General features: G+C 64.1%; 57 protein-coding genes (1 of these 57 running past the window's edge). 8 read left to right on the forward strand and 49 right to left on the reverse strand.

The window, feature by feature from the left end; genetic code table 11:
- A partial coding sequence (mobH, locus tag CQW31_RS14435; RefSeq protein ID WP_178075569.1) for a MobH family relaxase occupies window positions 1–995 on the reverse strand: 995 nt, incomplete at its 3' end.
- A gap of 305 nt (window positions 996–1300) precedes the next feature.
- On the opposite strand from mobH, the gene CQW31_RS14440 reads away from it, so the two are divergent.
- Genes CQW31_RS14440 through CQW31_RS14450 form a run of 3 tightly spaced genes read left to right on the forward strand, consistent with a single transcriptional unit; the run spans window position 1301 to window position 2481 of the window.
- Entirely contained in the window at window positions 1301–1618 is a 318-nt protein-coding gene (locus tag CQW31_RS14440; RefSeq protein WP_009876619.1) for a type II toxin-antitoxin system PrlF family antitoxin, read from the forward strand.
- Window positions 1618–2076, forward strand: a complete 459-nt coding sequence (locus CQW31_RS14445; protein ID WP_009876618.1) for a type II toxin-antitoxin system YhaV family toxin — start codon at window positions 1618–1620, stop codon at window positions 2074–2076. The genes CQW31_RS14440 and CQW31_RS14445 overlap by 1 nt, the downstream gene beginning before the upstream one ends.
- A gap of 27 nt (window positions 2077–2103) precedes the next feature.
- The gene (locus tag CQW31_RS14450) at window positions 2104–2481 is read left to right on the forward strand and encodes a DUF3742 family protein (protein WP_011871459.1); all 378 of its coding nucleotides are present in this window, start codon (window positions 2104–2106) and stop codon (window positions 2479–2481) included.
- Window positions 2482–2494: 13 nt separating this feature from the next.
- On the opposite strand, the gene CQW31_RS14455 is transcribed toward CQW31_RS14450, so the two are convergent.
- The 17 genes from CQW31_RS14455 to CQW31_RS14535 all read right to left on the reverse strand — a co-directional run bounded on the left by CQW31_RS14455 (window position 2495) and on the right by CQW31_RS14535 (window position 17568).
- The gene (locus tag CQW31_RS14455) at window positions 2495–4012 is read right to left on the reverse strand and encodes a conjugal transfer protein TraG N-terminal domain-containing protein (protein ID WP_009876616.1); all 1518 of its coding nucleotides are present in this window, start codon (window positions 4010–4012) and stop codon (window positions 2495–2497) included.
- A gap of 15 nt (window positions 4013–4027) precedes the next feature.
- On the reverse strand, window positions 4028–4387 hold the full coding sequence (locus CQW31_RS14460) for a hypothetical protein (RefSeq protein ID WP_009876615.1): 360 nt from the start codon (window positions 4385–4387) through the stop codon (window positions 4028–4030).
- Window positions 4384–5721, reverse strand: coding sequence for an integrating conjugative element protein (locus CQW31_RS14465; RefSeq protein WP_009876614.1), 1338 nt, complete (start codon window positions 5719–5721; stop codon window positions 4384–4386). Before CQW31_RS14465 ends, CQW31_RS14460 begins: the two co-directional genes overlap by 4 nt.
- 69 nt (window positions 5722–5790) lie before the next feature.
- A complete protein-coding gene (locus CQW31_RS14470) occupies window positions 5791–6738 on the reverse strand; it encodes a TIGR03756 family integrating conjugative element protein (protein WP_009876613.1) in 948 nt (315 codons plus the stop codon).
- On the reverse strand, window positions 6735–7181 hold the full coding sequence (locus CQW31_RS14475) for a TIGR03757 family integrating conjugative element protein (RefSeq protein WP_011871456.1): 447 nt from the start codon (window positions 7179–7181) through the stop codon (window positions 6735–6737). Before CQW31_RS14475 ends, CQW31_RS14470 begins: the two co-directional genes overlap by 4 nt.
- Before the next feature lie 158 nt (window positions 7182–7339).
- Window positions 7340–7834: a JAB domain-containing protein gene (locus CQW31_RS14480; RefSeq protein WP_009876611.1), complete on the reverse strand. Its 495-nt coding sequence runs from the start codon at window positions 7832–7834 to the stop codon at window positions 7340–7342.
- A gap of 184 nt (window positions 7835–8018) precedes the next feature.
- On the reverse strand, window positions 8019–8783 hold the full coding sequence (locus tag CQW31_RS14485; RefSeq protein ID WP_011871455.1) for a DsbA family protein: 765 nt from the start codon (window positions 8781–8783) through the stop codon (window positions 8019–8021).
- A 13-nt stretch (window positions 8784–8796) separates the two neighbouring features.
- Complete coding sequence (locus tag CQW31_RS14490; RefSeq protein WP_009876609.1) at window positions 8797–11679, reverse strand: conjugative transfer ATPase; 2883 nt, start codon at window positions 11677–11679, stop codon at window positions 8797–8799.
- On the reverse strand, window positions 11679–12119 hold the full coding sequence (locus CQW31_RS14495) for a TIGR03751 family conjugal transfer lipoprotein (protein WP_003158644.1): 441 nt from the start codon (window positions 12117–12119) through the stop codon (window positions 11679–11681). Before CQW31_RS14495 ends, CQW31_RS14490 begins: the two co-directional genes overlap by 1 nt.
- The gene (locus CQW31_RS14500) at window positions 12100–13530 is read right to left on the reverse strand and encodes a TIGR03752 family integrating conjugative element protein (RefSeq protein WP_011871453.1); all 1431 of its coding nucleotides are present in this window, start codon (window positions 13528–13530) and stop codon (window positions 12100–12102) included. Before CQW31_RS14500 ends, CQW31_RS14495 begins: the two co-directional genes overlap by 20 nt.
- A complete protein-coding gene (locus CQW31_RS14505) occupies window positions 13520–14437 on the reverse strand; it encodes a TIGR03749 family integrating conjugative element protein (protein WP_099814793.1) in 918 nt (305 codons plus the stop codon). The genes CQW31_RS14500 and CQW31_RS14505 overlap by 11 nt, the downstream gene beginning before the upstream one ends.
- Entirely contained in the window at window positions 14434–15123 is a 690-nt protein-coding gene (locus tag CQW31_RS14510) for a PFL_4703 family integrating conjugative element protein (RefSeq protein WP_009876605.1), read from the reverse strand. The genes CQW31_RS14505 and CQW31_RS14510 overlap by 4 nt, the downstream gene beginning before the upstream one ends.
- Window positions 15120–15530 carry a TIGR03750 family conjugal transfer protein gene (locus tag CQW31_RS14515; RefSeq protein ID WP_003158639.1) on the reverse strand — a complete coding sequence of 137 codons (411 nt, stop codon included), beginning with the start codon at window positions 15528–15530 and terminating at the stop codon, window positions 15120–15122. Before CQW31_RS14515 ends, CQW31_RS14510 begins: the two co-directional genes overlap by 4 nt.
- 12 nt (window positions 15531–15542) lie before the next feature.
- Window positions 15543–15902 carry a TIGR03745 family integrating conjugative element membrane protein gene (locus CQW31_RS14520; RefSeq protein WP_009876604.1) on the reverse strand — a complete coding sequence of 120 codons (360 nt, stop codon included), beginning with the start codon at window positions 15900–15902 and terminating at the stop codon, window positions 15543–15545.
- Window positions 15903–15918: 16 nt separating this feature from the next.
- Entirely contained in the window at window positions 15919–16152 is a 234-nt protein-coding gene (locus tag CQW31_RS14525) for a TIGR03758 family integrating conjugative element protein (RefSeq protein WP_009876603.1), read from the reverse strand.
- Window positions 16149–16529: an RAQPRD family integrative conjugative element protein gene (locus CQW31_RS14530; protein WP_009876602.1), complete on the reverse strand. Its 381-nt coding sequence runs from the start codon at window positions 16527–16529 to the stop codon at window positions 16149–16151. The genes CQW31_RS14525 and CQW31_RS14530 overlap by 4 nt, the downstream gene beginning before the upstream one ends.
- A 136-nt stretch (window positions 16530–16665) precedes the next feature.
- A complete protein-coding gene (locus tag CQW31_RS14535) occupies window positions 16666–17568 on the reverse strand; it encodes a bacteriophage abortive infection AbiH family protein (protein WP_017514686.1) in 903 nt (300 codons plus the stop codon).
- Window positions 17569–17672: 104 nt separating this feature from the next.
- On the opposite strand from CQW31_RS14535, the gene CQW31_RS14540 reads away from it, so the two are divergent.
- From CQW31_RS14540 to CQW31_RS14550, 3 genes are all read left to right on the forward strand, one after another.
- A complete protein-coding gene (locus CQW31_RS14540) occupies window positions 17673–18347 on the forward strand; it encodes a hypothetical protein (RefSeq protein ID WP_011871451.1) in 675 nt (224 codons plus the stop codon).
- A gap of 151 nt (window positions 18348–18498) precedes the next feature.
- Complete coding sequence (locus tag CQW31_RS14545) at window positions 18499–19551, forward strand: DUF3800 domain-containing protein (RefSeq protein ID WP_011871450.1); 1053 nt, start codon at window positions 18499–18501, stop codon at window positions 19549–19551.
- A gap of 100 nt (window positions 19552–19651) precedes the next feature.
- A complete protein-coding gene (locus CQW31_RS14550) occupies window positions 19652–22276 on the forward strand; it encodes an ATP-binding protein (RefSeq protein WP_011871449.1) in 2625 nt (874 codons plus the stop codon).
- A gap of 29 nt (window positions 22277–22305) precedes the next feature.
- Here the strand turns inward: CQW31_RS14550 and CQW31_RS14555 are convergent, their stop codons facing one another.
- The 7 genes from CQW31_RS14555 to CQW31_RS14585 are packed head-to-tail and all read right to left on the reverse strand — an operon-like array spanning window position 22306 to window position 28346.
- On the reverse strand, window positions 22306–23055 hold the full coding sequence (locus tag CQW31_RS14555; RefSeq protein WP_009876598.1) for a TIGR03747 family integrating conjugative element membrane protein: 750 nt from the start codon (window positions 23053–23055) through the stop codon (window positions 22306–22308).
- Window positions 23052–25238 carry a type IV conjugative transfer system coupling protein TraD gene (traD, locus tag CQW31_RS14560; RefSeq protein WP_011871448.1) on the reverse strand — a complete coding sequence of 729 codons (2187 nt, stop codon included), beginning with the start codon at window positions 25236–25238 and terminating at the stop codon, window positions 23052–23054. Before traD ends, CQW31_RS14555 begins: the two co-directional genes overlap by 4 nt.
- A 4-nt stretch (window positions 25239–25242) precedes the next feature.
- Window positions 25243–25791 carry an integrating conjugative element protein gene (locus CQW31_RS14565; RefSeq protein WP_099814794.1) on the reverse strand — a complete coding sequence of 183 codons (549 nt, stop codon included), beginning with the start codon at window positions 25789–25791 and terminating at the stop codon, window positions 25243–25245.
- Window positions 25788–26378 (reverse strand): transglycosylase SLT domain-containing protein, encoded by a 591-nt coding sequence (locus CQW31_RS14570; protein ID WP_012112327.1) that lies wholly within the window; start codon window positions 26376–26378, stop codon window positions 25788–25790. The genes CQW31_RS14565 and CQW31_RS14570 overlap by 4 nt, the downstream gene beginning before the upstream one ends.
- The gene (locus CQW31_RS14575) at window positions 26360–27085 is read right to left on the reverse strand and encodes a TIGR03759 family integrating conjugative element protein (RefSeq protein WP_012112326.1); all 726 of its coding nucleotides are present in this window, start codon (window positions 27083–27085) and stop codon (window positions 26360–26362) included. Before CQW31_RS14575 ends, CQW31_RS14570 begins: the two co-directional genes overlap by 19 nt.
- A gap of 14 nt (window positions 27086–27099) precedes the next feature.
- Window positions 27100–27750, reverse strand: coding sequence for a hypothetical protein (locus CQW31_RS14580; protein WP_012112325.1), 651 nt, complete (start codon window positions 27748–27750; stop codon window positions 27100–27102).
- The gene (locus CQW31_RS14585; RefSeq protein WP_041536874.1) at window positions 27747–28346 is read right to left on the reverse strand and encodes a PilL N-terminal domain-containing protein; all 600 of its coding nucleotides are present in this window, start codon (window positions 28344–28346) and stop codon (window positions 27747–27749) included. The genes CQW31_RS14580 and CQW31_RS14585 overlap by 4 nt, the downstream gene beginning before the upstream one ends.
- Before the next feature lie 223 nt (window positions 28347–28569).
- Between CQW31_RS14585 and CQW31_RS14590 the strand changes: the two genes are divergently transcribed.
- Together CQW31_RS14590 and CQW31_RS14595 are read left to right on the forward strand one after the other, a co-directional pair.
- Window positions 28570–30354, forward strand: a complete 1785-nt coding sequence (locus CQW31_RS14590; RefSeq protein ID WP_012112323.1) for an ATP-dependent endonuclease — start codon at window positions 28570–28572, stop codon at window positions 30352–30354.
- Complete coding sequence (locus CQW31_RS14595; protein ID WP_012112322.1) at window positions 30341–32155, forward strand: ATP-dependent helicase; 1815 nt, start codon at window positions 30341–30343, stop codon at window positions 32153–32155. The genes CQW31_RS14590 and CQW31_RS14595 overlap by 14 nt, the downstream gene beginning before the upstream one ends.
- A 68-nt stretch (window positions 32156–32223) precedes the next feature.
- Here the strand turns inward: CQW31_RS14595 and CQW31_RS14600 are convergent, their stop codons facing one another.
- From CQW31_RS14600 to CQW31_RS14715, 24 genes are all read right to left on the reverse strand, one after another.
- A complete protein-coding gene (locus CQW31_RS14600; RefSeq protein ID WP_012112321.1) occupies window positions 32224–33003 on the reverse strand; it encodes a competence protein CoiA in 780 nt (259 codons plus the stop codon).
- Window positions 33004–33143: 140 nt separating this feature from the next.
- Complete coding sequence (locus tag CQW31_RS14605; RefSeq protein ID WP_012112320.1) at window positions 33144–35423, reverse strand: helicase-related protein; 2280 nt, start codon at window positions 35421–35423, stop codon at window positions 33144–33146.
- 103 nt (window positions 35424–35526) lie between these two features.
- Complete coding sequence (locus CQW31_RS14610) at window positions 35527–36675, reverse strand: DUF6094 domain-containing protein (protein ID WP_227335317.1); 1149 nt, start codon at window positions 36673–36675, stop codon at window positions 35527–35529.
- Between the two features lie 25 nt (window positions 36676–36700).
- Complete coding sequence (locus CQW31_RS14615; protein WP_012112318.1) at window positions 36701–37351, reverse strand: hypothetical protein; 651 nt, start codon at window positions 37349–37351, stop codon at window positions 36701–36703.
- A gap of 104 nt (window positions 37352–37455) precedes the next feature.
- The gene (locus tag CQW31_RS14620; RefSeq protein WP_099814795.1) at window positions 37456–37797 is read right to left on the reverse strand and encodes a hypothetical protein; all 342 of its coding nucleotides are present in this window, start codon (window positions 37795–37797) and stop codon (window positions 37456–37458) included.
- Between the two features lie 102 nt (window positions 37798–37899).
- Window positions 37900–38226 carry a hypothetical protein gene (locus CQW31_RS14625; protein WP_099814796.1) on the reverse strand — a complete coding sequence of 109 codons (327 nt, stop codon included), beginning with the start codon at window positions 38224–38226 and terminating at the stop codon, window positions 37900–37902.
- Window positions 38227–38319: 93 nt separating this feature from the next.
- Window positions 38320–39009: a DUF3275 family protein gene (locus CQW31_RS14630; protein ID WP_099814797.1), complete on the reverse strand. Its 690-nt coding sequence runs from the start codon at window positions 39007–39009 to the stop codon at window positions 38320–38322.
- A gap of 57 nt (window positions 39010–39066) precedes the next feature.
- A complete protein-coding gene (locus tag CQW31_RS14635) occupies window positions 39067–39990 on the reverse strand; it encodes a DUF3577 domain-containing protein (RefSeq protein ID WP_099814798.1) in 924 nt (307 codons plus the stop codon).
- Between the two features lie 366 nt (window positions 39991–40356).
- A complete protein-coding gene (locus CQW31_RS14640; RefSeq protein WP_099814799.1) occupies window positions 40357–40710 on the reverse strand; it encodes a DUF3085 domain-containing protein in 354 nt (117 codons plus the stop codon).
- A 141-nt stretch (window positions 40711–40851) separates the two neighbouring features.
- Window positions 40852–41664 (reverse strand): GTPase, encoded by an 813-nt coding sequence (locus CQW31_RS14645; protein WP_099814800.1) that lies wholly within the window; start codon window positions 41662–41664, stop codon window positions 40852–40854.
- A gap of 280 nt (window positions 41665–41944) precedes the next feature.
- A complete protein-coding gene (locus CQW31_RS14650) occupies window positions 41945–42223 on the reverse strand; it encodes a uridylate kinase (RefSeq protein WP_099814801.1) in 279 nt (92 codons plus the stop codon).
- A gap of 96 nt (window positions 42224–42319) precedes the next feature.
- Window positions 42320–43057, reverse strand: coding sequence for an ABC transporter substrate-binding protein (locus CQW31_RS14655; RefSeq protein ID WP_099814802.1), 738 nt, complete (start codon window positions 43055–43057; stop codon window positions 42320–42322).
- A 213-nt stretch (window positions 43058–43270) separates the two neighbouring features.
- A complete protein-coding gene (locus CQW31_RS14660; RefSeq protein WP_099814803.1) occupies window positions 43271–43663 on the reverse strand; it encodes a hypothetical protein in 393 nt (130 codons plus the stop codon).
- 21 nt (window positions 43664–43684) lie between these two features.
- On the reverse strand, window positions 43685–43897 hold the full coding sequence (locus CQW31_RS14665; RefSeq protein WP_073664035.1) for a hypothetical protein: 213 nt from the start codon (window positions 43895–43897) through the stop codon (window positions 43685–43687).
- A 336-nt stretch (window positions 43898–44233) separates the two neighbouring features.
- Window positions 44234–44791: a hypothetical protein gene (locus CQW31_RS14670; RefSeq protein WP_099814804.1), complete on the reverse strand. Its 558-nt coding sequence runs from the start codon at window positions 44789–44791 to the stop codon at window positions 44234–44236.
- A gap of 243 nt (window positions 44792–45034) precedes the next feature.
- Window positions 45035–46585: a DNA cytosine methyltransferase gene (locus tag CQW31_RS14675; RefSeq protein ID WP_099814805.1), complete on the reverse strand. Its 1551-nt coding sequence runs from the start codon at window positions 46583–46585 to the stop codon at window positions 45035–45037.
- 544 nt (window positions 46586–47129) lie between these two features.
- Window positions 47130–49160 (reverse strand): DNA topoisomerase III, encoded by a 2031-nt coding sequence (locus CQW31_RS14680; protein ID WP_003116834.1) that lies wholly within the window; start codon window positions 49158–49160, stop codon window positions 47130–47132.
- A gap of 283 nt (window positions 49161–49443) precedes the next feature.
- A complete protein-coding gene (locus tag CQW31_RS14685) occupies window positions 49444–49884 on the reverse strand; it encodes a single-stranded DNA-binding protein (RefSeq protein WP_003098976.1) in 441 nt (146 codons plus the stop codon).
- A gap of 73 nt (window positions 49885–49957) precedes the next feature.
- Complete coding sequence (locus CQW31_RS14690; RefSeq protein ID WP_003098978.1) at window positions 49958–50485, reverse strand: DUF3158 family protein; 528 nt, start codon at window positions 50483–50485, stop codon at window positions 49958–49960.
- A complete protein-coding gene (locus CQW31_RS14695) occupies window positions 50482–51270 on the reverse strand; it encodes a PFL_4669 family integrating conjugative element protein (RefSeq protein WP_012112316.1) in 789 nt (262 codons plus the stop codon). The genes CQW31_RS14690 and CQW31_RS14695 overlap by 4 nt, the downstream gene beginning before the upstream one ends.
- A 331-nt stretch (window positions 51271–51601) precedes the next feature.
- Complete coding sequence (locus tag CQW31_RS14700; RefSeq protein WP_012112315.1) at window positions 51602–52852, reverse strand: STY4528 family pathogenicity island replication protein; 1251 nt, start codon at window positions 52850–52852, stop codon at window positions 51602–51604.
- A 3-nt stretch (window positions 52853–52855) separates the two neighbouring features.
- A complete protein-coding gene (locus tag CQW31_RS14705; protein ID WP_012112314.1) occupies window positions 52856–53416 on the reverse strand; it encodes a DUF2857 domain-containing protein in 561 nt (186 codons plus the stop codon).
- Between the two features lie 15 nt (window positions 53417–53431).
- Window positions 53432–55096 (reverse strand): ParB family protein, encoded by a 1665-nt coding sequence (locus CQW31_RS14710; RefSeq protein ID WP_012112313.1) that lies wholly within the window; start codon window positions 55094–55096, stop codon window positions 53432–53434.
- A protein-coding gene (locus CQW31_RS14715; RefSeq protein ID WP_012112312.1) for a hypothetical protein crosses the window boundary here: on the reverse strand, window positions 55089–55106 show its 3' portion. Its footprint extends 243 nt past the window's final position; only the last 18 of its 261 coding nucleotides appear in the window; its start codon lies beyond the right edge, outside the window — the gene reads right to left on this strand; its stop codon occupies window positions 55089–55091. The genes CQW31_RS14710 and CQW31_RS14715 overlap by 8 nt, the downstream gene beginning before the upstream one ends.

A 55106-nucleotide genomic window follows, 5' to 3' on the forward strand; every position in this document is an offset into this window, starting at 1 on the left:
TGGAGCATGCCGTGGTCTTGCAGCACGTTGAACACGGCGGTGTTGTTCGCAGGAATGCCATCGATCCCCTGAGACAGGAGGTGTGCGCGCAGTTTGTCCGAAACCGTCTTGCTCACCAGCCACAAACCATCCTCGGTGAGCCAGCCATCGGAGGCTTCCGGCTGGTTCAGCTTCAACTCTTCCTTGAGCAGATAACGCAGCCCGTCGAGCAGCTTGCGTTGCAGTGCGTGCTTGGGTGCTGCCATGACGCGGGCCGGATCACCACCCAGCTCCTGAGCCACAGAAGCGCGATCAGCCTGCACGACAAGCTCGCCCAGGACCCCGGCATGCTCGTACTGTCCGGCCAAGACGTAGAGCAGCGGGGCCCATAGCGCCGGGTAGCCACTGAGCCAGTCCAAGACGTGCCGATCGAGCAGTTGGCGGTAGAGCAGACCTGTTGCAGCACTATGCAAGCGGTATTCACGATCCTCACGATAGCGGAAGCGGTACGGCTGGAGCAGCGGCCCGTGCCAGGGATGCCAGGTGTTGCCGTCGGCGAGTTCGACGTGCAGATCGACAGCGATCTTGCCGATGTCGTGCAGTAGTGCCGCGTAGGCGACGGCGGCGGTCCAGGCCTCGGACTGCGCCGCCTGGTCCTCGGGGCTGGCACCGATGGGCAGCAGATGGGACTGGCGCAGCTTCAGGCTGTAGGCGACGATTTCCAGGCCGTGGTCGAGCATGCCGCCCGGGTAAGCGTGATGGTGGCTTTCGGAAGCGGGAAATTGCTGGACCAGCTCGGCATATCGTTCCAGCGGCGTGCGGTACAGGGTGACGAACTGCTTGCGCGAGAGGGAGGTGCGCTGCCAGATGTATTCCAGCAGCTTCTGCCGGCGCGGCGTGGCCAGCAGCGATGCGGCCGACTCGGGCCGCAGCAGCCCTTTCGGGAGATCGAGGGCGGGCGCTGGCGACGGAGCGGCAGCGACCGGAGGTCGTTTCCGCTGGAACAGAAAGAGCATGCGGGTGTCCTGGTGGTGGGCCGAGCGGGGGGCCTTTTCGCCTTTTCGAGGTAGGGCCTTTCCCCTTGCACCCCATTCCCTTGCCCTTTCGGCCCTTTAGCCTTTAACCATTTGGGTATAGGGCGTGGGGCATTGACCGTCCACGGCCAATGCGAGGTTCGGCGGGCCGGATTGATGCGTGAAGGCTTGGTGTTCCCGCCCTACGATGGGCCGATTCTTGGACTCGGGAGGACGCCATGAGACCCCATATTGACATGGTAAGGAATATTCCTTACCATCAGGGCATCGCTATTAGGAGAACGGCCATGCCTGCCATTCATGAAGTTGCCACGCTGACCTCCAAAGGCCAGATCACGCTGCCCAAGCCCATCCGGCAGGCGCTCGGTGTCGATGCCGGCGGCAAGGTTGCGTTCGACCTGCGTGACGGAGAAGTCGTCGTGACCCGTGCCGACGCCGAGCACGAGGACCCCGCCATCGGTGCGTTCCTGAGTCTGCTGGCCCGCGACATCGAGGCGGGCCGGAACGTCCATGGTCTGCCCGAGGATCTAACTCGCGCCATGCTGGAGCAAGCGGGTCACGGCGTGAAGCTGGACGAGGAAATCGACGGCGAAGTGGAACTCTGATGCAACGGCATGGCTGGGCATTGCTGTTCCACGACTGTGTGATCGAGCAGTTGCAGAAGCTGCACGCAGCCGCACGGCGCGCGCAGGAGAACGACCCGGAGGGCTTCGAGTCCAACGCCAACGTCAAGCTCTTCCGGGCCTTGAACCAGTTGATATTAGATGTGGTGCCCGGTGATCCGGCACGCGACGAGTACCGCCAGGGCAACACCCTGGGGCTGGCCCACCGGCACTGGCGAAGGGCCAAGATCGGAAGGCGGTTCCGGTTGTTCTTCCGGTACGACTCGAAGGCCAAGGTCATCGTGTACGCCTGGGTCAATGATGAGCAGACCTTGCGGTCTTCGGGGAGCAAGTCAGATCCCTATGCCGTGTTCGAGAAAATGCTCGGACGTGGAAATCCACCAGACGATTGGAACGTATTGGTGCAGGCAAGCAAGCAGGATTGGAGCAAACTGGAATAGGCATTCCTCATGTAGCAGGAGACGACCATGAACACGACAACCCGCATCAGCACCGCAGAACGCCTCGGCCGCAGCGTTGGCCGTGGATGGCGCGCCTATGCGCGCGGCGAGCGAAGGTTGTCGTGTTGGCTCGCCTCCAAGGGGATGCCGCTTGCCGGGGCCACCGTGCTCGTATGGGTAGTGAAGCTGGTCGCGCTGGGATTGCTGTTCTACGCCGCGTTCTGGCTGGCGTTGGTGCTTCTGGTTGGGGTTGCCGCAGCATGGACGGCCAGCAATTCGACGGTCAATGATGATCGCTGGACGCAACCGGACGAACTGCGAAACGGCGAGGCAGGCTTTGGCCTGTATTCGTCCAGCGGTCAGCGGATCGACCCGCACGACCCGAACGATCCGTTCAACGACTGAAATGGGCGACCGATCAAAGCACCTTGCCGGTAACCTTGTTTACGCCTGATCCCGCGCTGTCGCGTGCTTCCTTGGAACCGACAGCCAGGTTCTGAGCGATTACCCCGGCTTTTACTCCGACCCACCCAAGCGCTGCCACCCAGAAAGTCGGCAGGACCAAGAACATCGTGCCGGTGACGAACATCAAAAGCATGTCGCCGAAGGCATTGTTCAGCCCCACCAGCGGGTCGAAGTTGGTATGCGGCCGGTTCCAGCCAAAGCCCCACCCGTAGAGCGCATCGAGGATGGTGCTGTCGATCCAGCGTGCGAGCTGAAACCAGAAGTCCGTGAAGAACAGCGCGAACTGGACGGTGCTGACGGTGACGACCATCTTCAGGTCATAGGTGCCCACGACCAGCACTAGCGGAATGCAGATCACGAGCGCCATCTTGAGCAGCGCGAGCACCATGGGCAGTGCTTGGCGCACTACGTCCATTGCCGGGAAGGCGGCGAGAGCCCCAACCGCCAAGCCAACATCGCTGGTGGCACGGTTGACGACATTGGGCAATGTCTTGTCGATCTGACCGCCGTAGTCCGTATAGACGCTGCCTTGGTTCAATTTCTGCTGCCGCGGTGACGCGATGGCGCGGATCACGGAGTCGTCCACCTCGGCCCGGCTCAGGAATCCAGCCCAGCCCGCCAGGCGATTCAGCAGGCTTGGGTCCACTTGCCCCAGCAGCCGCGCGCGCAGTCCGTTACTGCCGTCGGACCACCACTGCCTGCAGGTCGGGTAGCCGCCACCATTGGCAACCTGCGCAAGCCCAGCGTCGCGGGTGTCGTCATAGGGCCATGCCTCGCGCGCCGTGCTAGAGCGGTAGCTGTCGTAGTAACCGCCCGTGTCCGTGAAAAACCTCGAACCGATCCAGGTCACATCGTTCATCTGCGTTTCGTCCAGCTCCGGCCGCGCCATGAACAATTTGGCGCGAGCCGGTCCATAGCAATCGTGCGTGAAATCCGCCACTTCTTGGGCCAGCACCGGGTCGTCGATGCGTGTGGCATCGATCTCCATCCGCATCTGCCGCAGATCCGTGCCGCACGGGATCGCAGCCACCGAGGCGCTCGTGACGGCGCGCGAAAGCGCGTGCATGAAAGCCCACCAGACCGGAACCTTCGCCGACTGGTTGTTGATGGTGCTGAAGGACTGCGACCAGCCAGTTTGCGCGGGCTGCGGCACGCTGACCTGGCACTGCGCCGAGCGCGAGCTGTCGTACTGGATAGTGCTGAGGTCGACGTCGATGAACGGAATGCCGGCGAACATCACGACCACGATGGCCACAAATACTCGGTTCTCGATGCGCGCCGCCGAGAGCACGCCCTTGTTGCCTTCGTCGGCGCCCTCCGCTCTGGCCTTGAGCCATTCCTGGATGACGATCGCCACAAAGGGCAGCGCAAACACCCCGCTGGACACCAGCACGGCCCAGATGCCGTTGTTGACGATCCAGGACACGAGGGTGAGGTAGTACTCCAGGTAGTCGGTCGTGAAAAGCGTCATTGCCTCGATCTCCCCTCAAGCGGCCTGCATCAACAGGCTGGCTTCGAGCGCCACAATGGCAAGGACGCCGGCGACCTCTGCGCGGATCAGCCGACGTCGCGCCTGCGTGCTGTCTTCGCGGGCCAGCAGCCGACGGCGCATCCAGACCCATCCATAGGCCGTACCGCCGTACAGGCACAGTCGCCAGATGAAGAAATACCCTGCGGACGCCGCCAGCCACCGCTCCCAGGCCGCGACACTGCCGACCAGGTAGATGCCCGCGACGTTGGCCCCTACGGCGGCGGCCACGACCAGCACAAGCCATAGCAGGGTTTTCGCCGCGTGCCGGCTGAACAGCCAGCGTAGTGGACGCCAAGTCATGCGAGCCTCGCTCATGGCCGACCTCCCGGATTGCCCTTCTGGAGTTGGTCGAGACGGTCGGGCACCGGATCGCCCTCGTAGATGCCGCGCGAACCCGAAGCGCGCGTGCTATGGCGCTGAATGATGGCCATCGGCGAGTTGTTGGCCAGCTCGCGGCGCAGTTCCAGTTCCGTTTTGAGGTTCTGGATCTCGCGGTCGAGCGTATCGCTCTCCTTGTTCACGGCCTCCACCGCAAGCTCGTTGGCCGCGACGTTGGGCTCTTTCTTGCCCGTGAGCAGCGTGCGCTGTAGCAACAGCGCCTTCTCCAGCACGGAGGACAGCGCGACCTCGGACGCCAGGCGCTGCGACAGCAGGTGCTGGTCCGGCTCGTCACGCAGCGCCTCGATCACGCCGCGGGTGATGGGCAGCGATGCACTGCCAGCCTCGCGCAGGTTCTCGGGCGTCGTGTTCTTCGCCTTGGACACCAGATCCTGGAGCGCCTGCAGCTTGGCGTCGTATTCTTCTTGGATCAACGGCGTCAGCCCTACGCCGGGCGTCGTCTCGGTCTTGGTGCAGGCATCGCAAGTGCGCTGTTCCTTCTCGCCGAGTACGCGCGTGGCCCACTCGACGGCGGCCTGCGGCGAGGTCCAGGTCTGGCACGAGAGACTGCTGCAACTGGTCGGTGCGATGGACGATGTATCGGTCACGCCGCGGCCGTTGACCAGGTTGTAGCCGGCGCGGGTGACATCGCCGACGACCTTGATCGCGGGCTGGCCGGAGCCTCCCGCGTTGCTGCCCCCGACCCACGGCACACCGTCATTGCCGCGGCGCGTCTCGGCCTGCTCGACGGCCGAGACCGCATCCGTGCTCGACACCGCATCGCGCAGCGCCAAGCCTTCTGCCATCTGGCTCCAGCCGAGCTGCCCGCCCGCCGTCTCGGCCATCCTCTCCGCCATGGCACGGCACGTCAGCTTGGAGCGGTCGAAATCGAGCCGTGCCTGCAACACGCCATTGGTGAGCAGGTTGTAGAGGCCGGGATCGGCCCGCTGAATGATCAGTGCCGGCAACGACGCCACCGCGCTGGTGGCGCTTTGGATCACCGATGACATGATTTGCTGGAAGCCGTTGGTGACGCCGTTGAGCTGATTCTTCAACGTGGTCTGGATGCTCATGTCACCGCAGATCAAGTTGCTGTTCCAGCCCACGCCGACCCCGAGAGAGCGCATGCCAGCCGCACGTCCCATCGACACGGCGTTTCCGCCGCCGATCGAGTACATGACGTCATCGCCGATGACACTGCCGCCGGTCTGGTAACCCAGTTGGCTCCAGGCCACACCGCTCGTCAGCGCGAGCGCACCGGCCACCGCCATGACGATCCTCGTGCGACGTACCCGGCGGGAGAACGGATTGAATGCAGGACGGAACTTCATGGCACCACCTCAGAGGAAATCGACGCTGCCGAGAAACACCTGGCCCCGGCGTTCGCAGCACGCATAGGGCCGCCACAGCGCCCAGGCGTAATCGCCTTGCCGGGCCTGTGTCAGGGCGCCGCTGCGCGGGAAGACCGAGCAGGACGAGGACAGGACTGGCGTGAGTTCCTGCCACTTGCCCGTCGAGGCATCGCTCTCCATGAGCGCGCCAGCCGGCCAGTAGCCATCGCGGGAGTTGGCGAGCAGCGGCTGATAAACGTGGATCTGTCCCCGGCGCGTGACGACATCGCCTGCGCGCTGGGCCACCACTGCACTGGCCTTGTGGTCGTCGGTCTGGTGCAGGAAACCCCCGCGGGGATACACGTTGCCCCAGAGGTTCATCGTGGTGCGTGCACCGACCTCACGCATGCCGGGAATTAGCGCCTCCGGGTAGGCCATCTCGGGCACGTTGTAGCGCCAGGCCAGCGTGTCCAGGGTGCCGAGCAAGTACGGCATGAACGCCGTGCCCGCACCCTCGCAGAAGTAGCCCGAGGACGACACGAACTGGTTGAACACCTCGACGCCCGGGTGCCCGATGACGTCCGCGTTCTTGAACTTGGCGAGGTTGTTTTCGTGGTCCTCGTTCGTCGTTCCGTCCCCGCCGGTTTGGGCGGATGGGTTGGGCGTGCTCATCGGCCGGACTTCGATCCAGGGGTTTTCGCCGGTGTTGCTGTAGCTGGAGACGATCGCATCGGGGATGTAGTGGCGGACCTTGATGGACGTGCGTACCGTACAGCCCGTCCAGGTGCAGTAGAGCCAGTAGCAGATCCCGACGACGCGGTATTCGAGGCAGTCTGGCGATGCCACCGAGCCGACGATGGTTGCGGTGTTGAGCGCGTAGCTGCCCGTGGCGCTGAGCAGCAGAACGGACGCCACGCCAGCACGCAGGCGGCGCATCAGGTCGAATGGGCGGGTCACGGCTGGGCCCTCCAGTGCTGCTCGATGCGAGCGACTGCGCGGGCCACATCCGGTTCGCCATAGACGACGTAGCGTTGATCCACCACGACGGCCGGGATGCTGGTGATGCCCAGGCTCCACGCGTCGGTGACGCCCTGGTAGGCGGAAGCGATGCGGCGTTGGAGATCGGTGCCGCCGCTGTTCAGTCGGCGCTTGACGATGGCGGTCGCCTGCTCGGGTTCGGCGGGCAGTTCCGCAGAAAGCTCCGCTTCGATCCGGTGCGCTTCGTCCAGCTCGATCAGCCGCTCGCCGCCCATGGTCTTGACCGGATGGCGGCTGTCGGTGATGACCAGCACATCGGCAGCGAATGTGGCCGGACTAAAGACACCCAAGGACACCGGCAGTGCAACGGCCAGGCCAAGGGCTCGCCAGCTTGGCGCGAACCTGGGAAAAGATGCTGGCATGACACGTGCCCCGGAAGTTGATCAGGGCCATAGTCAAACGCCGAATCCGGTGCAGCCCCCACAAACAATGCGCATCGCGGACACCCCGCATACCTGCTTGCTTCGGGGCAAGGAAGAAACGGAGGCCGAAGCCCCCGTTGTGATCAATGAACGATGCGCTACAGCAAGCTGTGCTCCGCGAAGGAGTACGGAATCCCCTGGCCAACGATGATGTGATCCAGTACCCGAACATCGATCAGCGCCAGCGCTGCCTGCAGTTGCTGGGTCAGCGCACGATCGGCGCTCGACGGCTCAGTGACACCCGAGGGGTGCTGGTGCGCGAAGACCACTGCGGCGGCTTTCAGCTCCAATACACGCTGCACGACGACACGGGGATAGACCGCAGTCGAATTGATCGTGCCCCTGAACATCGGCTCGTAGGCCAACACTTGGTGCATGCTGTCCAGGAAAACGATTGCGAATACCTCGTTGGGCTCAGCGACCAGTTTTAGACGCAGGTAGTCCCGCACGGCGGCCGGTCGGCTGAGGCACGGTCCGACTTTGAAGATCCGTCTCTCCAGCAGCGCGATAGCCTGCTGGATGATCCAGTCCTCACGCTGGGCTGCGACAGCGGAAAGCGACTCCACGCAGGAGTCATTGACGACGAGAGACATGGCGAACCTCCGGATGATGAGATCAGAGGGCGCACGCCCTGGGAGGGCAAGCCCTCCTGGGGATGAGAACAACGGAACAAGGTGCATCCACCACCACGCAGAGGTGATTGTTCGCGGCCAGGATGCGGAGCGAACGGGGAGCGGTCAGCGCAGAAGACTGCGCCGTAGCCTCAAGGACCGCGGGCTACCTGGGCATGTCGCCGACAACGTCGGCAGGCATTTCGGTGGCGGGTGTGGCGGGTGGTTCATCAGCGGACAGCATGTCCATGGCCGACAGCAAGGCATCGCCTTCGATCGGTCCCTGCAGCAGGATGGACTGACCCGTCTGGCGATCGAGCAGGCGCAGCGACGGCGTGGCCGTCACGCCGCTTTTCGTGGCTTCCGCGGCCTGGGCGCGGATGGCCGCGTCGACCCGCTCGCTTGCCATGCACTGCTCGACGGCCGGCGTCGATTCGGGGTAGCGCAGGCCATCGGGCAGTCCCAGGCCGTCGCTGCGCGTGTGGGCATAGACCCACTCGACGGCTCGCCAGAAGGCAGCATGCCCGCCGGCTTCGGCGACGCACTCGACCAGACGCGCCTCGGCCAACGCGGCCGGCTCGTGCGCAGCCAGCGGCTGGTGATGCCATTGCAGGGTCACGTCGGCGTTGCTGCCGACCCAGCGCTTGAGCTGCGGGAAGTACTCCCGGCAGAACGGACATTCCAGATCGGCATAGAGCGTCAGTGTGAAACGGCCCTCGGGGTTGCCCATTTTCCAGGGCGGCCCGGCCATCTGCGCCGTGCTAGCCGGCGTGGGCGACTGCGATGAGGATTCGCCGGGCGACCGGGACACGAGCCAGATCAGCAGCAGCGCGACCAGCGCAGCAGTCAAGGCCCAAGGCCAGCGGGGCCGCCTGTGGCGACGGCGGAACGCCTGGACTTGTATCGGAATGGAAGGACGCTTCTGCTCCATGGTGTTCTCCGGCTTACGACAGTTCCAAGGCCGGCGACTCGATGCCGCGTGCCTGGTCGATCTTCTCGGCGACCTTGAAAGCTGCTTCCAGCTCGGTGCAGCCGTATTGCTGCATGAGCTGGTAGCGCTCTGCCTTCTCTTCGGGTTCGGTTTGCGCGAGCGCGAGGTACAGGCTCGGCGGCACGGCGCGGAACAGCACTTCCATGCTCTTGGAGAGGATGACGCCCTCGGTGAATTTCCCCGCCTCTTTGCGCGCCGAAAGCATCAGCGCTTTCTGCGCGGGCGAGAGTTCGCGGAACCGGGCGATCTTCTCTACCTCGTCCGGCGGCATCGACAGGCAGATCCACCACTCGATCATGTTGAGCATGGGTTCCGCGGCGCGCGGCAGATCGTCGATATTCTGCGTCGCGAGCCAAAACCAGGCACCCAACTTGCGCCACATCTTCGTGATCTTCACGACGTAGGGCGCGAGCAGCGGGTTCTTGGTGATGATGTGCCCTTCATCGGTCACGTTGATGATCGGGCGGCCCAGGTACTGGTCGCGCTCGGCGATGTTGTTCACCGTGCTGATCAGGCTGATGTAGGCGATGGAAAGCTGCGCGTTGTAGCCTTCGCGGGCATAGGTCGCCAGATCGACCAGGGTGATGTCGGCCTCGGGCCACGGCGTGCCGTCGCGGTCGAACATTTCGCCATCGGTGCCTTGACAGAACATGTCCATGGCATCTGCCATCTCCAGCAGCCGCACGCGCCGCATCTCTGGCAGCGTTGGGTCCTGGCCGCGCTCGCGCAGCGCGTTGCGCACGTCGCGCGTGAGCACCGTGCGCTTCTCGGCCACGCAATGCTCGGCGGCGTCGAGGATGCACTGGCGGATGAGCGAGCGATCGGCCCGCGTCATCCGGGCCTCTTCTTTATCCTCGCCGCCGGTGATCATCAGCCGTGCGGTGATTTCCAACTCGCCGAGTACGTCGCGCTGCTCGTCCGCTTCCATGGCCGATGCATCGGGTGGCATGTCCTCGTCCAGCACATCGGCATCCAGCGTCTGCACGTCGCTCGGCGTTTCGATCAGCCGACGCGCGTCGGCGAACGGCGCCAGGCTGATGCCCGAGCCTGGGGCCAGCTTGACCCGGTTCACAGTCAGGCCCAGGCGCTTGGCGAAATCGCTGAACAAGCCGAAGCTGTTGCCGGCTTCCACGATGAAGAGGCGCGGCCGGTAGATGGCCGTGACCTGGTTCAAGAGGTTGTTGAGCGTTGCGCTTTTGCCGGAGCCGGTGGGGCCGAACAGGAACAGGTGCGCGTTCATCTGCCGATCCAGGCGGTTGAGCGGGTCAAAGGTGATCGGCCCGCCGCCTCGATTGAAGAACGTATTACCCGGATGGCCCGTGCCCTGGCTGCGGCCCCAGGCCGGTGAGAGGTTCGCCACGTGCTGGGCGAACATCAGTTGGGTGAACCAGTTCCGTCGATCCTGGCTCGGGTTGTAGCAGCACGGCAGCCAGCGCAGATAACTGTTCAAAGGCGCGACTTCATCGTCCTCGCGCACGGGCTGCAAACCGGCGTTAAGCATCACGTTCGCCAGATCAAGGCCGCGCCGGTCCAGTTCGGCTTCATCCCGGCCGCGCAAATAGAACGCCAGTGTTCCCCGGTACAGCTTGTGCGCGCTGCCGATCAGCGAGCGGGCCTCCTGCACATCCTTGAGCGTCTGTTCCGATGCCAGTGTTTCGCCGACTGCCTTCTTCGCCAGGTGGTTCAGGTGCGATTCGAGGATGTCCTGGGGGGTCGCCACCATGGTCAGACACATCGTCGTGTCCTCGGGCATCTGATCGAACAGCGTATTGATCGCATCGCCTTTGCGAGTTTCGCCAGTCAAATGCCCCGTGCCGGGCGGCATGCGCAGCCGGTCAGTGACCAGCACACGATGCGGCATGCCGTCGAAGTGCCAGGTGCCGTGCTCCGCGTCCGAACGTGGCTGGCTGAAGAAAAGCCGCTGGCTGAAATCCCGTCCGCTCGCCAGCTCGATCTCACCGTCTTCTGTCTCGTCGGGGTAGCGTGCCAGCGCATAGAAGCGTTCGCGGTCCTCGACCCCAGGGCCGAGCAGCGTGGGACGCGGGTTAAACCACCGCAGTAGCCAGTCATGGACGTCGGCCGCGACCATGCGCCGGGCCTGGATGCCGGCGTTCGCCAGCCCGCCACACAGGCGATCACAGACGATGTTCAGCATCTGCTCGGGCGTCTGGCCGCGGCGGCTCGCCTGCCCGGTGGCCCGGCGATAGACGACCATGCGCACGCGCCGCGTCTGGCCGCGCCAACGCAGCCGCGTGACCACCGTGTCCTCGAACAGCCCGCCCGGCTTCGCTACCGCGCGCAGGTGGTGTCCGAAGAAGCGAAGGTAGAACTCGGTGAAAGCCGTATTGCGGGCGCGCGGCTGCACGTAGTCGCGCAGGGTCTGCATGTACTGGTCGAAGCTGGGTTCGTCCTGGGCGTAGAGCTGGAGTACCCAGGGGTTCTCGTCCAGTTCATCGAACGAGTCCTGGAGCGCGTTCTCCAAGGCGTCGCGGGCATGCGCGAGCCAGCCGGGTTCCCGGCCCTCGGTGCCCAGCGGCACCAGCTCGTAGAATGCCGCGACCGATTGCCCGTCTTCCAGCAGCATGGACTTCGAATCGGGCAGGAACTCCACCCAGGGCAGGAATTCCGCGAACGACGGCGCGACGTCGTACAGCGCCTGCTCGTCGGCCACGGTCGCCGGCCTGCGGCCATGGACCGCCGTGCCGGGTTCTGGGATGCCGGCCTGGCGCAAGGCCTCGACGTGGCGTTGCCAGCCCTCCGGCCGCTCGTCATCGCCTGCGCCGGATGCGGCCAGCTTCGGCGCGGCCGACTTGTGCCAGGGGAGTTTCCAGCGCATCAGTAGTCCTCCACGCGCTCGCCCGGCATGGCGTACTGCACGCGCTGGTACAAGGGAAAAACCGTCGTATAGCCCGGCACGGGCACCGGGTCCGTGCCTGCCAGGTGCGGGTACACGTACATCACCAGGTCGGGATTCGGCAGGCGCTGGAACTGGCGATAGACCTCGTTGCGCGCTGTGCGCGTGTAGCGCATCTGCTCGGCGGGCGCGGCCTGTACATCCATCTCGGTCAGCGGCCGGCGCAGGCTCTGGCGCGCGTCGAGCAATTGCCTGCGTGCCACCTGGCCGGCGCCACCGCCGCCGTCACCGGCGTTCTGCTGCCAGATGTCCATCATCGTGCTGTCGCCGTGGGGCAGCAGCTTTTCCTTGCTGGTGGCGCAGCCGCCGAGCACCGCGACGGCAAGGGCCAGCGCCAGGCCCTTATTCAAGTTCGAGAGCATGGCTTTCTCCTGCACGGTGATCGACCTTGCGACCTTCGGGATCGAAATCGATGGCGAGCGGCTTTTCGAGGTGGACGGCGACCTTTGCGCCGGGTTGGACATAGACGGCGGCGAAGGCCTGGCCGTACAACTTGTTCACCCAATCGGCCATGTCGCGCACGCCACCGGCCAGGATGCGACCTACGGCCTCGTTGCTGGAAATGCCGACGCTGCCGATGGAACCGTCTGCGCCCACGTAGGACATCTGACCGCTGTCGCTGTCGATGAGCGAGGCCACGCCAGCACCCGCCGCGGTGATCAGCGCCTGCGAACCGAGGTACTGCTGGGCGTTGCTGCGCCGCTCTCCGCTGACGCAGGGAATGCCATAGGGATCGCTGATCCAGCCCAGGCCCCCACTTTGAGAGTTCTGCTGCTGGTTGTTCTGCTGGTTGCCGTCGCGGTCTTCGGGAATCGTCCGAATGGTCCCGTCATGGAACACAAAGGTGATGCTGCGCACCTGGCCGCGCACGCAAGAGAGCGTCCAGTCGCCCGAGGCCGTGCCGGAAAACACGGCGCCCGCCACGTCGGGAATGTCGATACCGTTTGCCGTGAGATTGTCGGGACCGACCAGGACTTTGAACGGATACGGATCGTTGACCGTACCGTCGATCGGCACGCGGCCGATCAGCGCCGTCATTGCCACCGATCCCATCAGCGTCGAGTTGGTCGGCACCGTATAGACCGGCTTGGCGCTCTTGACGCCTGCGGCGCGGGCGCCCGCGTTCGCCACGGTTTGTGCCGTGGTTTCCAGCGTGCTCTGCGCGGGGCCGAAGCTCGTCGGAAAGCTCATGCCGCCACCCGTGCCGCGACTGCCGTTACGCCCATCAGCGGGCTTCGCGTCGTCCGGCTCGACCCAGCGCACGCCGCCTTCCATGCCTGCCTCGTCGCCGTTACGCAGCCCCAGGCCCACGGGTAGATCGGCGTGGCCGCCGCCGCGCCCGCCGATGCCTTCCAGGCGCCGCTGCAGGTCGGCGAGCAGTCCCTCGGTCTGCTGGCGTTCGCTGGCTGCCTGCTGCTGGTCGCGGCGCAGGTTGGAGCGCTCGGTCTCCAGCGCCGAATTGATGCGCTGGTCGATCGAGTTCTCGCGTTGGCGCAGGCGCTGGTTCTCTTCGCGCTGGGACTTGTTGTCGGACAGCGCCGTCTGCAGTTCGGTGCGCAACTGCTTCACTTGCGCCACGAGCGTCGCCACGGTATCGCGGGGGGTATCGCCCTCGATGCCCAGCGCCTTCATCTCCTCCGGCGTGAGCTTGGCGCCGGCATCCGCAGCGGGCGGCGCCGACGAGCCTCCACCCGAAAACAGCCGGATGGCGACGAACAGCACCAGCAGGGCCACGGGGATCATTAACCACTTCAGGAGTCCGTTACTGCGCATGGCGGGCCTCCTTGTCGTCGGTGGCCTCGGCTTCGGGCTGCGGCAGATGCACGGCTGGGTCGAAGCGGTTGATCGCCGGCAGCAGCGATTGCGCGAGGCCGTGCCCCCGCGTCACCAAGTACAGGACGGTCGTGTCCTCTGGCGTCCCGCGCGGGCCGAGTGCTTCGTGCTGGAAGGTGGCGGTGAGGAAATCGCCCTGCAACACGCGCGGGTCCAGGGTGATCCAGCCGCCGCTGCTATTGGTGAGGCGCACGGCTGTGACCCACTGGTCTTCCAGACGCCACGAGGCGAGCGCAACTGCGCGCACCGGCAGCGTCGGCACCAGCGTGCCGAGGTCGAGATCGCGGCGCAGGTTCACCCGCATGACGCCCGGCAGCGGCTCCACGGTGCGCAGCGGTGCGTAGAGGTTCTGCGCGGCGAAGCGCGTCAGCACGACCGGAACCGGGGTTTCACGCCGCGCTGCCCGCGCGCCTGCCTGGTCCTGGGCGCGCGCCGGGGCGTCGTCTGCTCCGTCGGCTTGATCGCCATAGCGCGTCGGGGCGCTGTCGCCCTCGACGATGCGCACCGGCTCCAACTCGGCTTCGCCGTCCTTGGCCGGCTCGGCCGCGATATCGAGCAGAATCAGCGCGCCCGTGTCGGCATCCTGCAATTGCAGCCGTGTGGGCTCGATCGGCCCGCTCGCGCGCAGGTACACCGCGCCGCCCGCACTCTGCACCCGCAAGCGCTCGCCGACGCCCGCGGGCACGCCCACGCGGACGTTCCGGTTGATAAACACGACGCGCTCCTGCCCGACACGCAGGGGCACGGCCAGGGGCATGCGTTCCCAGCGAAGGATCTCCACGGCCTGGGCAAAAGGAGCCGAGGCGACGGCCAGCAGCCCCAGCAGTGCGAGTACAAGGTGCTTCATGGGGTTTCTCCTTGAGGCGCTTGCGGAGACAGGCCGCCAGGTGCCGGGCGCGACGGCTCCGGTGTGCTGATGCGCTGGGGCGCACCCTCGTAGCAGTCGAGCGCCAGGCCAAACGGATTGCGAGCGGGATCGATGTCCACCCGCGTGACTTTCACGGGGTAGCGCACCAAAGCCCGCTTGACTTGTTCCGCCCCGTAGTACTCGTCTGCGGTGATGTCCAGCGTCACCACCCAGTCGCGGTCGGACACCACGCGCACGCGCGCCGTGGGGTCGTCACCGTAGCCGCGACCGGGGATTTCGTAGATGCCGCGCACGCGCTGACGCAGCTCGCCCGTGGAGCGGCGATAGTCGTAGTCCGCCCGCAGGAAGGCCTGGCAGGATGGGGTGAGGTACGGCGAGAGCGTGTGGAGATTACGCGCATAGTCCTCTTCGCCATTCGTCGGCCAGCGGTTGAGGGTCTGAAACACGTAGAACGTGAACGCATAGACCGATTCGGGCGGCACTTCCCACCACTTGCGGGTACTGCCGGAGCGCAGATCAGGCGGGACGTGGATGGTCAGGTCGCGCGGAGCGCTCCACCAGCCGCCGCCCATGACCAGGGCGACGATGACCAGCGCGCCAGCACCCAGGCGAAGCGTCTTGATGTGCGCCTGCAGATGGGTGATCTCGTTCTTGAAGCGGCTCATCGTGCCCCCCTTGCAGCAGACCTTCGGGTGGTCCAGAAGCCGGAGCGTGAGATCAGCACATGGCCGCCCACCCAGCCCGCCACCAGCGGATAGCGCGTGGCGATGCGCCACTGGAGTTGCCGATACAGCCAGGTGTCGGGACGCCCACGCTTGAGGCGACGCAGGATGCCGCCCCCGATGAACACGCCGAAGGCCACGCCCAGCACGACGAACGTGGGCGCGAGCGCGATCGTGCGGAACACCCAGGACAGCGGCGCACCGACCAGCAGGCCGGCGGCGCCGGACAGGCCGCAGCAGATCCACAGCTCGTCGGCGGTGAGGCCGCGCACGACAACGGGATGGCGGTTGAGCCGGTGCGGAAGGAACGTGACCGTCCCGTCAGCACGGACGTGCTGCTGCTCGGACATACCGGCCTCGCCTTACAGGATGCCGGTGGCTTCGGTGAGCAGCCAGATGCCGATCACGAGCAGCACCGCGCCGATGGCGACCGTGAGGCCGAATTGGCCCCAGGTTTTGCGACCAGTGTGGATTTCCGCGTAGGTGCCGTAGGCGTGGTAGCACACGCCAATGAACATCGACGCCACAACCAGCAGGGCCACGAGCATGATGATGTCGTAGCCGTAGTTCCTGATCGTTTCCATGATGCCGTTGCCCGTGCCGCGGGTCGGGTTCTCCAGTTGCGGCAACCCCTGCGCGAACGACAGCGCGGGCAGCGCGGCGGCGCCCAGAGCCACGGTGGCGCGCTGGACAAAACGGGAAGTGAGGATGCGGTTTTGCATGGTCAGGCCTTTCAGGTCAGGAGAGGAGGAAGAAACTCAGGACGAGGTACATCGCGACGAAGCGGATGCAGACGCCGAGGAACTGGCGCTGGTTGAGGTGGCTCTCGGACCACCCCACGTAGGCCGTTCGGATGGCCCAGACGCCCCAGACGAGCAGGACCGCGAACACGACGCCGACCAAGACGGTCGCCATCGCGGAAGGCGCGATGCCGCTGTTGGCTTGAAATGCCGAGACCTGGGCGCCGTTCATGGCTTGACCTCCGCGGTCGTCGGCGATGGCTCGACGGCCCGCTCAGTGCGGTAGTCGCCGGCCAGTTCGGAGGGGTCGCGCGGCTGGGCACGCGAAGGTGAGAGGTGGGCCTGGATACCGGCGCGCACGCGCGCTAGGTCAGCCAGCAGCCGCGGGTAATCGAAGTGGTAGCGCTCTCCCGGCTGGATGGGGGCATGCGCGGCGCTGTCGGCGACGGTGCGCTCCAGCGCGTCGAGCTGGCGCAGCGCCGCGACCAGTTCCTGGCGCTGCGTGGGGGGCTCGGCCAACGCCATCGGGGACTGGCCCAGCAGGAGGGCCGTCACGAGAAAAGTGGGCACGCCGCGATGCGCGGCGCGCAGCCAGATCGGAGCCAACATCGCGCCATTCCTGTGAAATCAGCAATGGCTTGATCGTGGAGATCAGGGCTGCTTTAGGCCACAAACAATAGGAACTGGGGCCGACCGGATTAGGTGCGCAGCGATCCGCAAATACAGGAGCGAACGACGCTTTGTTCTACAGTGCGTCCCAAGAAGATGGCTGTCCAGCACCCGGCCACAAACCCAGGGCGACGAGCCGTTGTTCCTTATCAGGCCACTCTTGTTTGCTGCGGCATGCGACTGTCCATCGCGCCGCGGCAACGCTGGGCTGCTGAAGGAGCGCCTGGAAGTAGATCGCATCCACGGGGGACAGAGAGTGGCCAAGCACGACGACCTTCTGGATGGCTCCCAACGCCTGAAAAAACGTCCTATGCTGGGCGATCAGTTCCTCGGAACGCTTGAAGGTGGCTGAGAAGTAGTCGTCGATGATGTCGTTGGCTTCAGCCACCCGGGTATCGATCTCCTCGATATCCGGACGGTCGTTGAGCGAGGGGCGGGATTGGGGATTCCAGGCGTGGCCCAAGACCAACTCATCGTCTGCCGCATCGGATCGGCCGTGGATGTGCAGAACACGTGCCAGATCGATGCCATAGAGAGTGTCCAACGTGCTCGTGTAGTTGAAGGTCAGGAACAGCGCCTGTGGATCCAGCGTCGCAAGCCGTCGCGGGGCGGTGTCGTGTGTCGGGATGGGCAAGTCTCGGATCCATTCGGCAAAGCGCGTCCGAAGCCCCTTGGACAGTCGCTCGACGACGTTCCCCACCTCGTACTGAAAGTCGTGGTGCCCTGAATCACTCCAGTCCTCGGCACCATAGGCCCCCATGAAGTGCCCCAAGTTGTCGACCAGCATATCGGCATCCAGTTCAGCCAGGGCTAATTCCAAGTCGCACCAGTCGTCTCCGGCTGGAAGGTAGTCCTCGACCTCGCGATGAATGTCCCGGTCTGTGGCCAGGACATACTCCTTGAACTGTCCGAGGCCCGATGGAATGCCGTGCCACAGGTCGAATCCATTGCCGACTACATAAAGCGTGGTGGGGTGCACGGTGTGCTCCTTAGGTCCCAAGAATCCGAAGTGTCTGGGCATTGAAGGTTATGGTCGATATAGTAATATCAAATAGCGTAAATAACCCATTTGAGGAGTCAGTCATGAGCGTCGTTGCAGACCGTCTCGGCGTGTCGACCCTTGTGGGTACGCCCAAAGAGATTCAGGCTCAACTCGCTCGGTCGCAGGCTGACCACGTGCTGGTGGTGGCGTTCGACCACATCAAGCCCAGTGTTTTCGCGGCATTGGCGGAAAACTTCACCAACGTCGCTTCATCCATGTTCGAGGTGCTGCTTGAACGTCAGGACCGCGAATCGCTCGAACGGCTGGCAGAAATGCTCGTGCCGCGCAATCCGCTGTCGCCCCGGCTGCTCAAGGAAGCGAGCCTGCTGGTGCAGGCGCGTAAGGCGGTGTTGGAAAGTGGAGACTGGTTGACCGCCGCGAACATCGCACAACTCGCGGAACTGAGCACCCGGAACCCGAGCGCTCAGCCCAATAAGTGGAAGAAGCAACGCCAAATCTTCGCTATCAACCACGGTGGCATCGATTACTTTCCGGACTACGGGCTGGATCGTGACGCTGGTTTCCGTCCACTGAAATCGCTGGCCAAAGTGATTGAAACCTTCGAAGGACACAAAGACGGCTGGGGCATGGCTTATTGGTTCCGCTCCGAAAACAGCTTCCTGGGTGGAAATCGTCCCCAGGATCTACTCGCTTCGGCACCGGACCGTGTCATTGCGGCCGCTGTGGATGAAATTCTTGAAATGACCCATGACTAAGCGATGCGCCAATCTGCCCGCCGATGGCGAGCCACCTAGTGAACCATCCTCGGCCGCGTCTGAGCCTTCGCACAACGACGTCGGTGCCTACGATGCCGTGCTCGAATTGGCCGACAGGATCGGAGTGTCCATTGTCCAGGGGAAGAGTTGAATGGAATGCTTCCGGATCGATGAAAGTGGTTATACCGGCTTTGACCTGATGAACCCTGAGCAGCGGTTCCAAGGAGCGACGGCCATCGCCATTGAGGATGACGAGGCCGGGCGCCTGATCCGGGAGCACTTTCCCAAGCTTCAGGCGGACGAACTCAAGTACCGGGCGTTGGCTCGGCGCCCAGCCAATCACCCCCGTCTGATGGCGCTGCAGCGCGACTTGCTAACCGACCACAAGTGCGTGACCTACGTCTGCGACAAGCGCTACCTGTTGCTGCTGATGTTCCTGGACTACGCGGTCGAGCCGTTCTACTACGAGCGCGGCATGGACTTCTACGAAGACGGGCAGAACTACTCGCTTGCGTCGCTGCTGTATACGGTTGGACCGACGCTCCTCGGCAAAGGCGCGCTCGACCGGCTGTTGGTCAGCTTCCAGCGCGCGGTGAAGGAAAAGAGCTCGGAGGCGCTTGGGAACCTGATCGATGCGGCGTGCGCATCGCGCTGGTGGGAACTGCCGGAAGCGCTTGGCCCGCTTGCGCAGTTCGCTGCCCCTGAATGCCTGAAGGCGATCGTCACGCCGGGCGTCAACACCGATGCTGCTTTCGTGGTGCTGCAGTCCCTGGTCAGTCGGATGGAAATCATGGCTGACGGCCCGTATCGGGTCGAGCACGATCAGTCCAAGAACCTGCTCACTTATCACGACCTGCTGCAGCGGTACATCCGCCATGAGAAACCGATCACGTTTCGTCAATCGGAGATCGCCAGCATCACCTTTCCGCTCAAGCTTCAGTCCGTGACTCAGATCGATTCAAAGCACAGTCCTGCAGTGCAAGTGGCGGACGTGATGATCGGCGCGGCCATCGAAGCGGCGAATACGCTTACCGGACAACGCGCCGGGGTACTGGATGCCGAGAAGGTCATGGCGCTGTACGCCGATCATCAACTGATCCATATGCTGCCCTCGATCGACTTCGAGGAGCAAAAGCGTTTCCGTCAGGGATCCCAAGCGGGGCAGGTCATCGACTATTTTGCTGAGAACTTCCACAAACCGTAATAGCGAATGGAAGCATGACCCGCCTGTGCCTACTGCGCTGGCGACCGATCAACATCATCAAGGACGCCATCGAAGCGTCTTCCTGTGTAGAGGGGGCTGCATGGCAAGCATTCATTCGGAGTACCACCGCTTCTTGGCGCACTTGGCGCAACGCCAGGTGCATGACGACGTGTGCCGGCTCGCGCATCTGGTGCTTGATCACCTGCAACCTCTGGCTGAAGTTGGTGCAGCGCGCCGTGGACGCTCCACCCGCATGGCGCCACTGGCCGTCGCCCATTTGGCGCAGATGCCGGTCGCGTACCAGGGAGATGGCCACGGACCCGAAGTCGGGCCGGCGCTGGGGCGCCTGCGCCAGCTTGAGGTGGGACCGTTTCGCGGATTCATGCGGCAAGAGACATTCGACCTCAGCCACGACATCACTTTGGTCTATGGCGCCAACGGTACCGGCAAGAGCAGCTTCTGCGAGGCGCTGGAAGTGGCGATGCTCGGCTCCATCAGCGAGGCCCAAGTCAAGCGGGTCGACCAACGGACATACTGCAACAATGCCCGGTTGCGTCGCCATGTCGCGCCCGTCCTGTCTTCCGGAGCACCAGACCAGGCCCAGGCTGTGCAGCCCAACGAAGCGGAGTACCGCTTCTGCTTCATCGAAAAGAACCGCCTCGATGACTTCGCCCGCATCGCGGCGCGTACTCCGGGCGATCAGCGGCAGCTCATCGCTACCTTGTTTGGCGTGGATCAGTTCAGCGACTTCGTGCGCGGCTTCAATCCCGCGCTCGACCAAGACCTGATGCTCGTCGGCGCCCAGGCTACTCAACTCGCGCAGCGGCGCTTGCAGTTGGCGAACTCTGAACAGACGATCGCTGCTTATCCGCAAAAGATCGCGGCGGTGGAGAACTCCGAGCAAGCGCTGGCGCAACGAATGTCGCCCGGCGCGACGTACCAGGCTTGCGTTGACTGGCTGCTCGGCACACCGGAGCAGCAAGGGCGGCTGCCGTACGTCCAGGCGCAACTGGTTGCCGTCCCACCTGCCGTTCATGAGGTGAGCCAAGCGCGGCTGCAGACGCTGCTGGATGAGGCTTATCACCTTCAAGGCCTGTGGCAGGCGGCCACCGGACAGCTTTCGGCGCGTGCTGGGGAAGTGTCGTACGCTAAGCTCTACGAGGCTGTGCTGGCCTTGACTGACGGGGCGACCACCTGTCCCGCATGCGGAACCGGATTGGCTGCTGTCGCACAGGATCCTTTCGCCAAGGCCCGCACGGGCCTGGAGCAGCTCGCGCAGTTGGCCACCCTCCAGCAGCAGGAAGCCGGCCTACGGACGCAGTTGAGCGAGGCGGTGCGGGCGCTGTGGGACGAGATGCGTCGGGTAGTCGCGGTTGGCGCAAACGCTTGTCCTGCACAGTTGCAGGCAGCAGGCCTGCCTCCATTGCCGCCTACCTCGACAGGCGCCTGGCTTGGCGCATGGGTCGATGGCGACCGGCGTGCCTGGAACGCTCTGCTGCAGGTCACGGAAATCATCGAGCGCGCCGACGCGCAAGCCCGCGAAGCGCATGCCCTGCGCGGGGCGCTGGCCCGGGAGCGGGACGCACTGGACCAGCACCGGCTGGAGATCGAACGGCTGCGGACCATACGCATGACAGCCGACCAAGAAATGGCCGCTGCCCGCCAGACCGTGGCCCAATTTGACGAGGCGAACCGTGAGTTGATCGAGTCGGTCGCAACCGAAGTGCCGGTAGTCGCGCACCACCTGCGGGTCAAGGCCGCCTACGACGGCTTCTTGCCCGAAATCCAAGCCTACTTGGCCGCATTGCCGGGCGTGCTGCTCCAGGGCCTCGGAGAACAGGCACGCAATCTGTACAACGCATTCAATCGTGCTGATCCGCCTGGCGACCTCTTGCACGCGTTGTGGCTGCCTGTCGCCGAAAACGGCAAGATCGAAGTAGAGTTCACCGGTGAGCCTGGCGTGCGCTATGACGCGCTGGTGGTCTTCAGCGAAGGGCATATCAAGTGCCTGGGTCTGGCGATTCTGCTGGCGAAGAACATCGCGCAGGGGTGCCCCGTGGTCATTTTCGATGACGTCGTCAACGCGATCGACGATGACCATCGTGACGGAATCTGGCGTACCTTCTTCGAGGATGGCTTGCTCGTCGGCAAGCAGGTCATCCTCACCTCACACGCCGAGGAGTTTCTGCACCGGATCCAGCAGGAATTGGGCGCCCGGCGGGCCGGGTCCATCAAGCGCTACAAGTTCCTCCCGCACCAGGGCGAGCATGAGCTGCGCGTTGACAGCGATCCACCGACGAAGAACTACGTCCTGTTGGCCCAGCAGGCGTTGGCAGCCGATGAGAAGCGTGAGGCGCTGCGCCAGGCGCGGCCCGCGCTGGAGAGTCTGACTGACCGTCTCTGGACTTGGCTGGGCCGGCGAGCAGATGGGCGCATCGAACTCAAGCTAGGCGGGCCACGCTCCCCCTGGGAATTGAACAACAAATGCGCAAAGTTGAGATCAGCCGTCGATCGCATCTCCGCGCAGCATGCTGGCGCGCCAGACGTCGTTGTCGCTTTGACCCGGCTGCTTGGTGTTGGTGCAGGAAGCATTGAATGGGGGTGTCTCAACAGCGGTGTCCACGATTCCCAGCGAGACCACGAGTTCGACCGCTCCTTAGTGAGAGTCATTGTCGAATCGATTACGGCGTTGGACGCTGCGTTAGATGTTCTGCAGAACCGATGAGCACTACAGCCACGCGGGACAGCATTCGCCTAAAGGTATTTCTTGAAGCTGCCCGCGGTCAGGCTCACGGCCAGCCCCAGCAAGGCGGCGCTCGGCAGCAGAATCAGCAGTGGATGCACCGAGATCGGCAAGGCCAGGTACGTGACCCAGGGCAGAACGGCCAGCGGCATCAGGCTTGCTTTCGCGCGGTGGTAGATGAAGCCCGATTCGCGGCCCGCGCCGAACCGGCGCACGTCCCTCCGCACTAGGCCGTCGATCAGGCCGACGAATGCCGCGGTGAGGATCAGCGGCAACGTGAGCACCAGGACCAGCAGGCGCACAAGGAAGGTCAGCGTCGTGAAGGCTGCGGCGATCAGGTAGCTCTCGGTCCAGACATAGGCCTGGCTGATGTAGTAGCGAAAGTTGCGTGTCTGCCCGTGGCTGGGTGCACGGGCGCGCTCGGCGGTCTGGCTCATGCGCTCCAGCAAGCCCGAGCGCACGAACACCCATTCGTATCCGGTATCCACCAGCTCGTGCGCCGTGCGCCCCGGTTCCTGCACGACCACGCTGCGCGTGAAGTGGTTGGACAGGTGCCCCAACTCGTACTGCAACATCTGCTGGGAGTGTCGCCAGCCCTCGTCCTTCCAGAACAGGTGCATGCCGACGCACTCCACGACAATGGAGAACAGCAGCGAGCCGATCAGCACCCCCAGCAGCCGGAACGGCAAGGTGATGGTGCCGACGATCAGGCCTTGGCGCTGGTTCTGCTCCCGCTGCGCGGTCGAGGCGGCATCCTTCATGGCGAGGCCTCATTGCCGGCGCTGTCGTCGGTGGCCACCGGGCCAGGTTCGGCCGCAGCGGCATCATCCAACAGGTCGTCGGGCAAGGCCCCGTCCTGCAACGCCGGGGAACTGGTGAACTCCCACCACTGCGTGGCCTCGCTGTAGCTCTGGCGCATGTAGCCCGCCAGTTGTTGCAGATCCTGCGGCATGACCTCATCGGGGTCCGGTGCCGGCAGCGGCATGCGAACCTTCCAAAGCTGGCCGCCCTGCAACAATGCGAAACATTGGCCCTTGGGTAAGGCGACGACGTGCGACGGCTCGATCATCGGCACGCTGGACATGCTGATGCGGTCCTGCGTGTTGCTGGTGAAGTCCGTCGCGCCGCGGATGTCCGAGCTGTCGGTCGCGCCGGAGACGATGGTGGTCGTATAGACCTCGACCTTCGGCAATTGCCGGGTCAGCAGTTCGGCGGTGGCCGTCTCCCTGACCCTCAGCATGAACAGATTGTTGAAATTGCCAATCACTTGACCCGCTTTGGCGCGGTTCCCGATACGGGCCTCGATGTCCGAAAGCGTCTGCGTGTACGCGGTGACCTGCAGACCGGCGCCGCCGCCTTTGTTGATCAGCGGCACGAACTCGTCACCCATCAGTTCATTGAATTCATCCGCGTGGACGTTGATCGGCACGCGCGTGCCAGCCGATGCGCCCGGCAGGCCGTCATCGATCCCGTGCTTGTAGATATGGCCTGCCACCGAAACGAGATCGCTGAACATCGAGTTGCCGACCGCTGCGGCGACCTCGGCATCGGATAGCGCGTCCAGGCCCACATAGACGACTGCGCGCTTTCGGATGACCTGCATCCAATCGAAGATCGGGCGGGGGTCGGCCAGGTCGGAATAGTTCGGCGCCAGAAGCTGGGAAATCTTCCCGCTGGTGAGCTTCTCCAGCAGCGGCAGCAAAGACGCGACGATCTTGTCGAAATACGTCTTGTCGTAGCGAACCGCCGAGCGCAGGCCGTCGAGCACCGGGTCGTAGTTACGGGCCTGGGATAGGTACTGCTCCAGCGCCACCACGCGCTTCTCGCGCCCAATCATGTTGCGCGGGATGTTCTTCTCGTTGAGCTTGGCCTCGATCTGGACGATCACCTCCCAGGCTTTGGGCTCGGTCTTGGCGAAGTAGTGCTGGGCGTACTCGATGAACAGCGCGTCGATGTTGATGACGTGCCGCTGGATCAGCATGTAGTCCGGGCGCTGCCCCAGTTCCACCAAGGCGCGGGCAATGATGTTGACGAAGCGCCACGCGAATTCCCTGAAGGCTGCGCTGTTGCCTTCGCCGGAGAGCTGCCCCGCGATGCGGGTGGCGACTTCCGAGATGCGACCGAATCGGCCTACGGCGTTGTAGCGTGCCGAAATGTCCGGCCACCCCAAATGGAAGACATAGAACTCGCCTTCGCGGCCCGCGCGCTTGGCCTCGACATACATCCGCTTCAGGAGATCGGCATCTCCTTTGGGGTCGATGACGATCACGACCTCGTGTTCGCCCGCGGCGTTCCTCCGGCGGATGTCTTGAGTGACGAAGAGTTCGGCCAAACGTGTTTTGCCCACCCTTGTCGTTCCCAAAACCAAGGAGTGGCCCACGCGCTCACCCAGCGGCAGGCTGACGTCCACCTCGTCGGGTTCGATGCCGTGCAGGCGCGGCAGGCCGCCCACTGGCGGCAGCGGCCGCACCGGATTGAAAGGCACGTCCCAGCCGGTGAGTTTCGATAGCCGGGACAGCGGGAACGGCGCGAACTCCAGCCGTTCCTCCAGGCGCCGGGCCAGCCGATAGGCCGGCGTCGGCTCGACGTAGCGCCGAAACTCTGGCCGGTACGTCTGCATGAGCCTATGGGTGTGTTTCTGCTCCCACAGAAAGCCGCGTCCCACAAACAGACGTTGCTGGCTGACCGGCACGTCCTTGCTGGTCATCACGTAGCGCGGCAGGCGACGGATGTTGCGCCGGTAGCACAGGATGACGCGGGCATCGCGGTAGCGGATCGCGCCATAGGCTCCGAACGCCAGCGCGCTGCCGACACCCATGGCGGGGCTCAGCGCGAGCGACCACGGGGCCACCAGGGACAGAAACGCGGCACCTGCACACGCTGCGACGGTATATAGCTCCACCGCAGGGCGAAGCAGAACCTCAACCGGCTGTTTGCCCGACATGGCTTCATTGCTCGATGCCGGTGGCCGTGATCAGCGCCGGGTAGTGCCTCAAGCCCAGACGCTCAGCCAGGTCATCGCCCGCCACGGGTGCCAGTGGCACGCCGGGCACCAGGGCACGCAGCCCTGCCAGGCCCTGCGCGGTCTCGACATTGACCACCAGGCCGACCGCGCCGCGCTCGTGCAAGGAGCCCGCATGGCGCTGCAGCCAGTCCCGGGAAGCCTTGTCGTCGCCAATGACCACGAACGGCCGCAGGCCCGGTGCCTCGATCACCCGTCGCGCGACGGTGCCGGGCGTGAGCTTGGCGCTGCGCACCGGCAGCATCGCAGCCTCATCCGCGGGTGTCGCGGGAACCTGCGGCATCGGGATGGGCGACCGCGCTGCACCGTTGTCCCGCGGCTGGAGGTTGAGTGCTTCGTAGTACGGCAGCGCCGATGCACCGCCACGGTCCTCGACCACGATCAGCGGCACGCCGGCACGCGAGGCCAGCGGCAGGATCGTCAGCAGCATGAGCAGGCCCTTGAACGTGAGATGGGCCAGATGGGATTTCGTCATGGGGAGGTCTCCTGGCGCGCGGCGGACGCCGCAGTGGTTGAGCGCGCACCCTGCACGCGGGCGAGGTGGCGGGATACGCTGCGCCGGTAGCGGGCGGCCGGCTCACCACCCGCGGGGCGGTGGTAACGGCCGACCGCCACCAGCCAGTCCTCACCGGGGGTGTGCTGTTCTTTCAGAATCTCGGCGGCGATGGCGAGGTTGCGGTACGGGTCAAGCAGGTCGCACGCGGTGCTGTAGCGCTGCTGGTGGTAGCCGAGGTTGATCTGCCCAAGGCCCGCGTCGATGCGCGTATGAGGCGTCGAGCGCATCGCCCGCTGCAAACCCGCGCAGGCGTCGGCTCGGGTCGTGTAGCGGCGCGACTGGCCGGCGACGTTGAGGGACCAAGGCCACGGGACGATGCGCCCGTTGCGTCGGATACCGCTCTCTTGCAGGGCCACGGCGTAGAGCACCGTCGAAGGGATGCCCGCGCGCTGGGCGGCAAGCTGGTAGGCCGGCGGCGGAACCTCCTGGGCATAGACGGTGCTGACGTACAGGCCAGCAGCGACCACCAGTGCGCGCAGCGGCGCCGTCAGGGTTGGCGCTGCCATTGGCCGTTCACCTCGCGTACGACCGCTGGTAAGTCGCCGGGCAGGCCCAGCGACAGCCAGCGGCCGCCGTCGTGGTTGAGCGTGATGCTGCCGCTGCGCACGCGGGCCGGATCGATTTGCGCGCGCTTGGCCCAATCACGGATGCGTGCATCGTCCTGGCGGCTGCCGACCATGTACAGGTCGAACTCGGTACCCGAGGATTGCAGGCGCTGCACGAGCTGTCCGCAGGCCGCGCAGCCGTCCTTGACGAACACCGCCATGCGGCCGCTGCCGCGCACTGCGCCGGCGCTGGGCTTATCGTCAGGCAGGTTCACCCGTTGCATGCCGGGGTTTAAGCGCTGCCAGGCTTCGTCGTAGGCACGTTGATAGGCAAGCAGCTTCTCGACGCGGCGCGCTTCGATTTGCACCTGCAGTTCTGCGTAGCGCCGCCGTTCCTCGTCGGTGCGGGCCTCAATACCCAAGGCGGACAGCGGGTCCAGGTTGGGCGAGTAGATGCCTAGCGGCCCGTCCATCAACTCGCGATAGCGCGTCCATTCCTGCGGTTGCAGGCCCCAGTCGCTTGCTACCTTGTCATCTGGGGTTCGGGCGACCAGCGGACGCTCCTGGCTCTGCGCATTGCGGGCCGGGGCGGTGGCCGGCTGCTGCGCCCAGGCGGGCAACTGGGCGGATGCCAGCAGGAGCGCGAAAAGGATGATCGACGGCTGCATGTCGTGTGCTCCGGTCAGGGAATCGCCACGCGACGGGTCCGATCGCCGGCCAGGAACACGGCGGTGTTGCCCTCGACAGCCCGCAAGCGCCACGGGCCGAGCGCATCACCTGGCAGCAGCACCTGAAGCTGGTCGGGCGTGGAGTCCGCGCTGCTCGGCGCGACGGACACGCTGCGCTGGCCAGCGCGCAATTCGGCGCCGACGACACGGAACGGCAGCGACGGCGGTTCGGGCTTGGCAACGGCCTTGCCCGATGTGCGCCGCCGGGCGGGTGCTGCGGCGCGCGGAACAGGCGCAGCGGTCTGGCGCGCCTTGATCTGCTCGACCTCCGCGCGCAGCGCCTGGAGGTCGTCGGCAGCGGCATAGCCGCTCAGCGTTTTCTCAACTTGGGCAGCGCGTGCTTCCAGGACTTGGCGGGTGTCTTTGAGGTCTGCCGCCGTTGCGACGGCCGGACGCTGCTGGATGGCCTCGATGGTCTCGGCCAGGCCCGTCGCCTGCGCTTCCAGGCGTTGCAGGCGGGAATCGAGCCGCTCCTGGTCGGCTTGGTCGTTCATGGTCTGGTAGCCCAAAGCTACGAAGACGCTGAGGCCGATCAGCCACAGCCACAGAAGGCTCTGCACCACCACGGCGGCGGCCGAGCGCCGGGCAGACCGCGGGGCGTTCATAGCTGGCCTCCCGAAACCGAAGGCTCCACCGGGAACGTCTGCACCGCGTCGGCGGCGGATGGCTCGGATGCAGGTTCGATAGCCGCGCTGTCGGCGGGCCGTTCGAAGCAAATCTGTCGTGCGCGATCATCCGCGTGCAGTTCCCAAGCCGGGCCAGCCAGTGTGAGCAGCGCATCGCGTAAGGTCATGGGGCCGAGGTGCAGGTGCGCCGCCGGCAGCGGCAGGGCATACAGCTCGGTCACCGCGTGCGCCGTCTGGCACAGGCCGTAACCACTGCGCTTGAGCACATGCCGCAGCCCATCGCCGACGGTGGCGCGGGCATCTTCGGGCATGGACACGTCGATGGTCTGCAACAGCAGGTCCCGCTGTGCAGCCGGGGGTGCTAGCTCGACTAGCGTGTAGCGACCGTAACGCACAACGGGGATGTACTCGGGCGTCTCGGGTTCGGGTGCGGCCGAGACTTCCTCGATGACATCAGGCGCGGGTGGCGCAGTCGTCGTCGCGCAACCGCCAGCCAGCACCGACCAGAGCAGGCCGAGGACTCCCGCCAGCAGGCGGCGTTCGGGATGGTGAAACCAAGGTGGAGTTGGGCACATAAGCTCGGCGTCCTGAAACATCGAGCCCTCACCATCGCCGCTTAGGCCGGGAGCAGCAGCAAACAATGCGGACCACGCTGCGTCCGATTTACCGGCAGCGGTCTAGTCGAACAAAATCGGCCTCGAGGGGGGCTGTAACGGAAAAGCTCGGTCGTGGTCGGCGGATGGAGGCCGGCCGCATGACTGCTACTATTTGTTAAAACACCAATGGATGGGGACGTAAATGAGGGTTTCTCGGGTCAGGTTGATCAATTTCGCCAATTTCTCGGATGTTGATGTCGAGACGGGGGAAAGCATCGTCATCGTTGGAGAGAACAAGGTTGGCAAGAGCAATTTCATTCGCGGCCTGCAGTTGATCCTTGATCCAGGTTTGTCTGAACGCGATCGACAACTGGGGCTTGAGTATTTCTGGGACGGACTTGGCGAAGACAAGGTTGGTGCGACCATTGAGGTCTCTGTGGATCTAACGGACTTCACAAACGATCCCCGGTTGATGGCCCACCTCAACGACTGCGTGATTAATCCTGGCCCTCCTATGGTGGCCCGACTCACCTATCGCTTCCAGCCTAAAGCGGGACTGGGGCGCGCCCCAGAATCGTTGAAAGACTATGAGTACATAATCTTCGGTGGTAACGATCCCGATATGCTCATTGGTGGCGCACTTCGCCGAATGTTGCCAATAGATGTTCAGGTAGCGCTGCGCGACGCTGAAAAGGACCTTGCGAGCTGGCGTAATTCGCCATTGAGACCGCTCATTGAGGATCTCGCAGCATCCCTGGATGATGACGCCCGCGAGGAGATCCAGAATCAGGTCGATGAAGCACAGCGAGAGCTGGCCGGTCATGAGGAAGTGGTCGCGACAGCGGAACGAATCAGCGAACGGTTGATCGCCATCGCCGGTGGGCAGCATGCCGTCCCGGTATCGCTCGGACTTGCACCTACGCGAGTCGATGCGTTGCTGCGTAGCCTTCGGCTGCTCATCGACAACGGTGTTCGCGGTGTCGGCGATGCCAGCCTAGGAACGGCAAATCTGATCTTCCTGGCCTTGAAGAGCCTCGAACTCGACCGCTTCGTCTCCGAGGGGGAGCGCGACCACACATTCTTCGTCGTCGAGGAGCCCGAAGCGCACCTGCATCCGCATGTCCAGCGTCTTGTCTATCGCTACTTCCTCGGCACAAGAGCTGAAGATGAGGACGAAGCCCCTCCGCTGACGACAATTCTCACTACTCACTCACCGCATATCGCAAGCGTTGCACCGATTAGGTCCATCGTTCTCCTGCGCCATAACGCAGCGGACGGAAAAACCATCGCGGTTTCAACCGCAAACGCACCTTTCACACAGAGGGATGAAGACGACCTCCAGCGCTACATCGACGTCACTCGCGGAGAAATATTCTTTTCCCGGGGAGTGATTCTGGTTGAAGGGGACGCTGAGCGCTTCATCATCCCCGCGTTCGCCGAGGCCCTCGGGATTCCTTTCGACATACTTGGAATCACTGTGTGCTCGGTCGGGGGGACGAACTTCACTCCTTATGTGAAGCTTTTGGGCCCTAAAGGGCTAAATATTCCACATGTAATTTTGACAGATCGCGACCCGGTCAATGGCAAACCTCCACTGGCCCACAGGCGATTAATTAATCTCTTGAACGAGGTCGATGAAGAATATGGCTACGATGACCTGGATATAGATGATGTGCTCAAGTACGCCGCGGAGTTTGGATACTTCGTCAACGAGAGCACGCTGGAATCCGACCTATTCGCTGCCGGAATGGCCGAGGCGATGAAGGCGGTAATCGAGCAGGAGTTGCCGCTGAGGCAAGTCACCCGGGACGCATTACAAGAGTGGGTGGCTGATCCGGATCAGGTCGATGAAGACCGGCTGCTGAAGTTGATTGAACGGATTGGCAAGGGGAGATTTGCACAGGCACTTGCGCCGTCGGTGTCTGAGGGCGTTTGCCCGGCCTACATTCGCTCTGCGCTGGAGCATATCCGCGATGCCGTCGCGTAACGTCGGTACAGCCTACCTGGCTCAGGCTGCCGAGTTGGCTGGAAATCCAGGGCAGTTGGCAGCTTACAACTCTCAAGGACATTGTGTGGTACTCGCCGGTCCCGGGAGCGGTAAGACCAAGACGCTCGTCCTAAAGCTCGCCCGAATCCTGGCCGAAGACGTCGAGTCCCCTCGTGGCGTTGCGTGCATCACGTACAGTCAGGAGTGCGCTCGCGAACTCGTTCGCCGAATTGAAAGCTTGGGACTTCAGCAGGCACCTAATCTTTTCATTGGTACAGTCCATGGGTTCTGTCTGCGTCATCTCTTGATGCCGTATGGACGCTTGGCCGGCCTGCCCATATCCTTCCCGCTTTCGGTGGCCACTCAACGAGTCAGTGATCGGTTGTTGAAGCAAACTGGAGACGCAATTTTCGGGCAGAACCATCCGTACAAGGTCATTGACCTCGGGCGGCATCGCCGTTCCGTGCTCAATCGAAATAGCGTCGCTTGGCGTAGCGAGGAGGAGCTCGCTGCGTGGGCCGAGGCCTACGAGGCCGCTCTGCGCGACGAGGGGCTGATTGACTACGATGACATGGTCGTCTTCGGCCAGCGTTTGATCGCCGAGCACGACTGGGTACTACCTCTGGTTCAGGCAAAATTCCCCGTGCTCGCGGTGGATGAGTACCAGGATTTAGGCGTGGCACTGCATCGCATCGTCAAACGCCTTGCCTTCGACGGGGGTGTCCGACTTTTCGCGGTCGGTGATGCGGATCAGTCGATCTATGGATTCACGGGCGCTGACGGCGCGTTGCTCATGGAGCTGGCCGCACGCGGAGACATCGAGCCTGTTAGGCTCCAACTGAATTATCGCTCTGGCACAGGGATCGTGACGGCGTCGGAGATGGCGCTCGGAGAAGTCCGGGGCTATCAAGCGAGCGATCCAGCTCGACAAGCGACCATTGAATTCGTCCTGCGGCCAGGTGGTATGGCCGATCAAGCCGCGCACGTTGTCGCGCAAATTATTCCGGCAGCATTGGCTTCTAAGCCGGGACGAACACTGGGTGATATCGCAATCTTGTACAAAGACTACCGCGCAGGCGATATCGTCTCCGAAGCTGTGACCGCCGGCGGTTTAGATTACATCCGCGTGGACACTGCGGCGCCTTACCGCAAGGTTTCCCTGACGAGCTGGGTGGAAGATTGTGCGGCGTGGTGCGCGGGCGGCTGGCGTGTCGGACGCCCACAATTGCGCGGACTGATCGACCGCTATCTCGCATTTCATCGAGCGAGCTTGGACGATGCACAAGCTAGGCGCGAGGGACAAGAGCTAACCGCTTTGCTATGGGCGTTACGCTCCGACCAGCAACCTGCGCGTGATTTTGTCGCTTCGCTGCGTAGCGGCATCGTTGACCGTCTGTTGGCTGCTGAATTGGCGCTTGCCGATCAGAAGGAACAACTCGATCGCATGACGGCAGCGCTCGCCGAAGGCGGCGCACTGGCTACGCTGGACATGACGAGTTTGGGCGGTAGGGACGGTTCGCCTGATCATCTAAATCTGCTGACACTCCACTCCGCAAAAGGGTGCGAGTACGATGTGGTCATCATGGTCGGTCTCGACCTCGGAAATCTACCGTGGCGCAACGAGAGTCCAGAGAAGTTGCGAGAAAGCCGCCGGCTGTTCTACGTGGGTCTCACACGTGCGCGTGACGAGGTCCACATGTTGTATTCGGGGTTCGTTGAGGGGCGCTATGGCCCGATGCGCCTTGGGCGCTCGCCATTCTTAGATGAGCTAGAGGCTCGAATGCGTGCCACCGGCATTTGAGTACTGGCCATAGGAACTGAGGAGCCCGGGCGTTTCTTCGGCACATGACAAGGAGCACCACAGCCGAACTACGTGTTTGCCGCCACGCGCTTGGCTGCGGCGAGCTCGTGTGAGCGTTTGGCGGCGCTACTCATCGAGTCCAGGTTATTAATACACCAAAGACCGTCAATGCAGAGAAAGCGATTGCTTAGCACTGCCTCAAGCAGGTCTGGAAGGGTCGCAGTAAAGAATCCGGCACCTTTGATCGTGGGCACTGGCTCTAGCTCAAGCATCGCGACGGGTAGATCAGGAAGGCACGGGCCGAAGTGTCCGCCTGGCGGGAACTTACCCCCAAATTCGGTGCGCAAGCGCTCCTTGCCCATGCTCTTTGCGAGAGTGCTGTATCGCTCCTGCCCCAACAACCAAAGCGACTTGACGCCCTCGTCGCTGTACCGCCCTTGGCGTTTACGGTAGTCGCGGAGCGACTGATACGACCTTTGGATCTCGACGGCCAACCTAACACCATTGCGCTCACCCCAAACGTCAGCCTGCCAGCGGCCTGCGTCACCCGAACCCGGCATTTCAACCGAAGCGCGGCAACCCAAGTCTTCGAGCACGCTGCGCACAAGTATCTTGGCCGCCAGATGCCATTGGCTTTCTTCGGAAGTAGTGCACGCACCTCCTAGATGTGCGAAGAATGGGTAGCCATTAGCACTGACCTTGGGGACCGCTGGAGCGCTGCAGCAAGGCATCTGCAGATCACCAACGCGGTAATTCCGTTGCAACTCGTGCCACTGCACCTGAGACATACGCAGTGCATTGGCTACACCAGTGCCGTCTGCATATGCGGCTTCGATCACCATAGCCATAGTGCCTCCTTAGATTTCGATATTGTCCGATCAGTTTAGCCTTCCCGGCGTTGGAAACGGGGGCGGCGATCAAATCCTCCGAGCAGCAATTTCCTAGAAAAACCGCCGGCACCCCAAAAGGGATGCCGGCAGACAGAGGATCAGGCGGTTACCAGTTGCCGGGCCAGTGCAACCTCGACGGAATCACCATCCTGGTTCAGGACATCGAGCCCGGATTCGGGCACATCGCCCGAGGTGGACTGCGAGACCATGATCTTCTTGGCCATCAACTCAAGGCAGGTCATCTGCGAGGAGCCGGCGTAGCCGAGGTAGATCACGCGCACAGGCTGTTTCTGCCCGATGCGCCAGGAGCGGCGTGCCGCCTGTTGGAGCGAGTACACGTTGTAGCCCGACTGCATGAACACGATCGTCGGAAACTCCAACAGGTCCAATCCCGTCTTGACGAGTTCGGGGTTGGTGATGAGCACGTCGATGCCACGGTCCAACTGCTCGGCGATCCAGTCCTCGCGGCGGCTGGCATCCACGCTTGCGCGCAGTACCGCCACTTTGAAGCCTTCCTGCTCCAGCAGCACCTTCAGGCGCGACGTGGTGTCGCGCGTGCCGGTATAGACCGTATAGGCCAGAACCTTGCGGCCCTGCGCCTTCTCCTCTTTGCAGACGTCGATCAGCTCGCGCTCTTTCGGCGTCAGCTCGAACTCAGAGAACTGAGCCGGGACGAACGCCAAGGTGTTGCGCGTGCGCGGATGCACCACGGTCTCCGACCGGAAGCAGCAATCCGGCCAGGCCAGCAGCACGTTGAGGACCACGCCCAGCAAGGTCGTATCGCGTCGCGCCAGAGCCTGTTTCAGCTCCGCGGTGAGCCGACCCGCCAGATCGCGGTAGGCCGCGGCTTGCGCCGTGTCCATCGCGACTTCACGGAACTCCTCGTCATACGGCGGCAGGACGTTGCCGCCGATGTCCTTGAGCTTGAGAAAGATCGTGAACGGCAGGATGCAACGCAACACGCCCTTGGGGCCGAAGCCCGGAGCCTTGACCGTTCTGACACTGACTTTCGTGCCTTTCGCGGTCTTGTGCGCCGTGCCAGTGCTCTCGGAATAGATGTCCTTGAGGACACCGTGATCGCGCATGAACGCCATCGAGGCCGAGGTCATGCTGCCGCTCGTGGTCGGGCGGTAGCCGTCTTCGATCATTCGCCCGGGTAGGGCTCGGAACAGCAGGTAGAACAGGTCGTCGCCGTAGCCGCCCATCAGCGTGCCGGTCAGCAGCAAGGTCTTGCGAGCCTTCGCCGCCAACACGCCCATGGCCTGGCCCTGGGCGCTTCCGCCGTTCTTGTACTCGTGTGCCTCGTCGGCGATGAGCAGGTCGAACGTGCCTTGCGGTAGGTAGCGCTTGATGAACTCGGACGGCTGGTAGCCGCCCTCGCCGAAGCCGAACTCCATGTTGGCCATCGCACGTTCCATGCGCGTGGCCTGACGGTCGGAAAACACCAGCTCGCCGCTGCCATCCATGAGGTTGATGAACTCATGGATGTTGTCGCCCAGCATCGAGGCCAGGAAGCCATCACCGAACTTCTGCATCAGCCTCTGCGCGGTGACTTCCCCGATGGTCGGGATGCGCTTCAAGGCTTTGAGGACAGCCGAGGACTGGTCACTGCCGGACAGGCTTCTCGGACGGATCAGCGTCCACAAGGGCGCGGCGCAATGGCTGCACTTCCTGCGGTACTCCTCGGCTTCGAGTGCGATCGGGTTGACCGGCTCGCCGTCAAGGTCGGTGATGACAGTGCCGCAGTCCGGGCAGGCCGCCACGTCTCCGTGGCGGGTGCGCCGCCGGGTGAAGACAGGCTTCCAATGGAACCCCATCCGCATCCTGACGCGCCCCAGGACATAGAACTCCTGGCCCGTGGGCTGCACACCCAACTGCTCGCGCAGCCTGATAAGTTTGACGAGGGTATCCGGACCATTGAGGACCCAGACCTTGGCGCCCGTCACCGTCTCCTGGATCTCGCGTCGCCACTTGTAAACCAGGTGTGGCGGCGAAAGCACCAGGGTGCGGCGGTAGCCTTCGGCGTTGAGGACGGCGGCCGTGGCGATGCCGACGGTCGTCTTGCCGCACCCCATCTCGCCATTAACGATCGCGGCGCGTTCGCCACGATCGACCAGCAGCTCGGCGGCGGCATAGACGACTTCGGCCTGGGCCTCAAACAGCTTGCGTTTGAGGCTGGCGACGATGAGCTGGCGGTGCGCCTGTGGCTGGCCGGTATAGACCGGCGGGTTAGCCCGATTGAGAGAGTCCAGCAATTCGTCGCCGAACTCACCGACGAAATCCTGAAGGCTCAGGGTCAGAGGAGAAGGTGCCGCGTCGAGCAGTTCACCCTGCACGGGAGTGGCTTCTGCGGCAGTAGATTCAAGATCGAGGGACATAGTGATGCTCCGAAGAAAAATGGGGCATGCACCACCCCCACAGGGGCAATGGCATGCCCCGTGGTGGGAGAAGAAACGCCGAACCGTCGGCGGTGGAAAGAGGTCAGCGAATGGTCAACACCTCGCCCCGAGTTGGGGAGCCAGGCGTCATGTCCCACGCGCGGATGACGGGAACGAACTTGTCGGTGAAGATGCGGGTCTCGGCGATGGAGCCATCGTCGCGTTCGGTGAATTCCCGCTGGAGCGTCTTGTCCTTGTGGGTGTCCCCCTTGACGACAAGCACACGCCCGGTCTTGGAGCGCACCACGCCGGAGATCGCACCCGCGGCCAACGCCAGGGCAAGATGCCAGTGGGAAAGAGCACGCGCCGGTGGACGCAGCGACTGCTGCGCGGCCCCCAGGTGCGTGTCCAGCGACGGCCAGAGGCCTTGCAACCGGCCAACTTCGTCGGCGAACTGCTCGGGCTCCATCGTCACGCGAAAGAAATGCTCCGGCTCGGCCGGAGTGGCGGGGACGATGTACGGCAGGAACGGCCAATCGCTCGGCAGTTCCTCGGCTTCGACTTCGCCAAGCCCCACCTGCAGCAGCAGATTGCGCATGGCCTTGACGCCATCGAGGGCCTGCTCGCGCTGGCGTGCCCTGCGGCCGAAGATCACCACCTGCTTGAACTGCGTCTCCACCGCTCGGTAGATCCGCAAATCGGTGTAGTGGCGTGTCAGCCAGCCGACCAGCTCCGCGTCGAGCACGTAGCCGGGGACGATGAAGACCAGCACGCCGCCGTACTGCAGCAGCGACAGGGTGCGTTGGTAGAACAGCTTTTCGAGGCGGGCACGGCCCTGGCCTTGATAGCCGATGTTGCCATTGACATCCTTGGATAGGTCGCCATACGGCGGGTTGAGCCAGAGCAGTCCGAACGACTGCTTGGAGACCATTGTGTCCATCAGGTCCGCGTGCAGGCAATGATCGACGAGGCCGCGGGCATGGCGTGCCCGCTCCGCGTCGAACTCGACGGCGAACGCCTTGGTCTGCTCGCGCCCGAGGGCATGGGCGGCTTCGGCGACAGCCACGCCTTCGCCGGCGCAGGGATCGAGGATGCACATCGTCCCGTCGCTGGGCATCAGTGCGTTGAGGGCTCTTTCGAGCGTGGGTTCGTCGGTCGGGTAGTAACCGTTCTTGGCGAAATTGCGGGCGAGCCGCGGGAACATGCGGGCCATGGAAGTCTCCTGGTTGGCGGGAAGGAATGGCGGAAGCACGCCAAGGCGTGCCTCCGCGGGTGGATCAAGCCGCTACCGCTTTCGGCGTCCAAATCTTGGCCGGATAGGGATAGGCGGTGAGTGCGTCACTGCGGATCAGAGAGCCCAGCGCCAGGGTCAGCGCCGGCACGTCGATGGCGAGCCGATGGCCTTCCAACGGCCCAAGGGCGAACGGAAGGCGGGCCAGCATCTCGCGGGTCTGCAGCAGCTCCAGCACGGTTTCGCGCCAGTGGTCGAGTAGCGGCAACGGGCAGGTGTCGCGCACCAGCGTCCACAGGCGGTCAAGCCGGTGGGCGCTGTCGCGTGGCAGCAATGCCAGTGCGCTGGCGTTGGCCTTGTCGGGCTTGACGCAGCGCCGGTCGAACAGCCACACGTTGGAGAGGGAGCCGAACAGCGTGCGCCGGTAGGCCCGCGTGATGCGCTTCTCCAGATGATCGACGTTGCCGATGAACACCGGGACGCTGCCGCCCTGGTCGGTGAGGATGTGGAACTGGTCCAGTCCCTGCTCGTCGCGCCCGAGGGTCAGGCGGGCGAGGAACTGCTGGACGGCGGTGTCGCGCGCCCAGATGGACAGGAAGATCAGGCTGCCCTGGTCGTCGCCGACGCAGGCGTCGGCCATCAGGTCCGGGCATTCGTCGATGTGGAACAGCGTGGTGGATGAAGTGTGTGCGTGCATGGTGGTGTCCTCGATGAAATGAGGGGCAGCACCGCCCGCAGGGGCAGCGAATGCCCCGTTAGGGATGAAGGAATGCGGATCAGGTGTTCGATCCGCTTGGGCGTTCAGAACGTCTGTTCGGTGAACGAGCCGTCGGCCTGATGCTTGACGACCCGGTTGCCAACGTTGCCCTCGCAGTCCTGTTGGACTTCGGTGAACATGCTTTCGGGCACGTCGATCTGGAAATGGCGCAGGACCACTCGGTAGTAGTCCAGGTCGTGGTTGAACGGGTCGCTCTCGTGCAGGTTGCTGTACAAGAAGTCGTCGCTCTCGACCTTCGCGGTATCGTCGATCAGCTCGGCCGGCTTCTCGATAAATAGGAAGAAGTAATTTGCCGGCCGGTCCCAGCCCAGTACGACAGTGATGGGAAAGCCCTTGTGAATGGTGTCGAAGTAGTGCCGACTCATGGTGATGTCCTCGGTGAATCGGAAACAGCACCGCCCCTGAGGTAGGTGCTGCCCCAAGCGGTGGAGAAAAGCCGCGCAAGCGGCGATGACGTGTGCCGGACCTCAATAGTCCGAATCGCAACCGGCCGGGCAATAACCCAGTTCGATTCCGTGCGAGCAATAGCCGTTTTCGGCGTTCCAGTCCTGGGTTTCCTGCCTTTCGGCCGGTGTGGCGTAGTCCCATTCCTGTGCGATCTGCAGCGCCTGTGCGCGATGTTCTTCGGGCAATCGACCAACTTGCGCGTCGATCGCCGAGCTGAAGCGCTCTACGTAGTAGTCGTGAGACAGTCCGCAACCCTTGGTGGCTTGTGCGGCTGCCGTCTCGCAGAGAGCCCGCCACGCGGGTTCATCCAGTGCAGAACGGGGTGTATCGCAAGCGATGGTGGACATGATGGAGACCTCCAGAAGAAAGCCGGGGCCTCTCCGCATAGGGAAAGAACCCCGGCGGGTGGATGAAGAACACCGTGCATGCGGTGTCTGCGATCACGCAGGTTGCAGTTCGGCCTGGCGGCTCCACTCCTGCGTCTTGAAGTTAAGCGCGTAGCCCAGTTCACCCAGGCGGGCGATCTGCGCGCGCAGGGCCCGGCGGTCGATGGTCGAATCCAGCTTGACGGACTCGCCCAGTGGCCAGAGCAGGCCGAACAAAGCGCTGTCGCCCCCTTCGGTGCCGTCGGGAGCAGCCGCCGCAGCGAGCGTCGGTGCGTCCACACCGAAGGGCGTGGTATCGACCAGCGGGTCCGCCGAGGCCTGCACGGGTGCGGGCTTGGCGGGTCTGGAGGCCTTGGCGGGCTTGGCCGGCGTTTCCGCAGGTTGCGTCCCCACCTCTTCATCGAGTGGATCGACTTCCTGGGTGGCGAAGCTGCGGGCCTCATCACGACTCAGTTTGTCGATGCCGTTGAGCGTCATACCATCGAGGTTGGCGCGGACTTCAAACCGCGCGCCGCCCGCGACCGGGTAGGACTTCGCGAAGATGTAGCGAATGACGAAATCCCCGTCGTACTTGCCTTCGGGGTACTGCTCCAACTCCGCGTCTTTAACCGCGAACTCGCCGATGGGGGTGGAAAGACGACCAACCGTGAACGGGCCGTTCTTGCCGCGGATGGTCCGCAACGTGAGCTGGCCCGGAACGACGATGGGTAGGACTGATCTCGTAGGTGCCGATGTGGCTGCCATGATGGTTCTCCTTGACGAATAGGAAAAAGGCAAGGCCCCGTGAGGGGCCATGCCGGATCAGAACGAAGCAGCCAATGCCGGCTCCTGCTCCTCGACTTCAACTTCGGACTCGCGCTCAGCGGGCTCGGCAGATTGGTCGGAAACGGCGTCGGCGGCAGTGTCGATGACGGCTTCGGTCGCGGGTGCGTCCTCCACCGGCGCTGCCTCGGCTTGTGCCTGGCTCGTCGGATAGACCTGGGTGCCATCGATCTTGATCAGACCGATGTGGACCAGCGTCGATTCCAGGCTTGCGGCCGGTTCCCCAGCGTGCTCGCCCTTGGTGCGGATGTACGGATCGATCTTCATGTCGTTGAGACGGAAGGCGATCAGTACCTTGCGATCCCCTTCGATGGCCTGCACGCATCGGCGAACCAGATGCTCGGCTTCAGGGGTGGCGACGATCGTGTCGAAGTACCGATATTCCGGTTCATCGACAGGTCCGGCGAGCGCGGCGATGGAGCACGACAGGAACGGGTCACCATCCTTGGGGGTGATGTCCTTCGGACGGTTGAGGTAGCCGATGCCACGGGTGATCAGCTCGTGCTGCTCGATCGAAGCCAGTTCGGCCCGCTCGATCAGCTCGGCCTTGAGCAGTCGCGCCTTGAGAGACGCGGCGGCCTTGCCTTGGTTCTCGCCCTTGTCACGGATGTACGCATCGCCCCAAAGGTCGCCGAGGCGAAAGCGCACCAGCGGGCGCTGCTTGGGATCGTCAACGCCGATATAGCGCTGAACGAGCTTCTTGGCCTCGGCACCCGAGACCTTGACGTCGAAGTAGCGGTAGCTGGGGTCCCTGGCGGGGCCGACCAGCGCGGCAATGGTGCATGCCAGGAAGGGCTGCGCACGGCGGCCGCCCCTGACGGGCACTTCACGGACACGCTGGATGTAGCCGATGCCCGAGGTGTGGAGGTCGAAATACGATTTCTCGTTCGAAGTGGTGTTCATGGTGAATCTCCATTGGGAAAAGCGGAGACACACCGAGCCCACGCATGCGGGGAAAGGTGCGTAACCCCGCGATGGGTTGATAAGGCGAAAGCATCCACCACCAGGGACTGGTGGCCGCTCGCGGATGGATGCGGTGCGAGCTGGCTTGGTCACGCAGTGGAAACTGCGCCGCAACCTCAAAGACCGATGGTTGCCTGGCATGTCGCTGACAACGTCAGCAGGCATGGGGTCAGCATGGCCGGCCCTCGCGCGCGCGGCAGCAATCAATTGGCATCCGGGTGTTCCCCTTTGTCCACGCAGCCCGGCTCAACGCAAAAAGAAAGCCCCCGGCGCGGGGGCTGCGAGAGTCGAGTGGCGGTTGCCGCGCTATGCGGGAGGCACCACCTCCAGCGACAGATGTGTGGCGGTGGCCGACAGCATCAGGTCGTCTTCGGTGTGCAGGATGCGCGTGAATACGCCGTCCTTCGGGTCGAAGTACTCCGCGAAGTCGTCGCCGCCCAGTTCGGCGCGCGCCAGCTCCCACCAGTCGTCGAACGGATCGGTATCCGGGTTGCAGCCGACGGCATAGGCCAGCAGCTTCACTCGCCCATCCGGGCGGCGTTCTCCCTGCTCGGCGAGGAAGTACACGCCCTGGTCCTTGACCAGGATGACGGGGCACTGGCTGGCGATGGCCTCGGTCAGCACGGGGCGCAGGTCGGAGCCTTTGAATCGCAGTGACATGGTTGAAATCTCCTGTGTGGATAGAGAAAAGGCCCTCCACCCGCCTGGATGGAGAGCCTGTGGGCACATGACCAATGGGCTGAAACGCCGTGGCGGGAGCCACGGGTCAGCCGAAGAACCGCCAGGATTCAGTCCCCGGCGTCATGCCGGCACCGCCTGGCGCTGCCGGGCAGCCTTGGCGTCGATCACGCTCACATCGATCAGGCGCCAACGTCCGTCGTCGATAAGTCGCTCCAACACTTCGCCGAGCATGTCGAAATACACCTCGTCATGCCGATCGACCAATTCGCCGTCGCGGTGCAGCTCCACCATGTAGGTGTCGCCACCTCGGTCGTACAGCACCGTCACCCGGCCCTCGAACTTCGCGGTCAAGACCGTGAAGCTGATCGCCGGAGGCGTCTCGATGATCTTGGACGGTGTCGGATCGACCCAGGTGAAATCCCGGGCACCGGCATCGACCAGCATGTGGGTGATACGCCGGAAGCCATCGGGCGCTGGCATTTCCTCCAACTGCTGGATGAGCTGGCCCAGTTCCATGCACTGCGGCTCGGGGATGGGCAGCTTGGCCGGCGCGGAGCCGAGGATGTGCGTCTTGACGGTGTAGGGAATGCCGTCGGACGTCATCTCGGTGCGCTCTTCCGGCGTGTCCGCCCGCAGCCCATCGAAACGGCGCCGTGCGTAGGGTAGGACATGCACCTTGGCGCCTTCGTCGGGGACGGTGGTCACCAGCTTGGAATCGAGCACAGCGAACTCGCTCGGCTTGAGCTTGACGACGATGGCGTCGTCAGTGATTGCGACTACCTTCCCGTCGAAGGGCTGGGGGTCGATGACGAAGCCCAATGTCGAAGACTGCGGCTGATCGTCGAACACGCGGTACTTGAACGACCGCACGTTGCGGGGCACGTGGCCTGCAACAAGCGAAGGCATCATGGATTTGATGAGGGAACGGTCCATGGGAAATCTCCTTGAGGAAGAAACAAGGGATTCCCCGCCCGCAAGGGAGAGGTCCCTTGTGGGTGTGGACGCGGCACGTCCGTGGAAAGCATCGACCAGCACGGTTTCCCGTGCTTGCAGCCTTGAAGGTCTCGGCTGCCTGGGCATGTGTCGGCAACGCCGACGAACATGGGGCAAGAATGGCCCGGGAGTGAGCGGCTCGCCCGCAGGAAACAGCACCCCGTCGCACCCGCTTTCCTGTGCCGTGGGCAAGAAAAAGCCCCTCGAAAGGGGCTTGGGGTCAGGCTTCGTACACGAAGTAGTGTTCGCGCTGACGCGGGAAGAACACGTGCTTCCACGTGTCACCGCTTGTGTTGCCACCGTCGAATACGACCATTTCGTAGTCGTCAATGTCGGTGTCCACCAGATCGGCGCTGTCGATATGGCGCATGTGCAGCGTACCGCTCATGCGTTCGAATACCAGGATCTGGCCGATGGCGTCGTCCTGGCTCATGGCGTCGACGCAGGCTCCAAGCTGATTCTCGAAGTCGGGCGTGGGCAAGATGAGGTCGGGGAACATGAGATTGCTCCTATGGAATTGAACCAGCCCGGCTCCTGGTGGGAGGCGGGCTGGCATGTGGGGGATGAAGGGGAAGGCTTGCGCGTCGTGCATCTGCTAGGTCTCAGCCAGTGGCAGGCCCAGTAGCGCGGGTGCGTCGGCATCTAGGATGAGGATGCGCACATCGGCCTGGCCGGCCAATTCAAGGATGTTTGCCAGGTCGTCAGGCATGCCCTTGTCCCGGTGCTCCTGTCGAAGCTGCTCCGCACTGATGCCCTCGGCATATTCCAGGTTCTTGTCTGTCCAGGGCGTGGAGATCAGCTTGACGCCAATCGCCGGGCTGTACGGAACCCGGAAGGCGATGAAAAGAAAGGCCTCCGGTGTTGCAAGGTCTGCCAGGTTGGCGAGGTACTGGCCGGTTTCTTGGCTGATGTGTGCACTGCTGATTTCCCAGCAGCGGCTGTAATAGCCGGTCTCGAAACTCAACCGCTGCACCACGTCGCGCGCGGCCTCCTCGGAATAGGTGTCACCGATGTGGACCGGGCGGCCGTCGAGGTCGTCGCCATGGATGGCATAGACCACGGCGCCCACCACGCCTTCGCCGTTGATGCCTTCAACAGCATCACATTCGGCGATCAGCTCGTCGCTGATGGCGTCAGTGCCGTTCCTGATCCACGCGAAGTCGCTGGTGACGATGCAGGGGGAAGAAACCAGCGCCCCGTCGGAGAGGTGCTGTTGGCTCGCGTGGATGTTTCGCCACACATGCGGACTTCCGTCCCCGTAGCTGATGCACAGCGTTCGGACGATTTTCAGATTCCAGTAGCCGCGTACAAAGGGATTGGGATTCTGGGTCATGGGATTTCTCCAGATTGAATAATGGAGCCAATTCCCGCCACCGGGAATTGAACCCCGGTGGGTTGAAAGTGGAAAAAGCGTCAGGCGGCACTGATCGATGGCTTTGGGCCAATCGGCGCAGGCTGACGGAAGAAAAATTGAGGGACATGGTCGCGTGGGCGCATGTCCCTCATGGGCAGTGAACAAAAAGACGGTGGTATGCCGGAGACCGGCTCACCAACCGCTGTAGTTCACCAGCAGGTCGGCGATGACCTTGCGGCGTTGCAGATCGAGACCGTCGAAGTCCGACAGTCCTTGGAAGTGGCAGCGCTTGAGCATGGCACCGCCCTCGCGCGCGTTGTAGAAGCTGAACATGGCGGACAGGAGCATGCGTTCTCCGCTGCTCAGGACGCCGAGAGCGTCGTTGGCACGCAGCATGTCGGGACGCAGGTCCCACTTGCTCTTGGCCTGGTTCAGGCCGTCGCGCGTGCCGTCGCCAAACCATTGCGGGCCTGCGATCTCGACGCCACGCTTCCAGGCCTCGAAGAAGGCTTGGGGCGCGGCGGCGAAGTGCTGCTCTTCCCGCATGATCTGATCGACGACTTCCCGTGGCAAAAGCTGGTTCATGACGTGATTCCTCAAGTTGGATCAGGGTGTGGCGAGCTGAGACCAGCCGCCTCTTTCGAGGGCACGTTGAGCCGCGGCATAGCTGCGGAAGTACTGGCAGGATTCCCGCGAAACGGGACCTTCGGTATCGCGCGTGCCGATGTAGTGGCCGGCGGCGCTATGCAGGACTTCGAGCGGCAGGAACTTGCCGCAATGGATCAAGGCCAATTGGCCGAAAGAGGCTTGCTGGGACATGGACGGTCTCCTTGGAGAAGCGGGGCCTTGTCCCTCACGGGATGGCAGCTCCCGCATGCGGTTGAAAAAAAATGCATCGGCGTCACGAGGACGCGCGTCCGCAGACTCGATGCGATGGCGGACTGGCGGGTGGCGCGGAGAGAATCCGCGGCAGCCTGGAAACCCTGGCTGCTGGCATGCTGCTGACGGATCAGCGACACATGCGGGCAGCTTCGTGCGCGAGGCGAGCCGCGTCAGCCGGAAATCGGCATCTGCAACAGCCCCGATTGGCGAACGCGGAAAAAAGAAAGCCCCGCAGCAAATGCGGGGCTGTCAGGAGGATAAGGCGAAGCTGGGTCAGCGAGTCTTGTCGCCCAGCACATGCTGCTTCCACAGGGCGAATGCCTCGTCCGGTCCCAGCTCTGCGAGGATGACGATGGGCTGGCCCTGACGGGCGCGCAGCGATGCGAAATACGCCGGCCGGTCTGCGATGGCTTTGAGCTTGATGCCCTTGAGGAACAGCAGCTTGCCGTCCTTGATGAAAAGCACCTTGTTGCCGACGTCGCGGTTGAACGCGGTACGCAGCTTGCGCTCGGCGTGCATGGCATCGGCCAGTTGGTCGACGAGGAAGTCGAGCGTGATATCGATGATCAGCGGTTCTTCATCCTCTCGATCGATGTCGAGCGAGGCCGGCGGCAGGCTCTTGGCGAATTCCTCCGCCTGGGCCAGCAGCGCGGCCAGGCCTTGCAGCGCACGCACGAACGTCGAGCCGCCGTGCCCGTCGTTGCGGGCCTCGGCGATGGGAATGCCGTCGAATTCGACGATGGCGGTGAAGCACAGCGTTTCCTCGCTGGCGAATTCGGCCACCTTGAAATTGTTCAGCGTGATGCGGTCTTGTTGGGTAATGGTTTCCATGGGAAGTCCTGAGTATCGACCGGGTGATGACGCGCCCCTGGCGGGACGCGGCATTCGTCCCGTGGGTTGGAGAAAGGAGGCATCGGTGCCCCGGTGGGCAGCGTTCGCCGATGGATGCCTGGGCGAACTGGCGGGTGGCGCGGGTGGAACCCACGGCAGCCTGGACACCCTGGCTGCTGGCTGCTGCCGACACGTCGGCAATGCAGGAGGAAGAATGGCGTGGCCGGTTGGCGGCGTCGTGCATCAATCCGATGCGCTCGATCCCGTCTTTTGCAGACACTGCACCAGCCGCTGACCCAGCCACGCGACGCAGGGCACGGCCATGGAATTGCCGATCGCCTTGTAGCGCGGGGCGTCTGCGGCAGGCTTGCCGCGATAAGGGACCAGGGTGTAGTTGTCGGGCATGCCTTGCAGAAGTTCGCATTCCACGGGCATCAACCGCCGCACGCGCCAATGCGACCAGTCTCCCGGGCCGGGGTCATTCCAGTCGTACCGGAAATGCGCCTCGAAGTCGGGAGCCAGCACATGGGGCTTGTCCGCGCCGCCGCCCAGCTCAGCGGCAAGACCATGCTGCCGTCCCCGCAGGGCAACGCAGGCCACCATCGGCACCCCGTAGCCCGGCTTGCCGTTGGACAGGACGGTGCAAGCCACCTGTCCGTGGCCGGACTCGAAGCGCACTTTGCCGCGATTGTTCTGCGCGAAGGCGATGGCGGGAACGACACCGGCGTTCGCATGGCTGTTGCGATGTCCGCCAGCACGTAGCGTCGGCGTCAGATCCATCGTGGCATCCGCGCCGCTGCCCTGGGCGGTGAAGGCGATGATCGGCACACCTTTGCCCGTACCGTCCTCGCTGCTGCCCTTGCCGCCGTTGGCGGTGTCGAGGGTGTGGCTGATGCTGCCGGCGAACGACTGCACCATGAACGTCTCGGTGCGGATGTCGTGCTTGGGGCCTGCGGCCATCAGGCATGCGGCCACATCGACGGGGCCGGTGCCGCCACTGAATCCGAACGTCGTCGTGACCTTGCCGTAGGGCTGCTTCAGTCCAGCAAATCCTGCGTATCCGCCTGCTGCTTCAGTACCAGATCCAGCAACACGGGCAGCTCCTTGCCACGGCGCGCTGCCCGCAGAAGAATCCCCGTGCAGGCCTGCACGCTCAAAAAGTACTTCGACGGGATCGAGGCCATCTCCACTACTTGCCACAAGAAACACACGCTTGCGGCGTTGGGCGACGCCGAAATATTGAGCGTCGAGCACGCGCCAGGCGATGCGGCGCCGGGGTCCAGACACACAACCTGCGTGCGCCCATTCTTGCCCTGGCGGTTCGAGCGCACGGCTTTCTCCGGCCAGTGCTCCCAGGAAATGCCCGAAGGCGTTGCTGCGGTCGTTGAGGACGCCGGGGACGTTTTCCCAGACGAGCGTGGCCGACATGCGGCCGTCTTGGTAGCGGGTTTGGTCGATGGCATTAGCTAACTCCACATAAGCAAGGGTCAAGGCTCCGCGCGGGTCATCCAGTCCCCTGCGTGCACCGGCAACGCTGAACGACTGGCACGGCGTGCCGCCGACCAGGATGTCGGGGGCCGGCACAGTGCCGGCGCGAACCTGGTCGGCGATCGAGGTCATGTCGCCTAGGTTGGGCACGCGCGGATAGTGGTGGGCGAGCACGGCGCTCGGGAACGGTTCGATCTCGGCGAACCACGCGGCTTCGAGGCCGAGCGGCTGCCATGCCAGGCTCACTGCCTCGATGCCGCTGCACACACTGCCGTACAGCAGTGGCGCGCAAGGTTGAGGGTGCATGTCGTCTCTCCTGTTCGTGTGGCCCAGGCCAATGGCCGGACCGGGACGTTGATAGGCAGGAGAAAGGCGCCGAAGGCCCTGCGGCCTTCGGCTCGGGAGGAAAGAAAAACCACCCGTGGGCTTATTGGCAGGCCCGGTCGTCGCTAGAACCGTCTGCTCATCAAGCAATCACACCCGGCCCATGTCGTGGCTGGGGCCGGCATCGTCTGGCGCACATCCGCGCACAAAGGGAGCCCGTTTTTGCACCGGCGGGCACCGGCACCGATTACCGCTGACCACGAAGGGTCTCCCGGTGGCTCGTGCAGCCTGGCAAGCCACCGGGAGACCCTTCGCAGAGGGCGGAAGAAACGCAGATCAACAGAACGCGCGTGGTGCGGCTCGCAGAGAAGCTACCTTCAGGTCCCGCGGCCGGGGACGGCTGGGCGGGACGCGCACACGGATCAAGAAGGCGTTGCGCGCTGGGCGTCCCGCAGGGCATGCGGCGGAGTGCGGGACAGGGGCCACGCCGCCGAAGGCGGGCACGGCTCACGGGGAACGGGGGCGGTCAGGAGCCTTTGCGGCCGCTACGGCGCGGGCGCGAGGCGCCGCGCTTGGAGCTGCCGGATTCGACTGGCAGCGTGCCTTTGCAGTCCGGGTAGCGGCTGCACGACCAGAACGGGCCGCTCTTGCCGCTGCGCTGGCGCGTGGGTGCGCCGCACTGCGGGCATGCCGGCCCTTGGGGAACCTTGATGGACAGGGAGGCGCTGCCGTACTGCGCAATCAACTGCGAAATCCACGCGGCCTGCTTGCCGATGAACACGTCCAGGGTGAGCTGTCCGGCCTCGATCATGTCGAGCGCCTGTTCCCAGACGGCGGTGGTGCCAGGGTCGGCAATCGCCGCAGGCACGGCATCGATCAAAGTGAAAGCCGCATCCGAGGCGCGGATGGCGCGCCCCTTCTTCACGAGGTAGCCGCGAGCGATCAGGCCGCCGATGATGTTGGCCCGCGTCGCTTCGGTGCCGATGCCAACCGTATCCTTGAGCTTCTGCTTCAGGCGGGGATCGGACACCAGCTTGGCGACGCCTTTCATGGACTTGACCAACTCGCCTTGCGTGTACGGTTTGGGCGGCAGCGTCTTGAGTGCCTTGAGATCGACGTCGGCCACCTGGCATGCCAGGCCCTCATACAGTTTCGGCAGCGCGGGCAGCACCTGGGCGCGGACCGCAGTATCGCCCTCGCCATCACCGTCTTCGGCCTGCGGCTCGGCGAGCACCTGGCGCCAACCCGGGATGACAACCTGCTTGCCCGTGGCCGCCAGGTTCTGCCCCCCGCACGAAAACTTGGCCACAGTGCGGTCGAACTCGTGGTGAGGGAGGAACTGCGCCAGGTAATGCGACCGGATGAGCCTGTACACGGCCAGTTCCTTCTCGCTCATGGCGGAGAGCTTCGCCGGTTCGAGCGTCGGGATGATGCCGTGGTGCGCCGTGACCTTGCCATCGTTCCAGGCGCGCGAGCGCTGCGAGCGGTCGAGCTGGCCCATGATCGAGCGCAGCGAGGGATCGGTCTTGAGCAGGCTGTCGAGAACGGTGGGCACTTCGGCAAACATGCTCTCGGGCAGGTAGCCGGAGTCCGAGCGGGGGTACGTCGTGGCCTTGTGCGTCTCGTACAGGGCTTGGGCAATCTCCAAGGTTTCCTGCACGTCCAGCCCAAGCTGCTTGGAACACACTTCCTGCAAGGTGCCCAGGTCGAACGGCAGCGGCGGGCCTTCGCGGACACGCTCAGTCTCCACCGACACGACGTGGGCACTGCCCGCAGCGCGGATCTGCTGCATGGTCTGCTGTGCGACCGGCTGCCGCAGGCAGCGGCCTGCGTCGTCGGTGCACGCATCGGGTGGAACCCATTGCGCGGCGAAAGTCGAACCGCCTGCGAACAGGGACACGGCGATGGCCCAGTATGGTACGGACACGAAGCGCGCGATCTCGCGGTCGCGGTCCACAACGAGCTTGAGCGTCGGGGTCTGTACGCGGCCGACCGACAGCACGCCGTCGTAACCCGCCTGTCGCCCCAGCACCGTGAACAGCCGGCTCAGGTTCATGCCCACGAGCCAATCCGCACGGGAGCGCGCCAGCGCCGAGTGGTACATCGAAAGCGTCTCGGCCGAAGGCCGCAGCTTGCCCAGTGCCGCCCGAATGGACGCATCGTTGAGCGCCGACAGCCACAGGCGTTCGATGGGGCCGCGGTAGCCGCAAAGCTCCACGATCTCGCGGGCGATCAATTCGCCCTCGCGGTCGGCATCGGTGGCGATAACCAGGTGAGTCGCCTTCGCCAAGAGCGCCTTGACGACCTTGAATTGCGTGGCGGTCTTCGGTTTGACCTCGACCCGCCAGTGCTGGGGAATGATGGGCAACTGCTCAACGGACCATCGTTTGAGCTGCTCGTCGTAGGCCTCGGGCGGCGCCGCCTCCACGAGATGGCCGATGCACCAGGTGACCGTGACGCCGGAACCGTTGAGGCAGCCTTCACCGCGCTGCGTGGCGCCGAGAATCCGGCCAATGTCTTTGCCCTGGGAGGGCTTCTCGCACAAGAACAGCCGCATATCCGTCCATCCCGATTCCTGTTGTTCATGGAGTTGCTGGGATCGAGGATGCCGAGCGCAGCCCCTGGCAGCAGCAAACAAGCCGCATGCGGCAGCGACCGCTTTCACGCCGATGAAATGGCGAGTGCGGGGAAGGTGCGTGGCCGGAAGTGTGCGGGCCGAGAGCCGCGATTTCCGGGAGCGCGCGTGGAACTCGGTGGACGTTGGTGGAGCTATCCCCTGGGGATAATTCGCAGCGCATGGAGGGCGGCGAAGCACTGCGGCAGCCGCCCTCCATGCCCGATCACTTCCTGCGCTTGGTCTCTTTCGGCGCCGTCGATTCCTGGGTGGCCTGGGGCTTCGGCTCTGCCTCCTGTGGCTTCGGGCTGAGGGCCACAGACTCGATGCGGTACGGCAGGATGCCGACACTGCGCGCGTTGACCTGCCAAGTCTCACGCGGCTGATCTTCGTTGTCCGTCCAGGGGTCGCGCTCCATGCGGCCGACGACCAGCACCCGCATGCCCTTCTGGTAGAGCTGCTGCCAGCGGTCGGCGTCGTGGTGCCAGAGTTCCACCGGCGCCCAGAAGCCGCCGCGGTCCTCGAACTCGCCGCCCTTGGTGGGGACGGGGTTGTCGAAGTACACGTTCAGCCGGAGCAACCGGCGAGGATCGTCGTTGCCATTGGGGAATTCGCGGTACTCGGGAGGCGATCCGATGTTGCCCTCGCCGATGAATTGTGTGCTCATGTTGGAATCTCCGTGGTGGTTGAAATACCCGTGCCTCGTTGGGCTCGGGCGCGTGCTCGGATGGCAGGCGCAATCACCGATCGCGCACTGCGGCAGGAACGGACGCGAGCCGGCGCAGGTAGGTGTTGTCCGCCTGCGCGGCCTTGCTGGCGCATTCCTGTGCTTGCCTGCCCAGGGTGTGCAGCAGGCTGATCTGCATGTTCAGCATGACGCGCTGCAGTTCGATCTCGTGCAGGTCGTGCAGCAGGTTGACCGGCGTGCTGGGGCTCGCCATCAGCTCCTGCCACAACGCCACGCCCATGGCCGATCGATCGTGCTTGCGCCAGCGAAGAAAGGTCGTGCCTGCGCCAGTGGTCTGCTGGGCCAGCTCGACGGGAAGCAGGTGGAAGGGATGCCCGCACGCCTGTGGCAGCACCTGTCGCTGCGCCAGGGCAATCAACTCGTCGCGCATGGCGAAGCACTGGCTGGCCCAGGCCTCGAAGTCCCCTTTACCTTTAAAAGGCTTTAAAAGGCCTTTTAGAGAGGCCGCGTGTTCCAGCCGCATGAAGGCTGGCTGTTCCAGACGACGGAAGTAGCGCGGTTCGCGGTTCGGGTCGCTCATGCCGGTTCGTCCTCGCCGGCGGCTGTGGACTTGGCCTCGGCCGAATCGGCGGCAGCGCCTTCGTCGGTGGGAGATGCGGCTGCGGCAGCGCTATCACCACGCTGTTGCAGACCACGGCGCACGACGGGCGGCGCAAACTTCGAGCGGCGCATGCCTTCGAGCACGTCCTGCGGCAGTTCGCCGAACTTCTCCAATGCTGCCCGAGCTGCGGCGTTCTTGGCCGCGAAGTCGTCGCGGGTGCAGCCCGAGTAGCGGTATTGCTGGGCCAGGCTGAACAGGCTGCGCAGCGCGTGGGCACCTTCGTTGAGCCAGCGCTCCAACGTCGAGCGATCGATCAGCGCGGTGTGGTGGGCGAGGATCAGCTTGCGGGCGATGTCGTCGTAGTCGGCCAGCAGATAGACGGCGGCAAAGCCGAGCTGCGCGTTCACGAACAAGGGGAGCTTCACCGGCTGCACGTTGAGGTTCTCACCCAGGCTCAACGCCGCAGGCACGCCGGCCAGTGCCTGGTCAACCTGCTCGCGCAGCGATTGCAACGTGGTCCTGGTCTGGTCGAGCTTTTCCTCGATGCGCAACATCCACCAGTCGCTGTACGGGTCGTCCTGCTCCGAGCCGCGCTTCATCTTGTTCATCACGGCGATGTAGCCGTTCAGGCCGACGATGCCGGGTCGCCCCTCGGCGGCGGCGCGGCCATGCCAGATGCGCGAGGCGTGGTGGGTGTGAAGCGTCAGCGACATCGCGCTGCGCAAAGAGCCGAGATTGAGTTGCAGAGGTTCGTTGGTTGCCATGGCGTCCGCTCGCTTGGGAAAAGGAGCGGTCAGGATCGGCACGCAACGGAAGGCAGTCAGTCAACAAACCGAAATGAACCGGGACCCGGTTGTCGTGGCAGCGGTGGCCTGTGACACGAGCTATCCCCAGGGGATAGCTCCATCGAAAGCCATGGAGCGCTGCTCGCGCAAATGGTGCGTGCGCTCATGCAACCGACGCCATTACGGCCCCCCTGGACCGAAGTGCCATGCCGTGCCTGTCGGCGTTACAGCTTGTAGTACATCTATCCCCTGGGGATAGCTCTACTGACGGCCATCGACGTCTGCTTCACGCCCTTGTCGCTCGTCGCGCTCAGCTACTGCGCAGAAGGTCGCGCAGCCGGTCAATGTGCTGCCGGGCCACCTCGGGTGGAACCACATTGCGCGGTGGTTCAGGCGGTGCATCTCGTGCAGGGGCAGGTGGCGGTGCTGACCCGGCTTGCTTGGCCCAGGCGTTGAACTCGCCACGGATGGCGCGCTGGATGATGCCGAACAGGTAGCCTGCCGGGTTGCGGATGGTGCTGCCGCGACAGCGATCCGCCCATTCGTCCAGCACGGCCTGGCGTAGCGGAGCATCGACCTGCTGCAATGCCACGATGGCGGCGGCCTGCTGCTCTTCCTTCAAGCCGAGAAAGCGATCAGGCAGGCGAACTCCTGGCATCGCACGCGCCTGCCCACGCTCACGCGCGGTAGTACGTACTTCATTCATACGACTACTACGTACAGTACGGTCCTGCTTCGGATTCCGAAGAGCGCCGTCTGACGCGGGTTTCGGCCCTGCTTCGGAATCCGAAGAGGGGTCATCAGAATTCCGAAGAAGGCTCGGCGCCCCTTCTTCGGAATCGTGAACCCTATCCTTCTGTGGATAACTCTCCTGCGACCCAATGCCCTGGCTCGCGAGGCGTTCGGCAAGGACCTGCAGCCGCGAGGGCAACGTGCGGCCAGACAACAACGGGTCTTCGGCGATTTCCTTGAGGGTGTGCAAGCCCACGACCTGGACGGCCTTGGCCGAATGGCCCAGGGCTTGGCTGACGAGCTCCAAGTAGTCCGGGTCGAGCTGCATCGCCTCGAAAGGCGTCAGGGGCTCATCGTGCAGGACGTAGAGGTTGCCGAGGATGCGCCCGGTCTTGGGGTCACGCCTGCGGCGCACGAGACTCAACCAGCGAGTCAGGCGCAACAGCGTCAGCGCCCGTGCCACGGTCTCGTGAGAGGCCTGTCCGGCGCAGGGCATTGACGCGAGCCACGGGCGAAGTTGCTCATACGTCGGAAACGCCGTGACCCCATCCTCGTTGAGCATCATCCGAAAGACTTGCCAGGCATTGCGTTCCAGCGGCGTCAGGCGTCGGTCCAGGAACAGCCGTCGCGGCACGCTCTCGTGCCGATTGCCGCTGAACAGAAAACCGTCGCCGGTTGCGGAGACAGGAGATGTTGCGGATGCGGGAGCTGGCGCGGACGCGGGCGGGCGAGGTTTCGGTGCAAGGTCTTTCAGCGCGCTGTCGAACAGATCAGCGAGGGCGACCGGGCCTTGGCGTGGTGCTCGTGGTGCAGCGTCGTCCACGGCCATGACTCAACCCAATCCCTGATCGATCCAGTTCTTGATCGCAGCCCAGACCACCGACAGCGGCAGTTCCATGCCTTCGGCGAGGTCCATTGCCGCATCAAGAACCGAGGTCTCATCCTCCAGCTCGACATTCCTGCTGCTGGTCACGGCCTTCCAGCGTCGCCACAGCTCGGTGTCCTGCTCCTCGTCCAGAACCGGATGGCGCCCCTTGCGTTTGGGCAGGCCGAGAACTTCACGCCGTAGCGCGACTTCCTGGTGCGTCAGCCCATAAAAACGGCTCGCCATTTCCGTACTGGCCCCCAGGCGCAACATGCGATCGACGGTGGCGATCTCCTTCTCCACGTCCTGCGCCTGTTTGAGCAATCGCCGGAGCACTTCCCGGTTCACCGAGACAGAGCACCACGAGACGCTGGCATTGGCCAGTACGCTGATCAGCGCCGGATGCTTGAGCGCATCCAATTCTTCCTCACCGAATCCCATCGCCTTGCAGCGGCGCAGTTGCCCGTTGCGCAGATCGTAGAGCGCCTGCGCGATGACGGCCTGGTTGAGTGGGTTAGGTGCGGACATGCGGGCCTCCCTCGCTCAGGTCCCAGGACCGAGAGCGCCGGCTTCCAGATCCAGCAGGCGCCGGGCCAGCCGCAGCAGACGAAACAGCTTGACCAGCGCGGTGTCGCTCAATCGCCGGGCCCCGTCGGCATGACGTTGGCCTTGGCCGTGCAACAGCGCTGGCAGGTCGGTGACGAAGTGCCCGCCGTCCAAGCCCACGTCGGCCGACTGCTGACCGGCCAGGGAAACCAGCAGCGCGAGCACGGCACGTGCGAGCGGCGACGAAACCTGGGTCGGGGCACGACACGCGAACCCGATGCCATCTGAACGATCCTCGACACACGCGTCCAGGTCGACCTCGCCCGCGATCTCGCGCGCGAACTGCGCGATGTGGACGCGCAGGCGGCCGGGTGCGTCGAGACCTGGGTCGATATGCCAGATGTCCGAGATGGGATAGAGGCCACCGGCCTGCACGGGAATCGACTGCAGCACGTTGGCCGAGAAGTCGGGCGGAAGCGCATCGCCCAACTGGTCGGCGACCATGCGCTGGATGGACTGGAGCCGCTGCGTCGTGGGTGCCGGAGAGACGATGTGCTCGTCAAGTAGATCGCCAGCCGCTGCCGCAGGGGTGGCTGCGGATGCCTCACGCGGGGCCGCATCGTCCTGGGGCCTTGTCGGCGCGGCGGCAGAGTGGCCTGCAGAATGTGCTGCTGTGGCGGGGGACGGTGCCGGTTCAATCGGCGGCCGTGCGATGGCCCCAGGCTCAGGCAATGCCGGCGGCGCCGATGGCGGGGTTGGGTCGCTGACCAGGGCGCGGTGGCGGCTCTCGGATTCGGTCAGGTCCAGGGCAAGCACGTCGTAGTCGATGCCCAGCAGCTCGGACATCTGACCGATCAACTCGTCCTGCACACGCTGCGGCGAGAACTCGTCGGCCTGGGTATCGAACTGCGACAGCACTTCTTGGAAGAAACTGTCGAAGTCGAGCGGCAGGGAGCGGCCCTTGGCATAGTGCTCCCACGTGCGCTCACTGGCCTTGCGCATGACCGACAGCCGCTCGACCTGGTGGCGACCGAGGCCACCATACAGCACGGTCGGGATCGCAGGCAGCAGGTAGCGCACCGCATCGGCCATGCGGCTGATGTGTGACTGCTGCACGGGGAAGCCGTCGGCGCCCAAGCGACGGGCCAGCTCGGACTGGCTCAAGGTCGTGCTGCTTTCCGCTTCATAGAACTCGCGCGCCTTCTCGACGCCGAGGGCGCGCTCGATGAACGTCAAGCCGCCACGCAGTTCGTTCTCGGCGAGGTGCCCGGTCAGCGCGACGATCTCCCCGCGCGCAGGCCACGGCCGGAACAGGCACGATATGCGGAAGAAGCGCTCGTCCTTCGTTTCTGTCCAGAGTTCGCGCAGGATCGCCAGCCTGGTGTTGCCGCCGTTGCGGATGATGTAGTGCGCCTCGCCAGGACGGCGTGTGATGGCTGGCGCCGCATCCAGGCCGCGCTCGCGGATGGAGGCCTTGATTTCATCGTAGGCCGAGTTGCGCTTTTTGCGGGGATCGTGGTCGTAGGGCCGCAACTGGTCCAGCGTCACGACCATCGGCGTGTCGGCGATGGGGTCACTCAAAGCCGTGGCCGATGGCCCACTGCGCTCGAACCCGGCGGCAAGCAGCTTGCCGGCCATGTCCTGGGAGGTCATCTCAGCCATGGCCGCATCC

The sequence above is a fragment of the Pseudomonas sp. 382 genome (assembly GCF_002759075.1).
Taxonomy (GTDB): Bacteria; Pseudomonadota; Gammaproteobacteria; order Pseudomonadales; family Pseudomonadaceae; genus Aquipseudomonas; species Aquipseudomonas vlassakiae.

What these genes read in the sequence shown, in the direction of transcription:
- CQW31_RS14440 (WP_009876619.1), top strand. Translation starts at nt 1,301, where the DNA reads ATGCCTGCCATTCATGAAGTTGCCACGCTGACCTCCAAAGGCCAGATC.
- CQW31_RS14445 (WP_009876618.1), top strand. Translation starts at nt 1,618, where the DNA reads ATGCAACGGCATGGCTGGGCATTGCTGTTCCACGACTGTGTGATCGAG.
- CQW31_RS14450 (WP_011871459.1), top strand. Translation starts at nt 2,104, where the DNA reads ATGAACACGACAACCCGCATCAGCACCGCAGAACGCCTCGGCCGCAGC.
- CQW31_RS14455 (WP_009876616.1), bottom strand. Translation starts at nt 4,012, where the DNA reads ATGACGCTTTTCACGACCGACTACCTGGAGTACTACCTCACCCTCGTG.
- CQW31_RS14460 (WP_009876615.1), bottom strand. Translation starts at nt 4,387, where the DNA reads ATGAGCGAGGCTCGCATGACTTGGCGTCCACTACGCTGGCTGTTCAGC.
- CQW31_RS14465 (WP_009876614.1), bottom strand. Translation starts at nt 5,721, where the DNA reads ATGGCGGTGGCCGGTGCGCTCGCGCTGACGAGCGGTGTGGCCTGGAGC.
- CQW31_RS14475 (WP_011871456.1), bottom strand. Translation starts at nt 7,181, where the DNA reads ATGCCAGCATCTTTTCCCAGGTTCGCGCCAAGCTGGCGAGCCCTTGGC.
- CQW31_RS14480 (WP_009876611.1), bottom strand. Translation starts at nt 7,834, where the DNA reads ATGTCTCTCGTCGTCAATGACTCCTGCGTGGAGTCGCTTTCCGCTGTC.
- CQW31_RS14485 (WP_011871455.1), bottom strand. Translation starts at nt 8,783, where the DNA reads ATGGAGCAGAAGCGTCCTTCCATTCCGATACAAGTCCAGGCGTTCCGC.
- CQW31_RS14490 (WP_009876609.1), bottom strand. Translation starts at nt 11,679, where the DNA reads ATGCGCTGGAAACTCCCCTGGCACAAGTCGGCCGCGCCGAAGCTGGCC.
- CQW31_RS14495 (WP_003158644.1), bottom strand. Translation starts at nt 12,119, where the DNA reads ATGCTCTCGAACTTGAATAAGGGCCTGGCGCTGGCCCTTGCCGTCGCG.
- CQW31_RS14500 (WP_011871453.1), bottom strand. Translation starts at nt 13,530, where the DNA reads ATGCGCAGTAACGGACTCCTGAAGTGGTTAATGATCCCCGTGGCCCTG.
- CQW31_RS14505 (WP_099814793.1), bottom strand. Translation starts at nt 14,437, where the DNA reads ATGAAGCACCTTGTACTCGCACTGCTGGGGCTGCTGGCCGTCGCCTCG.
- CQW31_RS14510 (WP_009876605.1), bottom strand. Translation starts at nt 15,123, where the DNA reads ATGAGCCGCTTCAAGAACGAGATCACCCATCTGCAGGCGCACATCAAG.
- CQW31_RS14515 (WP_003158639.1), bottom strand. Translation starts at nt 15,530, where the DNA reads ATGTCCGAGCAGCAGCACGTCCGTGCTGACGGGACGGTCACGTTCCTT.
- CQW31_RS14520 (WP_009876604.1), bottom strand. Translation starts at nt 15,902, where the DNA reads ATGCAAAACCGCATCCTCACTTCCCGTTTTGTCCAGCGCGCCACCGTG.
- CQW31_RS14525 (WP_009876603.1), bottom strand. Translation starts at nt 16,152, where the DNA reads ATGAACGGCGCCCAGGTCTCGGCATTTCAAGCCAACAGCGGCATCGCG.
- CQW31_RS14530 (WP_009876602.1), bottom strand. Translation starts at nt 16,529, where the DNA reads ATGTTGGCTCCGATCTGGCTGCGCGCCGCGCATCGCGGCGTGCCCACT.
- CQW31_RS14540 (WP_011871451.1), top strand. Translation starts at nt 17,673, where the DNA reads ATGAGCGTCGTTGCAGACCGTCTCGGCGTGTCGACCCTTGTGGGTACG.
- CQW31_RS14545 (WP_011871450.1), top strand. Translation starts at nt 18,499, where the DNA reads ATGGAATGCTTCCGGATCGATGAAAGTGGTTATACCGGCTTTGACCTG.
- CQW31_RS14550 (WP_011871449.1), top strand. Translation starts at nt 19,652, where the DNA reads ATGGCAAGCATTCATTCGGAGTACCACCGCTTCTTGGCGCACTTGGCG.
- CQW31_RS14555 (WP_009876598.1), bottom strand. Translation starts at nt 23,055, where the DNA reads ATGAAGGATGCCGCCTCGACCGCGCAGCGGGAGCAGAACCAGCGCCAA.
- traD (WP_011871448.1), bottom strand. Translation starts at nt 25,238, where the DNA reads ATGTCGGGCAAACAGCCGGTTGAGGTTCTGCTTCGCCCTGCGGTGGAG.
- CQW31_RS14565 (WP_099814794.1), bottom strand. Translation starts at nt 25,791, where the DNA reads ATGACGAAATCCCATCTGGCCCATCTCACGTTCAAGGGCCTGCTCATG.
- CQW31_RS14570 (WP_012112327.1), bottom strand. Translation starts at nt 26,378, where the DNA reads ATGGCAGCGCCAACCCTGACGGCGCCGCTGCGCGCACTGGTGGTCGCT.
- CQW31_RS14575 (WP_012112326.1), bottom strand. Translation starts at nt 27,085, where the DNA reads ATGCAGCCGTCGATCATCCTTTTCGCGCTCCTGCTGGCATCCGCCCAG.
- CQW31_RS14580 (WP_012112325.1), bottom strand. Translation starts at nt 27,750, where the DNA reads ATGAACGCCCCGCGGTCTGCCCGGCGCTCGGCCGCCGCCGTGGTGGTG.
- CQW31_RS14585 (WP_041536874.1), bottom strand. Translation starts at nt 28,346, where the DNA reads ATGTGCCCAACTCCACCTTGGTTTCACCATCCCGAACGCCGCCTGCTG.
- CQW31_RS14590 (WP_012112323.1), top strand. Translation starts at nt 28,570, where the DNA reads ATGAGGGTTTCTCGGGTCAGGTTGATCAATTTCGCCAATTTCTCGGAT.
- CQW31_RS14595 (WP_012112322.1), top strand. Translation starts at nt 30,341, where the DNA reads ATGCCGTCGCGTAACGTCGGTACAGCCTACCTGGCTCAGGCTGCCGAG.
- CQW31_RS14600 (WP_012112321.1), bottom strand. Translation starts at nt 33,003, where the DNA reads ATGGCTATGGTGATCGAAGCCGCATATGCAGACGGCACTGGTGTAGCC.
- CQW31_RS14605 (WP_012112320.1), bottom strand. Translation starts at nt 35,423, where the DNA reads ATGTCCCTCGATCTTGAATCTACTGCCGCAGAAGCCACTCCCGTGCAG.
- CQW31_RS14615 (WP_012112318.1), bottom strand. Translation starts at nt 37,351, where the DNA reads ATGCACGCACACACTTCATCCACCACGCTGTTCCACATCGACGAATGC.
- CQW31_RS14620 (WP_099814795.1), bottom strand. Translation starts at nt 37,797, where the DNA reads ATGAGTCGGCACTACTTCGACACCATTCACAAGGGCTTTCCCATCACT.
- CQW31_RS14625 (WP_099814796.1), bottom strand. Translation starts at nt 38,226, where the DNA reads ATGTCCACCATCGCTTGCGATACACCCCGTTCTGCACTGGATGAACCC.
- CQW31_RS14630 (WP_099814797.1), bottom strand. Translation starts at nt 39,009, where the DNA reads ATGGCAGCCACATCGGCACCTACGAGATCAGTCCTACCCATCGTCGTT.
- CQW31_RS14635 (WP_099814798.1), bottom strand. Translation starts at nt 39,990, where the DNA reads ATGAACACCACTTCGAACGAGAAATCGTATTTCGACCTCCACACCTCG.
- CQW31_RS14640 (WP_099814799.1), bottom strand. Translation starts at nt 40,710, where the DNA reads ATGTCACTGCGATTCAAAGGCTCCGACCTGCGCCCCGTGCTGACCGAG.
- CQW31_RS14645 (WP_099814800.1), bottom strand. Translation starts at nt 41,664, where the DNA reads ATGGACCGTTCCCTCATCAAATCCATGATGCCTTCGCTTGTTGCAGGC.
- CQW31_RS14650 (WP_099814801.1), bottom strand. Translation starts at nt 42,223, where the DNA reads ATGTTCCCCGACCTCATCTTGCCCACGCCCGACTTCGAGAATCAGCTT.
- CQW31_RS14655 (WP_099814802.1), bottom strand. Translation starts at nt 43,057, where the DNA reads ATGACCCAGAATCCCAATCCCTTTGTACGCGGCTACTGGAATCTGAAA.
- CQW31_RS14660 (WP_099814803.1), bottom strand. Translation starts at nt 43,663, where the DNA reads ATGAACCAGCTTTTGCCACGGGAAGTCGTCGATCAGATCATGCGGGAA.
- CQW31_RS14665 (WP_073664035.1), bottom strand. Translation starts at nt 43,897, where the DNA reads ATGTCCCAGCAAGCCTCTTTCGGCCAATTGGCCTTGATCCATTGCGGC.
- CQW31_RS14670 (WP_099814804.1), bottom strand. Translation starts at nt 44,791, where the DNA reads ATGGAAACCATTACCCAACAAGACCGCATCACGCTGAACAATTTCAAG.
- CQW31_RS14675 (WP_099814805.1), bottom strand. Translation starts at nt 46,585, where the DNA reads ATGCACCCTCAACCTTGCGCGCCACTGCTGTACGGCAGTGTGTGCAGC.
- CQW31_RS14680 (WP_003116834.1), bottom strand. Translation starts at nt 49,160, where the DNA reads ATGCGGCTGTTCTTGTGCGAGAAGCCCTCCCAGGGCAAAGACATTGGC.
- CQW31_RS14685 (WP_003098976.1), bottom strand. Translation starts at nt 49,884, where the DNA reads ATGAGCACACAATTCATCGGCGAGGGCAACATCGGATCGCCTCCCGAG.
- CQW31_RS14690 (WP_003098978.1), bottom strand. Translation starts at nt 50,485, where the DNA reads ATGAGCGACCCGAACCGCGAACCGCGCTACTTCCGTCGTCTGGAACAG.
- CQW31_RS14695 (WP_012112316.1), bottom strand. Translation starts at nt 51,270, where the DNA reads ATGGCAACCAACGAACCTCTGCAACTCAATCTCGGCTCTTTGCGCAGC.
- CQW31_RS14700 (WP_012112315.1), bottom strand. Translation starts at nt 52,852, where the DNA reads ATGGCCGTGGACGACGCTGCACCACGAGCACCACGCCAAGGCCCGGTC.
- CQW31_RS14705 (WP_012112314.1), bottom strand. Translation starts at nt 53,416, where the DNA reads ATGTCCGCACCTAACCCACTCAACCAGGCCGTCATCGCGCAGGCGCTC.
- CQW31_RS14710 (WP_012112313.1), bottom strand. Translation starts at nt 55,096, where the DNA reads ATGGCTGAGATGACCTCCCAGGACATGGCCGGCAAGCTGCTTGCCGCC.